The organism is Psychromonas sp. CNPT3 (genome assembly GCF_000153405.2).
Classification (GTDB): Bacteria; Pseudomonadota; Gammaproteobacteria; order Enterobacterales; family Psychromonadaceae; genus Psychromonas.
Genome location: NC_020802.1, coordinates 2,595,220 through 2,652,890, shown reverse-complemented (window position 1 = coordinate 2,652,890; position 57,671 = coordinate 2,595,220). Strand labels below are relative to the sequence as shown.

Annotated in this window: 49 protein-coding genes and 9 tRNA genes (2 of these 58 only partly in view); 27 read left to right on the top strand and 31 right to left on the bottom strand. The window is 38.5% G+C overall.

Annotated elements, in window-relative coordinates; genetic code table 11:
- The 5 genes from PCNPT3_RS11690 to mutH form a co-directional block, all read right to left on the bottom strand.
- A protein-coding gene (locus tag PCNPT3_RS11690) for a response regulator (protein WP_015466066.1) crosses the window boundary here: on the bottom strand, positions 1-169 show its beginning. 560 nt of this gene lie to the left of the window's left edge; the window shows 169 of its 729 coding nt (coding positions 1-169); it begins with the start codon at positions 167-169; its stop codon lies beyond the left edge, outside the window.
- A 118-nt stretch (positions 170-287) separates the two neighbouring features.
- Positions 288-923 (bottom strand): lytic transglycosylase domain-containing protein, encoded by a 636-nt coding sequence (locus PCNPT3_RS11685; RefSeq protein ID WP_015466065.1) that lies wholly within the window; start codon positions 921-923, stop codon positions 288-290.
- Positions 924-1,044: 121 nt separating this feature from the next.
- On the bottom strand, positions 1,045-2,712 hold the full coding sequence (locus PCNPT3_RS11680; protein ID WP_015466064.1) for a PglL family O-oligosaccharyltransferase: 1,668 nt from the start codon (positions 2,710-2,712) through the stop codon (positions 1,045-1,047).
- Between the two features lie 136 nt (positions 2,713-2,848).
- On the bottom strand, positions 2,849-5,674 hold the full coding sequence (gene uvrA, locus PCNPT3_RS11675; RefSeq protein ID WP_015466063.1) for an excinuclease ABC subunit UvrA: 2,826 nt from the start codon (positions 5,672-5,674) through the stop codon (positions 2,849-2,851).
- A 127-nt stretch (positions 5,675-5,801) separates the two neighbouring features.
- Positions 5,802-6,473, bottom strand: a complete 672-nt coding sequence (gene mutH, locus PCNPT3_RS11670; protein ID WP_015466062.1) for a DNA mismatch repair endonuclease MutH — start codon at positions 6,471-6,473, stop codon at positions 5,802-5,804.
- An 884-nt stretch (positions 6,474-7,357) separates the two neighbouring features.
- Here mutH and rppH point away from each other — a divergent pair.
- Positions 7,358-7,906 carry an RNA pyrophosphohydrolase gene (gene rppH, locus PCNPT3_RS11665; protein ID WP_015466061.1) on the top strand — a complete coding sequence of 183 codons (549 nt, stop codon included), beginning with the start codon at positions 7,358-7,360 and terminating at the stop codon, positions 7,904-7,906.
- Positions 7,907-8,023: 117 nt separating this feature from the next.
- On the opposite strand, the gene sstT is transcribed toward rppH, so the two are convergent.
- Positions 8,024-9,271: a serine/threonine transporter SstT gene (gene sstT / locus PCNPT3_RS11660; protein WP_015466060.1), complete on the bottom strand. Its 1,248-nt coding sequence runs from the start codon at positions 9,269-9,271 to the stop codon at positions 8,024-8,026.
- Between the two features lie 334 nt (positions 9,272-9,605).
- On the opposite strand from sstT, the gene lgt reads away from it, so the two are divergent.
- Both lgt and PCNPT3_RS11650 read left to right on the top strand, forming a co-directional pair.
- Positions 9,606-10,412, top strand: a complete 807-nt coding sequence (gene lgt / locus PCNPT3_RS11655; RefSeq protein WP_015466059.1) for a prolipoprotein diacylglyceryl transferase — start codon at positions 9,606-9,608, stop codon at positions 10,410-10,412.
- A 17-nt stretch (positions 10,413-10,429) separates the two neighbouring features.
- A complete protein-coding gene (locus PCNPT3_RS11650) occupies positions 10,430-11,281 on the top strand; it encodes a thymidylate synthase (RefSeq protein ID WP_015466058.1) in 852 nt (283 codons plus the stop codon).
- Between the two features lie 124 nt (positions 11,282-11,405).
- Here PCNPT3_RS11650 and gorA read toward each other — a convergent pair whose 3' ends face one another.
- Positions 11,406-12,764 carry a glutathione-disulfide reductase gene (gene gorA, locus PCNPT3_RS11645; RefSeq protein ID WP_015466057.1) on the bottom strand — a complete coding sequence of 453 codons (1,359 nt, stop codon included), beginning with the start codon at positions 12,762-12,764 and terminating at the stop codon, positions 11,406-11,408.
- Positions 12,765-12,969: 205 nt separating this feature from the next.
- Between gorA and PCNPT3_RS11640 the strand changes: the two genes are divergently transcribed.
- Together PCNPT3_RS11640 and PCNPT3_RS11635 are read left to right on the top strand one after the other, a co-directional pair.
- Positions 12,970-13,045 (top strand) — tRNA-Trp (locus tag PCNPT3_RS11640).
- Between the two features lie 447 nt (positions 13,046-13,492).
- Complete coding sequence (locus PCNPT3_RS11635; protein ID WP_015466056.1) at positions 13,493-15,097, top strand: ABC-F family ATPase; 1,605 nt, start codon at positions 13,493-13,495, stop codon at positions 15,095-15,097.
- Between the two features lie 94 nt (positions 15,098-15,191).
- Here the strand turns inward: PCNPT3_RS11635 and PCNPT3_RS11630 are convergent, their stop codons facing one another.
- Positions 15,192-15,809 (bottom strand): thiol:disulfide interchange protein DsbA/DsbL, encoded by a 618-nt coding sequence (locus PCNPT3_RS11630; protein WP_015466055.1) that lies wholly within the window; start codon positions 15,807-15,809, stop codon positions 15,192-15,194.
- 406 nt (positions 15,810-16,215) lie between these two features.
- Between PCNPT3_RS11630 and PCNPT3_RS11625 the strand changes: the two genes are divergently transcribed.
- Both PCNPT3_RS11625 and PCNPT3_RS11620 read left to right on the top strand, forming a co-directional pair.
- Positions 16,216-16,659, top strand: coding sequence for a TerB family tellurite resistance protein (locus PCNPT3_RS11625; RefSeq protein ID WP_015466054.1), 444 nt, complete (start codon positions 16,216-16,218; stop codon positions 16,657-16,659).
- A gap of 111 nt (positions 16,660-16,770) precedes the next feature.
- On the top strand, positions 16,771-17,445 hold the full coding sequence (locus PCNPT3_RS11620; RefSeq protein ID WP_015466053.1) for a hypothetical protein: 675 nt from the start codon (positions 16,771-16,773) through the stop codon (positions 17,443-17,445).
- A 157-nt stretch (positions 17,446-17,602) separates the two neighbouring features.
- Here PCNPT3_RS11620 and PCNPT3_RS11615 read toward each other — a convergent pair whose 3' ends face one another.
- Together PCNPT3_RS11615 and PCNPT3_RS11610 are read right to left on the bottom strand one after the other, a co-directional pair.
- Positions 17,603-18,067 carry a chemotaxis protein CheX gene (locus PCNPT3_RS11615; RefSeq protein ID WP_015466052.1) on the bottom strand — a complete coding sequence of 155 codons (465 nt, stop codon included), beginning with the start codon at positions 18,065-18,067 and terminating at the stop codon, positions 17,603-17,605.
- 59 nt (positions 18,068-18,126) lie between these two features.
- Positions 18,127-18,561 (bottom strand): transcriptional repressor, encoded by a 435-nt coding sequence (locus PCNPT3_RS11610; RefSeq protein WP_015466051.1) that lies wholly within the window; start codon positions 18,559-18,561, stop codon positions 18,127-18,129.
- Positions 18,562-19,071: 510 nt separating this feature from the next.
- Between PCNPT3_RS11610 and PCNPT3_RS14355 the strand changes: the two genes are divergently transcribed.
- From PCNPT3_RS14355 to PCNPT3_RS11595, 3 genes are read left to right on the top strand one after another with little or no spacing between them, the layout of a single operon-like run.
- Complete coding sequence (locus tag PCNPT3_RS14355) at positions 19,072-19,476, top strand: pilin (RefSeq protein WP_015466050.1); 405 nt, start codon at positions 19,072-19,074, stop codon at positions 19,474-19,476.
- Positions 19,477-19,487: 11 nt separating this feature from the next.
- A complete protein-coding gene (gene pilB / locus PCNPT3_RS11600; protein WP_015466049.1) occupies positions 19,488-21,179 on the top strand; it encodes a type IV-A pilus assembly ATPase PilB in 1,692 nt (563 codons plus the stop codon).
- Positions 21,180-21,200: 21 nt separating this feature from the next.
- Positions 21,201-22,433, top strand: a complete 1,233-nt coding sequence (locus PCNPT3_RS11595) for a type II secretion system F family protein (protein WP_015466048.1) — start codon at positions 21,201-21,203, stop codon at positions 22,431-22,433.
- 184 nt (positions 22,434-22,617) lie between these two features.
- On the opposite strand, the gene PCNPT3_RS11590 is transcribed toward PCNPT3_RS11595, so the two are convergent.
- From PCNPT3_RS11590 to nagB, 3 genes are all read right to left on the bottom strand, one after another.
- Positions 22,618-23,841 carry an ROK family protein gene (locus PCNPT3_RS11590; RefSeq protein WP_015466047.1) on the bottom strand — a complete coding sequence of 408 codons (1,224 nt, stop codon included), beginning with the start codon at positions 23,839-23,841 and terminating at the stop codon, positions 22,618-22,620.
- A 316-nt stretch (positions 23,842-24,157) separates the two neighbouring features.
- Positions 24,158-25,291, bottom strand: a complete 1,134-nt coding sequence (gene nagA, locus PCNPT3_RS11585; protein WP_015466046.1) for an N-acetylglucosamine-6-phosphate deacetylase — start codon at positions 25,289-25,291, stop codon at positions 24,158-24,160.
- A gap of 117 nt (positions 25,292-25,408) precedes the next feature.
- The gene (nagB, locus tag PCNPT3_RS11580; RefSeq protein WP_015466045.1) at positions 25,409-26,209 is read right to left on the bottom strand and encodes a glucosamine-6-phosphate deaminase; all 801 of its coding nucleotides are present in this window, start codon (positions 26,207-26,209) and stop codon (positions 25,409-25,411) included.
- A gap of 288 nt (positions 26,210-26,497) precedes the next feature.
- Here nagB and nagE point away from each other — a divergent pair, with 288 nt between their 5' ends.
- From nagE to PCNPT3_RS11555, 5 genes are all read left to right on the top strand, one after another.
- Complete coding sequence (nagE, locus tag PCNPT3_RS11575; RefSeq protein ID WP_015466044.1) at positions 26,498-27,754, top strand: N-acetylglucosamine-specific PTS transporter subunit IIBC; 1,257 nt, start codon at positions 26,498-26,500, stop codon at positions 27,752-27,754.
- A 20-nt stretch (positions 27,755-27,774) separates the two neighbouring features.
- Positions 27,775-27,954 (top strand): PTS transporter subunit EIIB, encoded by a 180-nt coding sequence (locus PCNPT3_RS14350; RefSeq protein ID WP_015466043.1) that lies wholly within the window; start codon positions 27,775-27,777, stop codon positions 27,952-27,954.
- Between the two features lie 82 nt (positions 27,955-28,036).
- Positions 28,037-28,195: a hypothetical protein gene (locus PCNPT3_RS14200; RefSeq protein WP_156801535.1), complete on the top strand. Its 159-nt coding sequence runs from the start codon at positions 28,037-28,039 to the stop codon at positions 28,193-28,195.
- Positions 28,196-28,360: 165 nt separating this feature from the next.
- Positions 28,361-30,016 (top strand): glutamine--tRNA ligase, encoded by a 1,656-nt coding sequence (glnS, locus tag PCNPT3_RS11560; RefSeq protein ID WP_015466042.1) that lies wholly within the window; start codon positions 28,361-28,363, stop codon positions 30,014-30,016.
- Positions 30,017-30,288: 272 nt separating this feature from the next.
- On the top strand, positions 30,289-31,425 hold the full coding sequence (locus tag PCNPT3_RS11555) for a PilT/PilU family type 4a pilus ATPase (RefSeq protein ID WP_015466041.1): 1,137 nt from the start codon (positions 30,289-30,291) through the stop codon (positions 31,423-31,425).
- Positions 31,426-32,062: 637 nt separating this feature from the next.
- Here PCNPT3_RS11555 and PCNPT3_RS11550 read toward each other — a convergent pair.
- From PCNPT3_RS11550 to dnaQ, 7 genes are all read right to left on the bottom strand, one after another.
- Positions 32,063-32,139 (bottom strand) — tRNA-Asp (locus tag PCNPT3_RS11550).
- Positions 32,140-32,197: 58 nt separating this feature from the next.
- Positions 32,198-32,274: transfer RNA gene (locus tag PCNPT3_RS11545), tRNA-Asp, on the bottom strand.
- Positions 32,275-32,313: 39 nt separating this feature from the next.
- Positions 32,314-32,390 (bottom strand) — tRNA-Asp (locus PCNPT3_RS11540).
- Between the two features lie 36 nt (positions 32,391-32,426).
- Positions 32,427-32,503 (bottom strand) — tRNA-Asp (locus tag PCNPT3_RS11535).
- A gap of 57 nt (positions 32,504-32,560) precedes the next feature.
- A tRNA-Asp gene (locus tag PCNPT3_RS11530) sits at positions 32,561-32,637 on the bottom strand.
- Positions 32,638-32,781: 144 nt separating this feature from the next.
- A complete protein-coding gene (locus PCNPT3_RS11525; protein WP_015466040.1) occupies positions 32,782-34,023 on the bottom strand; it encodes a hypothetical protein in 1,242 nt (413 codons plus the stop codon).
- Complete coding sequence (gene dnaQ, locus PCNPT3_RS11520; RefSeq protein ID WP_015466039.1) at positions 34,011-34,721, bottom strand: DNA polymerase III subunit epsilon; 711 nt, start codon at positions 34,719-34,721, stop codon at positions 34,011-34,013. The genes PCNPT3_RS11525 and dnaQ overlap by 13 nt, the downstream gene beginning before the upstream one ends.
- A 56-nt stretch (positions 34,722-34,777) precedes the next feature.
- On the opposite strand from dnaQ, the gene rnhA reads away from it, so the two are divergent.
- The gene (gene rnhA / locus PCNPT3_RS11515) at positions 34,778-35,239 is read left to right on the top strand and encodes a ribonuclease HI (protein ID WP_015466038.1); all 462 of its coding nucleotides are present in this window, start codon (positions 34,778-34,780) and stop codon (positions 35,237-35,239) included.
- A 10-nt stretch (positions 35,240-35,249) separates the two neighbouring features.
- On the opposite strand, the gene PCNPT3_RS11510 is transcribed toward rnhA, so the two are convergent.
- Entirely contained in the window at positions 35,250-35,990 is a 741-nt protein-coding gene (locus tag PCNPT3_RS11510; protein WP_015466037.1) for a class I SAM-dependent methyltransferase, read from the bottom strand.
- Positions 35,991-36,018: 28 nt separating this feature from the next.
- On the opposite strand from PCNPT3_RS11510, the gene gloB reads away from it, so the two are divergent.
- Together gloB and PCNPT3_RS11500 are read left to right on the top strand one after the other, a co-directional pair.
- Positions 36,019-36,795, top strand: coding sequence for a hydroxyacylglutathione hydrolase (gene gloB, locus PCNPT3_RS11505; protein WP_015466036.1), 777 nt, complete (start codon positions 36,019-36,021; stop codon positions 36,793-36,795).
- Positions 36,796-36,889: 94 nt separating this feature from the next.
- The gene (locus tag PCNPT3_RS11500; protein WP_232207362.1) at positions 36,890-38,764 is read left to right on the top strand and encodes a LysM peptidoglycan-binding domain-containing protein; all 1,875 of its coding nucleotides are present in this window, start codon (positions 36,890-36,892) and stop codon (positions 38,762-38,764) included.
- A gap of 10 nt (positions 38,765-38,774) precedes the next feature.
- Here PCNPT3_RS11500 and PCNPT3_RS11495 read toward each other — a convergent pair whose 3' ends face one another.
- Positions 38,775-39,779 (bottom strand): LacI family DNA-binding transcriptional regulator, encoded by a 1,005-nt coding sequence (locus tag PCNPT3_RS11495; RefSeq protein WP_015466034.1) that lies wholly within the window; start codon positions 39,777-39,779, stop codon positions 38,775-38,777.
- Between the two features lie 390 nt (positions 39,780-40,169).
- On the opposite strand from PCNPT3_RS11495, the gene mglB reads away from it, so the two are divergent.
- The 3 genes from mglB to mglC all read left to right on the top strand — a co-directional run bounded on the left by mglB (position 40,170) and on the right by mglC (position 43,846).
- Complete coding sequence (gene mglB, locus PCNPT3_RS11490; RefSeq protein WP_015466033.1) at positions 40,170-41,150, top strand: galactose/glucose ABC transporter substrate-binding protein MglB; 981 nt, start codon at positions 40,170-40,172, stop codon at positions 41,148-41,150.
- Between the two features lie 162 nt (positions 41,151-41,312).
- Entirely contained in the window at positions 41,313-42,824 is a 1,512-nt protein-coding gene (gene mglA / locus PCNPT3_RS11485) for a galactose/methyl galactoside ABC transporter ATP-binding protein MglA (protein ID WP_015466032.1), read from the top strand.
- An 11-nt stretch (positions 42,825-42,835) separates the two neighbouring features.
- Entirely contained in the window at positions 42,836-43,846 is a 1,011-nt protein-coding gene (gene mglC, locus PCNPT3_RS11480; protein ID WP_015466031.1) for a galactose/methyl galactoside ABC transporter permease MglC, read from the top strand.
- Between the two features lie 42 nt (positions 43,847-43,888).
- Here mglC and PCNPT3_RS11475 read toward each other — a convergent pair whose 3' ends face one another.
- A complete protein-coding gene (locus tag PCNPT3_RS11475) occupies positions 43,889-46,141 on the bottom strand; it encodes a bifunctional diguanylate cyclase/phosphodiesterase (RefSeq protein WP_015466030.1) in 2,253 nt (750 codons plus the stop codon).
- A 393-nt stretch (positions 46,142-46,534) separates the two neighbouring features.
- Here PCNPT3_RS11475 and PCNPT3_RS11470 point away from each other — a divergent pair, with 393 nt between their 5' ends.
- The 3 genes from PCNPT3_RS11470 (at position 46,535) to PCNPT3_RS11460 (ending at position 49,690) form a co-directional block, all read left to right on the top strand.
- Positions 46,535-47,707 carry a phosphoglycerate kinase gene (locus PCNPT3_RS11470; protein WP_015466029.1) on the top strand — a complete coding sequence of 391 codons (1,173 nt, stop codon included), beginning with the start codon at positions 46,535-46,537 and terminating at the stop codon, positions 47,705-47,707.
- A gap of 118 nt (positions 47,708-47,825) precedes the next feature.
- A complete protein-coding gene (gene fbaA, locus PCNPT3_RS11465) occupies positions 47,826-48,902 on the top strand; it encodes a class II fructose-bisphosphate aldolase (RefSeq protein ID WP_015466028.1) in 1,077 nt (358 codons plus the stop codon).
- 104 nt (positions 48,903-49,006) lie between these two features.
- Entirely contained in the window at positions 49,007-49,690 is a 684-nt protein-coding gene (locus PCNPT3_RS11460) for an SIMPL domain-containing protein (protein WP_015466027.1), read from the top strand.
- On the opposite strand, the gene PCNPT3_RS11455 is transcribed toward PCNPT3_RS11460, so the two are convergent.
- The 7 genes from PCNPT3_RS11455 to mutY all read right to left on the bottom strand — a co-directional run bounded on the left by PCNPT3_RS11455 (position 49,674) and on the right by mutY (position 53,139).
- The gene (locus PCNPT3_RS11455; RefSeq protein ID WP_015466026.1) at positions 49,674-50,477 is read right to left on the bottom strand and encodes an S-adenosylmethionine decarboxylase; all 804 of its coding nucleotides are present in this window, start codon (positions 50,475-50,477) and stop codon (positions 49,674-49,676) included. The two genes, PCNPT3_RS11460 and PCNPT3_RS11455, sit on opposite strands and share 17 nt — an antisense overlap.
- Entirely contained in the window at positions 50,477-51,172 is a 696-nt protein-coding gene (locus PCNPT3_RS11450; RefSeq protein ID WP_015466025.1) for a potassium channel family protein, read from the bottom strand. The genes PCNPT3_RS11455 and PCNPT3_RS11450 overlap by 1 nt, the downstream gene beginning before the upstream one ends.
- A 174-nt stretch (positions 51,173-51,346) precedes the next feature.
- A tRNA-Phe gene (locus PCNPT3_RS11445) sits at positions 51,347-51,422 on the bottom strand.
- 30 nt (positions 51,423-51,452) lie between these two features.
- Positions 51,453-51,528: transfer RNA gene (locus PCNPT3_RS11440), tRNA-Thr, on the bottom strand.
- Positions 51,529-51,585: 57 nt separating this feature from the next.
- Positions 51,586-51,661: transfer RNA gene (locus tag PCNPT3_RS11435), tRNA-Phe, on the bottom strand.
- A 138-nt stretch (positions 51,662-51,799) separates the two neighbouring features.
- Complete coding sequence (locus PCNPT3_RS11430; RefSeq protein WP_015466024.1) at positions 51,800-52,069, bottom strand: oxidative damage protection protein; 270 nt, start codon at positions 52,067-52,069, stop codon at positions 51,800-51,802.
- Positions 52,069-53,139 (bottom strand): A/G-specific adenine glycosylase, encoded by a 1,071-nt coding sequence (mutY, locus tag PCNPT3_RS11425; protein ID WP_015466023.1) that lies wholly within the window; start codon positions 53,137-53,139, stop codon positions 52,069-52,071. Before mutY ends, PCNPT3_RS11430 begins: the two co-directional genes overlap by 1 nt.
- Positions 53,140-53,266: 127 nt before the next feature.
- Between mutY and trmB the strand changes: the two genes are divergently transcribed.
- Positions 53,267-53,998: a tRNA (guanosine(46)-N7)-methyltransferase TrmB gene (gene trmB, locus PCNPT3_RS11420; protein ID WP_015466022.1), complete on the top strand. Its 732-nt coding sequence runs from the start codon at positions 53,267-53,269 to the stop codon at positions 53,996-53,998.
- Positions 53,999-54,313: 315 nt separating this feature from the next.
- On the opposite strand, the gene PCNPT3_RS11415 is transcribed toward trmB, so the two are convergent.
- Positions 54,314-55,723, bottom strand: coding sequence for an alanine/glycine:cation symporter family protein (locus PCNPT3_RS11415; RefSeq protein ID WP_015466021.1), 1,410 nt, complete (start codon positions 55,721-55,723; stop codon positions 54,314-54,316).
- 370 nt (positions 55,724-56,093) lie between these two features.
- Here PCNPT3_RS11415 and PCNPT3_RS11410 point away from each other — a divergent pair, with 370 nt between their 5' ends.
- The gene (locus tag PCNPT3_RS11410) at positions 56,094-56,753 is read left to right on the top strand and encodes a DUF5610 domain-containing protein (protein WP_015466020.1); all 660 of its coding nucleotides are present in this window, start codon (positions 56,094-56,096) and stop codon (positions 56,751-56,753) included.
- Positions 56,754-57,112: 359 nt separating this feature from the next.
- A protein-coding gene (locus tag PCNPT3_RS11405) for a sensor domain-containing diguanylate cyclase (protein WP_015466019.1) crosses the window boundary here: on the top strand, positions 57,113-57,671 show its 5' end (the start). It continues 980 nt past the right edge of the window; only the first 559 of its 1,539 coding nucleotides appear in the window; its start codon is at positions 57,113-57,115; the stop codon falls past the right edge of the window.

Here is a 57,671-nt window from a genome sequence, read left to right as displayed (position 1 = left end):
ACATCAAATCTAAAATGATTAAATCAATCTGCGCGGTTTTTAGTTTTTTTTTCATTTCTTGGCCATTAATAGCCACCGAAACGCGATACTGATGTTGTTTTAAAAAACGTTGCAATAATTCACGGATCTCTTGGTGATCATCGACAATCAGCAGATGTTTATTATCCATTAACAGCTCAATTTAAGAGTAAGAAAATGAATAGTACGCTTTTTTATGTTTGAGGGTATGTCAAATTGTGTCATAACAGAGAATCGGTGTTATTTCTGTTATGACTATCAATGTCTGTTTAATGTTTCTTATAATAACGGTAAAAATCGAGTACTTTTTTGACATATTTTTTGGTTTCAGGGTAGGGCGGGATCTGATTATTATAGCGCCTTACTGTGCCCTCTCCTGCATTATAGGCTGCCAGTGCTAATTCCTTAGTTTTAAATTCGGCTAAGAGTATCTTTAAATAGCGCGTGCCAGCTGCGATATTTTGCTGTGCATTAAAGGGATCTGTGACATGGAAGCGTTTAGCCGTTTCAGGCATTAGTTGCATTAAACCCATTGCTCCCGCTCGTGAAACTGCCCTCACTTTATAGCTTGATTCTGCCGTGATCACTGCATGAACGAAAGCGCTTTCAAGTTGGTTACGCTTTGCTTCTCGATTGATGAGAGAGTGATATTTACGTTGCAGCCTTTTGTTATAAGGAATATGAATATTGGTATAGGTTTTATTTTTCCAATTTTTAAAATTACCCTTTTTAGTATTATTATCGGAGCGCAGTAATAAACGGTATTTAGCGTTGGTTTTAGACTCAGAAAAATGTGGATTACCTTTTTCATCTACATACAGGTAGATATCAGCGCACAGGCTAAGACTAATAAATGGCAATATAAAAATAGCCATTAAGAAGGCAGATAAAGTAGGTTGTTTCATGTCTTTGAATGCCTTTTAATGACGGAGCGATGAGTTAGCGTTAACTCTATGTTAAGCAATAAATGATCCAACTTTAACAGTGTTATAGCAATGCACTTAAATATTCTGTGTATTTCGATCATTACTTTATAGATGCACTATCGAGTTGTAAAATATGTTCGTTTAAAGGAAAAAGATAGCGTGCCTGAGCTAAGATTTCGGTCGCTTTTTTATTCTGATCTGTTTTGCTATAGGCCGTATATAACAAAAGATAATAATATGCTCTGGGTGTTGTTTTTATTTTTTTTTCGACCACTTTTATTAATTTTATTATTTCGAGAGGACGCTTCGCCTGTATAGCCAGTGCTAAACGGTAATTACTAAAATGATATTCAATACGACTTTGGAAAACAAAAGGATTAATAATAGAGGTTAAAGCCTTAATGTTTTTATCTTTTGAGCGCTCATAGTGGGTTATTTTGTCGATACACATTAGGTTGGTCAGCATAAAGAGTGCACAAATTAAAGGCAGTAACAGTGCACTGAGTTTTAATATAAGCGGTGCATTGAAGTGACAATTTTTGCTGTTTTGCGTAGCATTATCGATATAAAAAACTAAAAATAACAAGGTAAACCAATGTATGGCGGATTGGTACAGAGGGAGCTCTGTTTGAGTGTGCACTATGATAGGGATCACTAGCGCACAAAAAGCCAGTGCTTGCTTGCGTTTCTGGGTGCGTAATAAACGTAAAAAGGCAACACAGAGGATGAGTATTGCAAACAAAGGTGCAATGCCGCCTTCAACCGCCCAAAATAAAAACTCATTATGAGGGTGGGTCAGGTAGCCTTGTTGCGCACTAAATTCATCTTGACTGACACTTTTAGCAAATGCGAAAAGATAACTTTTTGGAAAGCTTCCATAGCCGTAACCCAGTAAGGGTTTTTCTAGGATCATTTGCATACTTTGTGTATACAGGGTGATACGGGGACCACCCGATTGCATCGTTTCTAATGAGCGACTTTGTAGTGCATCATCTTTAAGTAGCGCGCAACTTAAACCGAGGCTTAAGGCGAGTAATAAAAAGAAAAAACGTTTTTTATGCGCACTATAGAGCAGTGGCGCAACAAATGCTAAGGCTATCAGAAGACCTAAATAACCGCTACGCGATTGGGTTAATACCAAAACCCACATGCATAAAAAGGCACTGATCAATAAAAAAACGTGTTGTTTTTGGCAATGGACTTTAGATAATAAATAAGCACTTAATATGAGTGTGGTGGCCATAAAAGAGGCCAGTACATTGGGTTGTTGAAACACGCCGTACGGTCGCCCATAATGGATGTCATAGCCAATGAAATTATGTTCGCTAAGCAGGTAGCTTTGTATTAAAGAATACATAGCTTGCAGAGCGCCTGCGAGTACAATAAATATTAACAAATGCAATATATCGCTCTTTTTAAAGCGCATCTGCTGAAAACTTAAAAACACTAAAAATCCTGCGCCTAAGCCCAGTAAACGGCTCGCGCTTTGTATTGCTAAGGTATTGTTTGCATAAATAAGGGGCACACAAAAAAAGACGATGGCAATCAAAAAAGCAATACTAAAGTGACTGTAATAAAGCGTTTTGATACGGCTAACTTGGTAAAGGCCAAGACTAATAAGTAGCGAGATAAAAATCCATACAATATTATTTTGAGGTAAAGCGAGGCCACTGCCCCCTCTGTTTATTTGTACGTAATGCATCCCGACGGCCATTAATAAGAAAAAAACAATCTTATAGATAGTTTGGATGCTTAGTTTAAAGCGCATTTACAGTCCTTGTAATAATATTGTCTCTATAAAAAGTGTGCTCTTGCTATAGAGGTATATGCTTTATTTGTTCGAGTGTGAACATTAATGATCGCATTTTATAATGGAAAACCCTTATAAAATGCAATTTCTTTACTTATTTAATGCTTAAAAGAGCTTTTAAATAATGCCCGGTGTAACTGGCCGCGACTTTGACAACCTCTTCAGGGCGACCGGATGCAACTACTTCGCCACCGCCATCGCCACCTTCAGGACCTAAATCAATGATCCAGTCTGCTGTTTTGATCACATCAAGATTATGCTCAATAATAATAATCGTATTACCATTGTCACGCAATGTATGGATCACTTTGAGGAGTTGAGCAATATCATGAAAATGCAATCCAGTGGTCGGTTCATCAAGAATATATAATGTTTTACCGGTATCGCGTTTGGATAGCTCTTTGGCAAGTTTTACGCGTTGCGCCTCGCCACCCGATAATGTGGTGGCCGCTTGGCCTAGACGAATATAAGAAAGGCCTACATCCATTAATGTTTTTAATTTACGCGCAATAACCGGGATCATACTGAAAAAGTGAAACGCATCTGCAACCGTCATATTTAAGGCTTGCTCAATATTTTTCCCTTTGTAGAGAATGGATAAGGTTTCGCGATTATAACGCGCGCCATGACAAGTATCACAAGAAACATAAACATCGGGTAAAAAATGCATTTCAACTTTTATAACGCCATCACCTTGGCAGGACTCACAGCGTCCCCCTTTAACATTAAAACTAAAGCGTCCCGGTTTATAACCTCGTGCTCGTGACTCTGGCGTGGCTGCAAAAAGCTCTCTGATAGGCGTAAAGATACCCGTATAAGTGGCAGGATTAGAGCGAGGCGTACGCCCAATAGGGCTTTGGTTAATATCGACCACTTTATCTAAATAAGATAAACCACTGATTTTTTTATAGGGTGCTACTTTATCAAGTTGCGATTTATTGAGCTTGCTTTGTGCAACAGGAAATAAGGTATCATTGATCAATGTTGATTTACCTGATCCCGAAACGCCGGTAATACAGGTTAAAACACCAACAGGGATCTTAACTTGGATATTTTTTAAATTATTACCTGTGAGTCCATCAAGGACCAACCACTTATCTGTTAAGGGTGTGCGAATGCGGGGAACTTCGATTTTTTTACGGCCACTTAAATAATCTGCGGTGAGTGAGTTTTTGGCTTTTAAAATCGTTTTGTAAGTGCCTTGGGCGATAACTTCACCACCATGTACGCCTGCGCCGGGGCCAATATCAATAATATGATCCGCCTGCCTAATCGCATCTTCATCATGCTCAACCACAATTACCGTATTCCCAAGATCGCGCAAATGCGTTAATGTTTTTAATAAGCGCGCATTATCACGCTGATGCAGGCCGATAGAAGGCTCATCTAATACATACATAACGCCCATTAAACCAGCGCCAATTTGACTTGCGAGGCGAATACGTTGTGCTTCACCACCGGACAGTGTGGTTGCGCTACGATCCAAACTCAGGTAATTAAGACCCACATTCATTAAAAAATGCAGACGCTCTAAGATCTCTTTTAATATTTTATCGGCTATCTTTTGTTTTTGACCCTGTAAGGTTAAATTCTGGAAAAAAATCTGTGCATCAGCAATAGACAGTGCACTGATATAAGGTAAATTTACATCCTTAATAAAAACATTACGGGACGATATTTTTAAACGAGAGCCGTTACAACTTGAGCATTGCTGGCGATCCATATATTTTTCAAGGTATTCGCGGATCGTATTTGACTCGGTTTCTTTATAGCGGCGAATACGATTAGGAATAACCCCTTCAAAGGGGTGTAAGCGAATAATACTGTCGCCGTCTTCATTATGATATTCAAAGGATATTTTTTCATTCTCGGTCCCATATAAAATACGTTTTTTATTGTTAGGGCTTAGCTTTGCAAAGGGAGTTTGTACCGAAAAACCATCTTGATCAGCAAGGGCGCAAAGCAATTGAAAGTAATAGTTTGATTTTTTACCCCAGCCAGAGATAGCGCCATCGGCTAAGCTTAAATCGACATCATTAACCGCCAGTTTAGGATCAAAATATTGCTCTATCCCTAAACCATCACAGGTAGGGCATGCACCCGCTGGATTATTAAAAGAAAAAATACGAGGCTCTAACTCGGTAATACTATAACCACATTCAGAACAGGAGAAATTAGCTGAAAACAGCTGTTCTTTTTCATCTCCCTCCATAAAAGCAAGGATGGCGGTGCCTTCGCTGAGTTTTAATGTTGTTTCTACAGACTCTGCAAGGCGTTGTTTAAGATCCGGGCGCACTTTAAAGCGATCGATGACAATTTCAATACGGTGTTTTTTATGTAACGCTAATGTAGGAGGCGCACTTAAATCACAAATTTCGCCATCAATACGGGCGCGTAAAAACCCTTGAGCTGCTAGACTTTCCAACAATTTAACGTGTTCACCTTTACGATCTTTTACGACAGGTGAGAGTAGCATCATCTTAGAGCCTTGAGGATGCGCAAGAATAGCATCTACCATTTCACTGACCGTTTGCGCCTTAAGGCTAACTTTATGTGTTGGGCAACGGGGATCGCCGATACGCGCAAATAATAAACGCAGATGATCGTAAATTTCAGTGATCGTACCAACCGTCGAGCGTGGGTTATGTGATGTTGATTTTTGTTCAATGGAAATTGCCGGTGATAAACCCTCAATATGGTCAACGTCTGGTTTTTCCATGAGTGATAAAAATTGCCGTGCATAAGCGGATAAGGATTCAACATAGCGTCGCTGCCCCTCTGCATAGAGAGTGTCAAAAGCGAGTGAAGATTTACCGGAGCCTGAAAGACCGGTGATCACTACTAATTTATCGCGAGGGATCGTTAAATCTATATTTTTTAAGTTGTGTGTTTTTGCACCACGAATTTCTATATTACTCATTTTATACACCTGATAAACACTGTTAATTAAAACAGTATAACTAAAGAGAGCGCATCATAAAATGCATAACGTCTTTTTAATCGTTGCTAGCGATGAATGCAAAGCCCTTAGTGAGGGACTGGACGCATCAAGACAGTTTAAATTGTTGGTCAATAATAGCTTGGGTAAAGGCTTTTTTGAGATAAAACCCGCGCGGACGTACTTTTATGAGTTGTCCCTCTTTCCCATAGGCGTCGGTAAGGCAGCGCCCATTGGCAGCTTTAGGTCGCAGTTGTAATATTTGGCCATCGCGCGCACTAATCGTTTCGATTTCACCGAGGGCAACTTTATCCATTAATTCATTCCAATCATTTTTAAGCGCGTTGTTTTGTGGCTCTGATGCCACCCACAAGAAAGCATTGCCTACAATACGATCCTTAAGTGGGATCTGTCTTTCTCCTTGAACGGGTAACCATAAAACACATTTTAATTTATGATAAATATTGCTCTGCTCCCAAGTTAAACCGGTGATGTTGATAATAGGGGCGCTACACACAAAGGTGGTTTCTAATACTTTCCCCTGCGAATCAATTGGGATCGTTTTTAATTCAATGCCTAAATGTTTAAAGTCTTGCTCTGGTTTACTGCCCGCCGTTGCGCCTAAATGCCATTCAATGAGTTGTCCTACCCAGCCTTTATTATGACGAAGATCGGCAGGAATGGGGATATTGGCAAGTTGAGCTAACTCAGATAACGAATAACCGGAAATGTTTTCACATAAATGCAGTAGATCGGCCGTAGTTTGCGGGGTGTGAGTCATTTAGTGTTCTCTTTTTTAAAAGTTATCAAGTGCTATATTAACTGTTATTGAATGTTATGCATCTCTTTTGCAACACAGTTACACAGAGTTATCCACTTTATTGGTGGATAACTCTTTTGTTGGCTACTTTTAATGTGATCACATCTGGAAATTATGAAAATGTGAGCTAGCGTTGATATTCAAGTCTATTTTAACACCAAATTCAGAGGGAATTACAGGCAACGTTGTTTTTTTGAGCGCATGTTTTATGCACATATCTCTGTGCATAACCCGTACTGTTTTTAAACACAGTATCGTCGTTTTTTAATAAAATAATTTTCGTAATGCATTGTTAGTTAATGTGTTTTTTGTTTTATCTTTTTTTAAAATTAAAAAGGGTATAAGAATTAAAGCGAGAAAGTGAATGCTGAATTTAATTATACACAAAGTTATGCACAGTTTTCGTGGATTAATTTGTATTTATTAACAGCTTTATATTTATCGTTTTTACGTAGGTTAAATAGTGTGGATAACACACGATAGATTAAAGATCCCTGATTATTTATATTGAGATCCGCTGCTATTTTAACCGTGTTGCTTTGGCATGTTTTTAGCAATATGCATAGAAGCAGTAATTTACAGAGCAATTTGCTATGATAAGACACATAATGATCCTGTTGCTATGCTTCTTCTTTATGTAAAGATAGAGACAGCTCTAATACTAATACCAAAGGAACTAAAAAGGTTACCCGTCTTGCTTGTTGAAATTATCCCTACCTGCGTTGTGAGTTTTGAAGTGAGAACAACTATCTCCTACAACTCACGCCTTGCTAGTGTTAATTTTTCCTGCGCAATACATGGAAGCTATATTAATTCCTTTGGTATAATAATAAAAAGGTATAAACGTGATAGATACAGACGGCTACCGCCCTAATGTCGGTATTATCATTTGTAATAAACTGGGTCAGGTTTTATGGGCTAAACGATATGGACAACACTCTTGGCAATTTCCCCAAGGGGGCATAAAGTCGGGGGAAACACCCGAGCAAGCAATGTATCGCGAGCTTTATGAAGAGGTGGGTTTAAAAGCGGATCACGTCAAAATATTAGCAAGTACTCGCTATTGGTTACGTTATAAATTACCTAAACGTTTAATTCGTTGGGACTCTCCTGAGCCAATTTGTATTGGTCAAAAGCAACGCTGGTTCTTATTACAATTGATAGCAGACGATGAACAAATTACATTTGATGCGTGTGGACATCCTGAATTTGATGATTGGCGCTGGGTAACTTATTGGTATCCAGTACGTCAGGTCGTGCAGTTTAAATGTGAAGTGTATCGTAAAGCATTAAAAGAATTCTCTACACCCACGTTTGCGCTGATGAAAAGTAATTCGGAGAAAAAGAGAGAGAAGCGTTATCGCCGCACTCCTAACTATAAGAAAAATACTTAGAAATATTTTTCAGTGAGTAAATACAGATTGTCTGTTACTTAACATAACAATCTGTATTTTATCCAAAAAAAAGAGCCTGAATGCATATGTGCCATTCAGGCTCTTTTTTATGAGCGATTATGCTTTGTTAAGAGATGTCTCTGTTTCAACTGCATGTGCATTTTCAGAGAGGCAAGCTGCGGCTGTAAATAGAACATCGGTTGAACTATTTAATGCGGTTTCAGCTGAATCTTGTACCACACCAATAATAAAGCCAATTGCAACGACTTGCATCGCGATTTCATTAGGGACGCCAAATAAGCTACATGATAATGGGATCAGTAGTAATGACCCACCGGCAACGCCTGATGCGCCACAAGCTGATACGGCAGCGACAACGCTTAATAAAATAGCGGTGGCGATATCAAATTCAATACCTAACGTTTGCACTGCAGCTAACGTTAATACCGTAATGGTAATTGACGCACCTGCCATGTTGATCGTCGCACCTAAAGGTATTGATACTGAGTAAGTATCTTCATGTAATTTTAGTTTATTACACAATTCCATATTAACCGGAATATTAGCCGCTGAGCTACGTGTAAAGAAGGCGGTCACACCCGATTCACGTAAACATTGAAATACCAACGGGTAAGGATTTCTACGAATTTTAACGTAGACCATTGCCGGGTTAACAATGAGGGCAATAACCAGCATACAGCCGAGTAATACCATTAATAAATGCGAGTAACCTAATAAAGAAGCAAAACCTGTTTCAGCAAAGGTGCCAGCCACTAAACCAAAAATACCTAAAGGCGCAAAGCGGATAACGATATGCACAATTTTAGCGACCGCATTAGATATGTCATGGACCATTGTTTTAGTTGTTTGTGATGCATGTTGTAATGCGAGGCCTAAACCTGCAGCCCAAGCTAAAATACCAATAAAGTTACCGGTGCTTAATGCATGTATTGGATTATCTATCAGTTTGAATAACAGCGTATTTAATACTTCAACAATACCTTCAGGTGGATTTGCTTGAATATCTGTTGCGCTTAAAATAAGGGTAGTCGGGAAGAGTACACTTATCATGACCGCTGTGGTTGCTGCGAGTAACGTACCCATAAGGTAAAGATGGATAACGGGTTTTAAATTTGTATTAGTGCCTTTCTTTTGATTGGCAATAGAGGAAGCAACTAAGACAAAAACTAAAATAGGGGCAACTGCTTTTAATGCATTAACAAATAAATCACCGAGGAAAGATAGGGTTTGAGCACTGCTTGGAGAGAAGGTGGCAACTAAAATACCGGCGATAATACCAATTATAATTTGTAATACTAAGCTACTGTTTAAAAGTCGCTTAAAAAGTTTAGGTGGAGCGCTCATATGTTATTTCCTTTTATTATGCAAAATTTATAAATCCGTTTACTCATGCATTGTATTTGACCGTCATTGGCGTTACACACCCATCCGTAGGTGATTTAATTTAATTATATACTCCTTATCCTTGAATATGCAAAGTTAAGAAATGTTAAAACATGCCTGATTTTCATTCACAATGTAACATAAACATGCCAATAGAGTGATTTGGCGCATGTTTTTTTTGTTAAGAGTGAATAATGCATAGATCAAGCTCTTGCAGAGATATGTCTTAAAAGTTTTTTTGGGGGCGATATTAAGTTATTATATTGTTTTACTTCATGACTGGATGAAATCATAAATGTCGGCATCAACTTTTGTTTTACCTACAATAGATCCTATCGCTATCAGTATTGGACCTTTAGATATTCGCTGGTACGGATTAATGTACTTAGTGGGCTTTGTTTTTGCATTTTGGATGGCCAATAAGCAATGTGATCGGTCTAATGGACTCTGGACGAGAGAGCAAGCGAGTGATTTACTCTTTTATGGTTTTATGGGCGTTATTTTAGGTGGACGCGTTGGCTATGTTTTGTTTTATCAATTTCCTCGTTTTATTGATGATCCTTTGTATCTTTTTAAAATATGGCAAGGGGGGATGTCTTTTCACGGTGGCGTTTTAGGGGTGATGTTTGCGATCATTTATTACGCATTAAAAAACAAACGCGCTATTTTATCCGTCGGTGATTTTATTGTTCCTTTATTACCGGTTGGGCTCGGCGCTGGGCGGATCGGCAATTTTATCAATGCAGAGCTATGGGGGCGGGTGACTGATTTTCCGCTTGCTGTGATATTCCCTAATGCAGGGCCGTTACCGCGACATGCTTCACAATTATATGAATTTGCATTAGAAGGTGTCGTACTGTTTATTATTTTACTGATTTTCATGCGAAAACCTCGACCTGTTGGCGCGATAACCGGGGTGTTTTTAGTCGGTTATGCTACTTTTAGGATCATTGTTGAATTTGCAAGACAGCCTGATGCGCAATTAGGGTTCTTAAGTTTTGGATTAACAATGGGACAAATTTTATCGATTCCGATGTTTATTGCAGGGGTTACTTTGCTCGTTTACGGATATAGAAAAGCACGTTGCAATAAAGCTCACTAGAAAAAGGTTAAATTAAAATGAAACAATATTTGGATCTCTGCAAACGCATTGTTGAACAAGGTCATTGGATTGAGAATGCGCGCACCGCTAAGCGTTGCTTAACGGTCATTAATGCAGATCTTGAATATGATGTGGGTAATAATAAATTCCCAATGATAACGACGCGTAAAAGCTTTTATCGTTCAGCGATAGCGGAATTTTTAGGTTACATACGTGGCTATGATAATGCTGCTGATTTTAGAGCGTTAGGGACGAAAACGTGGGACGCCAATGCCAACTTAAATAAAGCTTGGCTTAATAACCCAGTGCGTAAAGGCGAGGACGACATGGGCCGCGTTTATGGCATACAAGCGCGTTCGTGGAAAAATCATGATGGTAGCCACTTAGATCAGCTTAAAAAAGTAGTTGATAACCTTAAGCAAGGCATTGATGATCGCGCTGAAATCATCACTTTTTATAATCCGGGTGAATTTGACCTAGGTTGCTTACGTCCTTGCATGCATACCCATACATTTTCATTGATAGGGGACACCTTGCATCTAACGAGTTACCAGCGTTCTTGTGATGTACCCTTGGGGCTTAATTTTAATCAAGTACAAGTGTTTACTTTTTTAGCGTTAATGGCACAGATCACCGGTAAAAAAGCGGGAATGGCATATCATAAAATCGTTAATGCACATATTTACGAAGATCAATTAGCCTTGATGCGTGATGTGCAATTAACGCGTCAACCGTTTGCGTCACCAAAGTTGATTATTAATCCTAAAATACAGAGTTTAGAAGATCTGGAAACGTGGGTGAGCATGGATGATTTTAGCATTGAAGATTATCAACACCATGATCCGATAAAATATCCCTTTTCAGTGTGAACATTAATAAGAGCAATGGCATTAATTAAGTGATCATTTCTACAAGCAAGAATGATCACTTTTAGTGCTTGGGTATAACGTCTGTTGCGCGTTGATAAAGGGCAGCAACAGACGATAGCTTAGATTATTTTAGGGTGACAAATTCTTCAGCGCTGGTGGGGTGAATTGCAATACAGCTATCAAAATCAGCTTTTGTTGCGCCCATTTTCATGGCAACACCAAATCCTTGTAAGATCTCATCTGATGCAAAACCAATACAATGCAAACCTACAACGCGTTGATTTTCACCTGCACAAACTAATTTCATGCGTGTTGGCTGGCGATGCTCTGTAAGGGCTGTGTACATACTGGTAAATTGCGAACTATAAACCGTTAAATTATCTTCACCGTATTGCGCCTTCGCTTCTTCTTGTGTTAAACCAATGGTGCCAATAGGCGGATGACTAAATACAACGGTAGGCACCAAAGTGGCATCTAAGTGCGCATCGACTTGACCATTAAAGAGACGCTCTGCAAGCATGCGTCCCGCTTTTATAGCAACCGGCGTTAATTGTAATTCACCGGTATTATCACCGAGTGCATAAATGCCAGAAACATTGGTATTTTGATACTTATCAACACTAATAAAATTGTTTTTATCAAGTTTGATTTGGGTATTTTCAAGACCGATATTATCGGTTGCAGGGCTTCGGCCGATGGCCCAGATAATACAGTCAACCGTTAATGAGGGGGCGTTTTCAAGGTGCAGCGTTAAACTACCGTCATCATTTTTAGTGACTGACTTTGGTGTGCTGTGAGTATGCAGCGTCGGACCTTCTGTTTGCATTACTTCAACTAGCGTGGATGACAACATGCTATCAAAGCTACGTAACACAGTGTGTTTACGACATAATAGGTGCGTTTCACTGTGCAGAGCATTAAAGACACCTGCAATTTCAACTGCAATATAACCCGCGCCAACAACAGCAACACGTTCCGGTTGTGAGCGTAGAGCAAAAAATCCATCGGAAGTAATACCTAGCTCAGCCCCTGGGATAGAAGGCACGATAGGGCGCCCACCGGTTGCAATGCTGATATGGGGTGCACGTAGCTTCTCGCCATTAACTTCAATGCAATGATCATCAATAAATGTCGCAAAGCCTTTGATCACTGTAACATTGTTATTGGCAAGATTACGATCATAGGATTGGTGAATACGCCCAATGTAAGCATCACGACTTTTAATTAATTTTTCCCAGCTAAATTTTTTCAAGGGAGCATCAAAACCATAATCCGGTGCGTAGCGTAGTGCATCGGCAATTTGTCCGGCATACCACATTGCTTTTTTAGGGACGCAGCCAACATTAACGCAGGTTCCGCCGAGTGCGACAGCTTCAATGATCGCAACTTTTTTGCCATGCATAGCGGCTCTATTTGCCGAAGCAATACCACCACTGCCACCACCAATACAAATATAATCGAAGTCATAATTATTTTCTGTCATATTTTTTCCTAAATTTAGTATTTATCATTACTGTTATGAGATAACTAAGCATACCGTTTGCATATAAATATATTCATATATTTGATTATTTTCTACTTTCAACGCTATATTTTATGATAAATGTGCGTTTTATCAGCAGTTAACCTATTTGCAGTCATAAATTGCTTTACTTTAATTTTGGCTTCGGTATTATTCAGGCGTCTGCAGGGGTGTAGTTCCAACGGCAGAACGACGGATTCCAAATCCGTATGTTGGGAGTTCGAATCTCTCCACCCCTGCCACATTTAGATGAAGCCCTGACAAGAAATTGTTGGGGCTTTGTTGTTTCTAAAGCGCGCTACTTCACGGCTCACATTATAAAACCGGATTGCTCGGCTAACATTACTTTCACTTATCAACCGTGACTTTTAATATTTAACTGAAAATGGTCGTTGGCCTCTTTTATTGTATATTTAATGCTCTTATTTCTAATGCGATAAAAAATGAATATATATCAGTATTACATCAACATACGCAGATATTGCAGCGTGTTTTTTACCCTTACAGACTTAAAATAGTTTAAAAAATGTGTGATCTTAAGCATATTCTCTTAAAAAATAGCTTTTCTTACTGTATACTGCGCGACCGAATAACCGCTTTTCGCACTTCAATTTTGTTAATCATTATTATTAATCATTTTATTAACGCTATTAATACAATATTAATATTATAACGCTAGGAATCTTACTTTGATCTCAACCTCTAATATCACTATGCAATTTGGCCCAGAGCCTTTGTTTGAAAATATATCGGCTAAATTTGGTAACGGACATCGTTATGGTTTAATTGGTGCAAATGGCTGTGGTAAATCTACCTTTATGAAGATCCTGAGCGGTGAATTAACACCCTCTTCAGGCAATATATCCATTACACCGGGGTTTAAAGTCGGAACATTAAGCCAAGATCAATTTGCATTTGAAGAGTATAGCGTGATTGATACCGTGATAATGGGCGATACGGCGTTATGGAAAGTAAAACAAGAGCGTGACAGTATTTATGCTCAAGCTGAAATGAGCGATGCTGATGGCATGCGTGTTGGCGATTTAGAGAGCCAGTTTGCAGAAATGGACGGATACAGCGCAGAAAGTCGCGCCGGTGAGATTTTACTCGAAGCGGGTATTGAAGAGTCATTTCATTACGGATTAATGCAACAAGTCGCGCCAGGTTGGAAACTACGTGTGTTACTTGCACAGGCGCTGTTTGCAAACCCTGAAATATTATTACTCGATGAGCCTACCAATAACCTTGATATTCATACTATTAGCTGGTTAGAAGAAGAATTAAATAAACGTAAATGTACAATGATCATCATCTCCCATGATAGACACTTTTTAAATGCAGTGTGTACGCATATGGCTGATATTGATTACGGCGAACTGCGTATTTACCCAGGTAATTATGAATTCTTTTTAGCACAATCAAGTTTGTTACGCGAGCAACTGCTTTCTGGCAATGCGAAGAAAGTCGCTGAAATTGAAGAGTTACAAGACTTTGTTAACCGTTTTGGTGCTAATGCATCCAAGGCAAAACAAGCGAGCTCACGTGCTAAAAAAATGGATAAAATTAAACTTGATGAGGTTAAGTCGTCAAGTCGTATTAGCCCTAATATTAGTTTTGATGCCGGTAAAAAAATGCATCGCCAAGCCTTGATATTAGAAAACATCGGCCATGGCTTTGATGGTGAGATGTTGTTTGAAAAAGGTGAAATGATATTAGAAGCCGGTGCTAAGCTTGCTATTATTGGTGAAAATGGCGTGGGTAAAACAACGCTGTTACGTTGCCTCGTTAATGAACTTCAAAGCCAAGAAGGCGTGGTTAAATGGTCTGAAAATGCCACGATTGGTTACTGCCCACAAGACAGTGGAAAGATGTTTGATAATGACTTAAATATCATGGATTGGATGTCACAGTGGCGCCGTGCATGTCATAGTGACCTGATGGTACGTGGCATGTTAGGCCGTTTATTATTCAGTGATGATGATGCTAATAAGAAAGCAAAAAACTGCTCTGGTGGTGAAAAGAATCGTCTGTTATTTGGTATGTTAATGATGTCAGATCTTAATGTATTGATCATGGATGAGCCAACTAACCATATGGACATGGAAGCCATTGAAGCATTAAATGGTGCGTTGAAACTTTTTGAAGGCACATTGATTGTCGTGAGCCACGATCGTGAATTTATATCATCGCTCGCAACACGTATTATTGATATCAAAGATAAAAAAATAGTCGATTTCCAAGGTACGTTAGATGAGTACCTTGCCAGTGAAAGCGAAGCAAAAAAAATCGCTTAGTTTATTAATCAAAGCACGAGATAAATATTTCGTGCTTTGATTCTTTCGTTTTTCTGCTCTCTATCCCCGTTATTACTACACTCTTCCTAAGCTCTTATTTTTCGAGTAAATATTTTATCGTCGCAGCTACTTTTTCAGTTGTATCATGACCTGATGTGATCACTTGGTATTTACCCTTGACAATAAACGTGGGCACTGCATTAATTTTTGATTGCACTGATAATTGCGTGATCTCCTCAACACGTTTTAATAATGTGTTTATTTGTGCTTCATCGTAATTAAGTGGGCTTATAAGTCCTCGTGATGTAAACACTTTATTCATTGCATCGATTCTCTGCTCTTGCGTACTTTCTTTGGGCATTTGTGTTGCACTAAAAAGATCAAGCATGAACTGATGATCCGGTGTATTACCCGTTTGTAGTTCAGCTGCGTAATAAAACATGGCCGATATTTTCGCTGATGGGTTAAAAACAATATGCATTTTAGCAATATCTTGGCCTAGCATTTTTTGTAATACAGGTATGATATTTTCCATCTTACGACAATGCCCACAATTGAGCGAAAACACTTCGGTGATCGGTGCGAACTGTTCGCTATTTAAGGCCTTCGGTAATTGTTGATACTGTTTACCTTCAACGGGGATTTCTGTTTCACTGCACGCACTAATAAAAAAAAGTAGGATCAAGCTGCAAAAAAGAGTTTTAAATTTCATGATATTGCCTTATAAAGAGAGGTATCGTTCATGTGTTAATATTAAGACCAAAGGAACTAAAAAGGTTACCCGTCTTGCTTGTTGAAATTATCCCTACCTGCGTTGTGAGTTTTGAAGTGAGAACAACTATCTCCTACAACTCACGCCTTGCTAGTGTTAATTTTTCCTGCGCAATACATGAAAACTTAATTAATTCCTTTGGTATAACTAATTTTAAATGATTACATTTTAGATGATATTAGAGTGTATGCAATAGTCATATCACCTCAAGGTGCTTTATCTGGATCGGATAGTCGTTCAAGGCACAATTTTTGTTAATGCTTATTCTCTTTTCAAGGGTTGTAACGCATCTTGAAGTATCATTGGGATAACTGTAACAGCATCAATAACAAAGGCAGGGGCTATTTTGATAAAAAAATTAACGGCGTATTTAGCATCAATATTACAAGTTGAAGCAGAGACCGCGAAGCCAGACAGTCGTCTTGCTATCGCCTCATTACTTTGTGCGGTCGCATATGCGGATCATGACACCTCTGATGCAGAGCGATCAGCGATCAAGCAAAGTTTAATGCGCTTATTAAAGGTTGATGAGTCTGAAGTTAAAATGGTGATGCAAATAGCAGAGCAGGAGATGCTAGAATCTAATTCTATTTTTGATTTTACCTCAATGCTCAGTGAGTTAGATCAATCGGCAAGGCTTGATGTTATTGAAATGATGTGGTCTATCGCTTATGCAGATGATCATCTTGGTGAGATTGAAGAGGCTATTATTCGCCGCGTTGCAGGGTTAATTTATGTCTCTCATAGTGAGTTTATTCGTCTTAAATTAAAAGTATTAAACGTGAAGTGAAGGTATGTTGATTTGTAAGTGCTCAGTAACAAAGGAATGTGAGCGCTTAGATGCATATTGACAGCAGAGAGCGCGTAAATAGGATTGTATTTGATATAAAAGGTGGGTGCCATGCGTTATTTTATTCTTTTTATCGGGGTCTTTCTTTTAAACGGATGCGCCTCGATAGGTCAATCAAAAGTCAATGTCAGTATAGACTCGATATTGTCTACGCCACTTGTTTCTCAAAAGACTTATGTGCTCAATCCGGGTAATGTAGATACCTTCGCAGATGATTTACAGTTTAAAGAGTATTCTCGATATGTCGTAGATGCACTTAAAGACTTGGGTTATCACCTTGCTACAGACGCGCAACATGCGGAGGTCGAAATATTATTAGCTTATGGCATTGGCAAGCCCCAAACCAAGCAGTATTCATATTCAGTGCCCCGTTTAGGCTATGGCTCTTTTTATTCAGGATCGGGTCGTCTGCACCGTAAAAATAATGCACTTAAGCTTAGACGCTCTTTTTATCGGCCTTATTATGCGGATATGGGCTATCGAGACTATGAGGTAACACAAACTACTTTTGTGCGTTATATCGTGCTCAGCGCTTACTCATTGAGCGCTAAAGCATCACCATCAAAAGACAAACAGCTATGGGTTACGCGTATTAGCAGTGAAGGTGAAAGTGATGATCTACGTTTAGTGTTCCCGTTTTTAATCACCGGGGCTAAGCCTTATATCGCAACGGACACTGGGCATAAGATATCTGTCTCCATGGTTGCCACCGCGTCTGCACAATAAATTAAACGTGCAGATGAAAAACAGATGGCATTTAACTAACTAAGCAGACAAATCATGCATAAAAAGTAAGCATAAAAAATCCCCGTGTAAGACGAGGATTTTTGCTGATTTATGTTGGGCGTAACAAATGCTTTATTAGCATTACATAGCCAATCTTTTATTCGTTAAAACAAATTTCAAGAAAAGCGTTACCATGCTCAGAGCTAAAAGGCATTAATACTTTAACGCCATCCACTTGATGCTTAATGGTATGTGAAATGCCAGACACCACAATGGGTGTTGCCATATCAAACTCAAAACCTTTTTCACCCAATTGACGTTTTGCACCACCTGCTACCATGTTGGTGATCTCACCCACCATATCGATAATATCATCGTCAATTTTATCGAGCGTATCGCCGACCATTAAGCGAAAAACATTGAGCGCTAATTTTTCATCAAAACTCAGGGCAAAAGATCCTTTGGCGGTTGCGCCAACCATACCGATCAAGCCCGACACATCACCGTGTGCTACTGCATTTTTTTTAAGGCTAGGTCTGCCGGGTTTAATCTCTATTTGTGCCATGGTTTGCAACACATTAATAAAAGAAGATAGGAAAGGATTTACAAATTCTGAATTCATGGTTTCTACACTTGTTTATAAATAATGAATTGGAATAATTTTAATGCTAAGCAAAAAAATCAATGCGTAAGACAGTTATAGCAAATACCGTGCGCTTCTAGTACTTTATTGGCGATTTTAAAGCCAGATTGTTTAGCTTGCGCTAAAAATGCGTCATCGATCACAGGATCGCTTAGTGCGATCACGTTTTTACATTGATCACAAATTAGCAGTTGCATGGGATGTTCGCAACCAAAATGATCACACATTAAATAAGCGTTGATAGATTCAACGCGGTGAATAAAGTGATTTTCTAATAAAAAATCTAAGGCTCGGTAAATCGTCGGAGGTTGTGCCTTGGTATCATGTAACTTGAGTTTCTCTAATAAATCATAGGCACTGATAGCGCCTTTTTGTTTTGCCATTAATTGGAAAACATATTGTCGATTAGGCGTAAAACGCAATTTTTTTTGTGCACAAATTTTTTGTGCGCGTAGCATTAATAAATCGGGCATAAAAGAAACTCATGGTTAGATAGTATTTAAAAGAGTGCATACCCATTATAAAATGAGTTTACGTATTTTTCAATGTGCGATAAAGCCAGTGCCAATAAAAAAGCATATAAGAGGCTAATATATGATGATTTTGGTGTTAAATTAAGCTTTTTTAGACTTTAATTGTCATCTTTGTAAAAAATAGCTCAATTACACATTGTGTATTTGAGTTGTTTTTGCGAAAATGAGGCGCTGTAAGATTTTATTTTATAAAATCAAAAGATCTAAACGCTTATCGGGGCACATTTATGTGGCTCATTTTTGTAAGGCGCTATTTATTATCTTAGTTACCTTGAACAAGTGACGTATTAATATTACGCTACTTTAAAAGGGAAATAGGATCATGTTTGATATTTTTAATCGTTTCGGCGACACGAAATATCATCTTATTTAATGGAGTGTTTACTGTTTAATTTTTTTACTTTAATAAGACAAGTAAAAAAGAGAGCAGTAGATCGAAAGGATAAAAAAATGAAAAAAGTACAACAAGGTTTTACATTAATCGAGCTATTAATTGTTATCGCGATCATCGGTATTTTAGCAGCGGTTGCATTACCTGCATACCAAGACTATATACGTAAAGCAGAAGCAACCGGCGCACTGGCTGAGATATCAGGTGTTAAATCTGCATTCATTATATTAACAAGTGAAGGTACTGTTGTCAGTACACCTCAAGATATTGGTTTATCTAAAGAAGGTTCTTCAATTTGTAAAAAACCATACATTGTCGCAAGTGATAAAATACAATGTGATTTTAAGAATGCAACTGTGGGTGAATCAATTACTCTGACTTATACCGATGATCACTTTATATGTACATCTAAACTTAAAAAGAATGCTTACGCTCCTAAGTCGTGTAAGAATACAGCGCCTTAATAAAAAATTAAATGTCTATACATAAAATAAGTGGCCTTGCCTTGTGCTTGGCCACACATGGTTTATTAGCGACCGATAAACTGCAACAAATCACCGACAGCGCTGCCAGTGAGCAAAAGTCGCTGGTCTCTTATTTGGTTGAGAATAAATTAATTGACAGCCTCGCGCTGGCACAATTTTGTGAAATGGAATATGGCATTCCCTTATTATCCTCATCGAGTTTAGAGCTCGATAATATTCCTGAAAAGTTTTTAAATGAAAAGTTAATTGAAAAACACCACGCATTGCCTATTTACGTGCAACAAAACACCTTATATATCGCTATATCTGATCCCACCAACTTAGACGCATTAGAAGACTTTGGGTTTAGCTTCTCGATGCACACGGAAGCGTTGCTTGTTGAAGAAGAATTTCTAAAAAAAGCCATTGAAGCCAAGATTGACAGTGGTGACCTTGTTTTTGATGATTCGGCTATTGGCGACATCAATGAAGTCGAAGTGGATGACAAAGATTCTCGCTTAGATGAAAATCAAAATGGTGATGATGATGCGCCCATTGTAAAATACATTAATAGCATTCTACTTGACGCCGTGCGCAAAGGCGCCTCAGATTTGCATTTTGAACCTTATGAAAAAAAATACCGTATCCGTTTTCGTATCGATGGCATCTTAACGGAGATTGCCACCCCCCCTGTTAATTTAGCTAACCGTTTTTCAGCGCGTCTTAAAGTCATGTCAAAACTTGATATCGCTGAGCGTAGGCTTCCTCAAGATGGGCGTATTAAACTGCGTATCTCTAAAAAGCGCAGTGTGGATCTGCGGGTCAGTACCTTACCGACAATATGGGGCGAAAAAGTGGTGATGCGTATTCTCGACTCGTCTGCGAGCAGTTTAGATATTAATATATTGGGTTACAGTGACGCGCAAAAAGATAAATATATTAAGGCCTTAGCCAAACCTCAAGGCATGATTTTAATCACAGGGCCAACAGGTAGTGGTAAAACCGTCTCCTTGTATACGGGGCTGAGCATTTTAAATACCGTTGAGCGCAATATATCAACGGCGGAAGATCCCGTTGAAATAAATTTAACCGGTATCAATCAAGTACAAATAAATAACAAAGCGGGCTTAACGTTTGCCTCTGCCTTACGCTCCTTCTTACGTCAAGATCCCGATGTGGTGATGGTCGGTGAAATACGTGATTTAGAAACAGCTGAAATTGCTATAAAAGCGGCCCAAACAGGGCATTTAGTCTTATCGACATTGCATACTAACTCGGCATCTGAAACACTAACGCGTTTATTAAATATGGGCGTTGAAGGCTTTAATATTGCCTCTTCTGTCGCACTTATCATTGCGCAGCGTTTAGCGCGCAGGCTTTGCCCTGAGTGTAAAGTTGAAGATAAATATAGCGATGCACAATTACAAAAGTTTGGTTTTACTGCGCAGCAAATAGAGGAAGGGGGCATGATTTACAAGCCCGTAGGTTGCTCTAAATGTAATGAGGGTTATAAAGGGCGTGTAGGTATATATGAAGTAATGCCATTTTCGGAAAACATTGGGCGCATTATTTTAAGTAACGGCAATGCACTGCAGATTGAAAAAGCTGCCAGAGACGAAGGCATGTATACACTGCGAGAATCTGCATTACAAAAAGCGATGTTAGGCTTGATCGGCTTAAAAGAAGTGGCGCGTATTACTTAGGCTAATTAAAAAGGATTTATAATGTCAGCCCCTAAAAAAATAAAGGCCACCGCGGTCCATACGTTTAAATGGAAAGGAATTAACCGTAAAGGTGGGAAAATAGACGGTGAATTTCAGGGGGTATCGGTTGCTGAAGTAAAGGCCAACTTACGTAAACAAGGGGTCAATGTCACGCGTATACAAAAAGTGGCGAAACCTCTTTTTAGCTTTGGTAAAAAAATTAGCCCCATGGATATTGCGCTGATCTCTCGGCAAATCGCGACGATGCTAGGTGCGGGCGTACCTTTAGTGCAAACCTTAAGTTTAATTGCGCATAGTACGGATAATGTGCCTTTACGAGAATTAATGAGCTCAGTGAGCAATGAAATATCAACTGGCACGCCAATGTCTAAAGCGTTACGTGAGCACCCTAAATATTTTGATGATTTATATTGCGACCTGGTTGATGCGGGCGAGCAATCGGGCGCTTTAGATACGATTTATGATCGTATTGCGATTTATAAAGAAAAGTCTGAAGCCTTAAAATCGAAAATTAAAAAAGCAATGTTCTATCCAACGGCGGTTTTAGTCGTTGCAGGCTTAGTCACCTTATTACTTTTGCTGTTTGTTATCCCACAATTTAAAACTATCTTTGCAGGCTTTGGCGCCGAATTGCCTGCTTTTACATTGTTTGTATTACATATTTCAGATCTGGTTAAGGAATACTGGTATTTGATCGGGATCTTTTTCTTTGGCAGTGTTTGGGCTTTTAAAAAAGCTTATGCAAAATCTGAAAAATTCCGCAATCAGTGTGATAAATTAGAGCTTAAAATTCCCGTTATTAGTACCATTTTAGAAAAAGCTGCCGTTGCGCGTTTTGCGCGCACCTTATCGACCACTTTTGCTGCGGGGATCCCTTTGATAGATGCTTTGATATCTGCCTCTGGCGCCTCAGGAAACTATGTGTACCGTAGCGCTATCACAAAAATACGCACTGAGGTGATGGCGGGCATGCAAATGAACGTGGCGATGAAAATGACGGGCACTTTTCCGGAGATGCTCTCACAAATGGTGATGATCGGCGAAGAGTCAGGTAATCTAGATAATATGCTAAGTAAAGTTGCCGATATTTACGAGCAACAAGTCGATGATGCGGTGGATGCATTAACCAGCCTATTAGAGCCTTTTATTATGGTTGTTTTAGGTATTATTGTTGGTGGCTTGATTGTTGCCATGTACTTACCTATCTTCGAGTTAGGTAGTGTTATCGGCTGATGTATTAGCAAGCACAGATACTTGTCAGCTAGTAAGCTTAAATATTACAGTGCATGCATTTAATAAAAAAGGCAACCGGGTAAAAGCGGTTGCCTTTTTTATTATTATCTTATTATTGGATAAAGCATATTAGGTAGCCTCGATAGCCTTTAGCTATATTCTGCGATAGCGCATTAAGAATGTTTTAAGATCCGCCGATTTTTTGTAATAAGTCGCCTTCATAGATAGCTTGTTTAATCAATGCAAAAGCGGGTAATGTAGAGTTGGCTTGTAATTGAGCCGGCTCAATTTGCACGATACGCTGAAAGTCGGGTAGTGTTTGATGGGCGATACATTGCTTTAAAAGGGTAAAGAGCGTTTTTTGTGCACAAATTATTTTTCCTGCAATGATCACTTTTTCAGGGTTGAGCATATTAATTAAAATCGAGATGGTTTTACCTAAATAAGTCGCAGCGTCTGCTACTATTTTTTGGCAAAGGGGATCGTTATCGGCCGCCGCTTGATAAACACGTTCAATATTCAGATCGTTTAAATCAATACAGCTTAAACTACCTTGTTGCAGTGCTTTTCTTACTTTTTCTAAAATAACCGGATCGCTCACTTCTGTTTCCAGACAACCAAAATTCCCACAATGGCATTTATTACCGGCTGGGTTTACTTGAATATGACCAATTTCACCAATGTTATAATGCTTGCCGAGTAATAATTTACCTTGAATGATGATCCCTGAGCCAACGCCATTGTGTACACTGATCAAAATGGAATCTTCGCTGTTTTTAGAGGCACCAAAGTAATATTCTGCTAATGCAAGGCTACGTGTGTGGTTACCGATAAAGCTAGGGATATGGAACTTTTCTTCTAAAATTTCAACCAAAGGTAAGGCGTCGAGCTTATTTTTGGGGGTGTAAATGATATAGCCTTTTTGTGGATCGACAAGCCCTGATAGGGTGATGGAGAGTGCGCTTATTTTTTGCTTGGGGCGCTCGATCAGAAACAAAGTGATGGCATCGAGTAATTGTTGTAATAATTGTTGGCCACTTAGCAAGTTGATATCTATTTTTCTCTGATGGCATGGCTTTCCCGAAAGATCATAACTGCTCAGTAATAAGTTTTTATGGCCAATAGTGATGCATAACACATAAAAAGCTGCACAATTGGGTGCTAATGAGATAGCGCACCTGCCTCCCGTTGATGCTTGTCGCGCGGTTTCATTGATCAGGTTTTTTTCAAGTAATTGGCGCGTAATTTTAGTCACACTTGCGGGGGCAAGCTGGCTCATCTTGGCAATTTTTACGCGTGAAATTGGCGCATTAAGTTCAATAATACGATAAATAGTGGCAAAATTTAATGTTTTGATATGCTCAATATTGGCAATAATCGTATTTTTAGGTGATCTGTTATTTTGCATATTACCCTTGCTGCTTATGTCCGTATATATTGACAATATTTTATACTGACGATCTCATTAAAAGCAAGATTGCTTTTAATTAAAGATAATTATTTTATGCTTAATGTTGCCATAAGAAGCTTTATCAGGCACCCGCGCTAAGGCGCAAGCCTTGTTAATGCTCGCCTCTTTGTATTGCTGCGACGCATCTTTTATCTTTTTCTGTTACTCCAATGCACCCGACTTGAACTTGTCTTTTTTGGATGTGTTAGATGTGTTGGTAGGCATCTTTATTTCCCTGCTTGGCGCGCAGGAAAATAAAGTTTTTTAGCTTTTATTAAGAGAGCTTGTAGCTACCATTGACGACCGTTGCTAATACTTTGTAATCATTTGTGAAAACGCTGAGGTTTGCAATTTTACCCGGCTCAATACTACCAAGTTTATGATCGACTGAAATCGCTTTCGCAGGATAAAGGGTTGCCATGCGTAGCGCTTCATACAAATCAACGCCTACAAACTTAACCATCTGTTCGATAGATTCTATCATGGTGACGGCTGAGCCACCTAACGAGCCATCAGGGCCAGTGCACTTACCATTTTTGTAATCAACTGTGGTGCCTACAAAATCAAAAGAGTCTATATTACTACCGGCAGCAGCTGTCGCATCCGTAACTAAGTAGAGTTTCTCTCCCATCATTTTTTTAGAGATGCGGATACTTTCATAAGATACGTGGAAACCATCTACAATTATGCCCGCATAGATGTCATTGTCATAGATAGCGCCGATAACACCAGGCGCGCGCCCCTCAAATGGGCTCATAGCATTAAAGAGATGTGTGGCGCAGCTAATACCGCTCTCAATCCCTTCTTTTGCTTGTGCGTAAGTGGCATTGGTGTGGCCGAGTGCGACGATAATATCGCTTTGACACAGTTGTTGTATTGTTTCTTTACTGTTGTTTTCAGGCGCCAAAGTTAAAATAGTGACGACATCGCTGTTAGCACAGATATGAGAGATCATCTCTTTATCGGCTTTACGAATAAATTTAGGACGGTGAATACCTTTTTTCTCAATGCTTAAATAAGGCCCTTCTAAGTGCAAGCCAAGCACTTGATTTTTATTTTTTTGCATATAATCACGCGTGACATTTAGCATGCGTTTGATGCCATTATCAGCATCGGTGATAAAGGTAGGAAGGTAACTGGTTGTTCCAGACTTAAGGTTAGTTGCTTGCATTATCTCTAATGTTTGCTCTGTTTCTGCTCCATTTAGCATGACGCCACCACAACCATTAAGTTGTAAATCAATAAAGCCGGCGCTAATGTTTGCGCCTTGTAAATCAACACATTTAATATGTTTTTGCAGATCGTCATGATGAACAATGGCTTTGATCAGATCATTTTCAATAATGATCGCATGTTCATTTAAGATACTTTGTGAGGTATAGATGGTGCAGTTAGTAAGTGCGTACATGGATAAAATGTCCTTAGTGATAGTCTGCTCTATTAGACGGCATTGATATGGCTCTTAAGAGCAATAGAAGAATAGGTTAAAGGGCATCCTGCTCATTAACCTAAGCCTGAATGAGCATTAAAGATTGCGAATGTTATCGACTTCTAATTCGGTAAAATATTTTAAGGTTTTTACTTTTAACTCAAGGGTGGACGCTGCATCACACACAACAATAGAGCGCGGATGTAGCTGCAACGCTGAAACTGTCCAAAGATGATTCACAGAGCCTTCAACGGCTGCTTGTAAAGCATATGCTTTATTTTGGCCACTCACTAAAATCATTACTTTTTGGGCGTCAAGTAGTGTACCAACCCCGATAGTAAGTGCGAGTTTTGGTACTTGGTTGATGTCATTATCAAAAAAGCGTGAGTTTGCTTGGCGGGTCTCTGGTGTTAACGTTTTAACGCGGGTGCGTGAAGCCAGTGATGAGGCAGGCTCATTAAAGGCGATATGGCCATCAATACCGACGCCACCCATAAATAAATTTATTTTTCCGTAGCTTTTTATTTTATCTTCATAACGTTGACACTCAACTTCTAAGTCAGTCGCTAGGCCATCGAGTAAATTAATATTTTGTGGATTAATGTTAATTTTGTTGAAGAAATTATTAAACATAAAGCTGTGATAACTTTCTGGGTGCGAAGGGTCAATACCCACATATTCGTCCATATTGAAGGTAACCACATGTTCAAAACTTACTTCGCCTAAATTATATAATTCAATCAAACGTTGATAAGTTGCTAACGGCGTCCCACCTGTTGGTAAACCAAGAACAAAAGGGCGATCTTTTGTTGGTGCAAATTTATTGATGGCATTAACGATATAGCGAGCGGACCAGAGGCCGACATCAGAGGCTTTATTTAAAGGGATCAAACGCATATTGTTCTCCACAAAAGTATTAAGTTAACTATTAATACACAGCGTAAATTAAGTGGCGTTATCTTACTAGCATTTTTTGTAATATATTAAGATATAGGTGATTTTTATCACAGAAAAAGCAGTAGGTGTTTGATTGAGGGGCTGAAAACGTTAATATGGATACTAATAATTGACAAGTAACACATAGCAATTGTCAATTTCATTCTTTTTTCGTGGCGCGTTTAAACGTAGCAGTGCAGGAAAGGGAAATCACTATCATGAATAACAAATATTATAGGAGAGCTAATAGTGAATATTCTTGGTTATATGCAAAAAGTAGGTCGAGCGTTAATGGTTCCGGTGGCAGTACTACCGGCAGCCGCTATTTTAATGGGGATTGGTTATTGGATCGATCCTAATGGTTGGGGTGGTGGGTCGCCTTTAGCTGCCTTTTTAATTAAAGCGGGTGCGGCCGTTATAGATAATATGTCGGTGCTGTTTGCTGTTGGTGTGGCTTATGGTATGTCTAAAGATAAAGATGGCGCAGCCGCTTTATCAGGTTTGGTCGGGTTTTTAGTAGTCACAACATTACTTTCTCCCGCAGCTGTCGCGCAAATTCAAGGTATACCCGCCTCGGAAGTGCCGTTTGCATTTAGTAAAATTAACAATCAGTTTGTCGGTATCTTAGTCGGTATTATCTCATCGGCTTTGTATAATCGATTCTCAAGCGTTGAATTACACAAAACATTGGCTTTCTTCTCAGGACGTCGCTTAGTGCCTATCGTCGTTTCTGCCGTGATGATCGTGGTTTCTTTTGTGTTAATGGCAATTTGGCCAATTATCTTTAATGGTTTACAAACATTTGGTGAAACAATTTCAGATATGGGCCCTGTTGGTGCAGGTATTTATGGTTTCATGAACCGTTTATTGATACCCGTCGGTCTACACCATGCACTAAACTCTGTGTTTTGGTTTGATGTTGCAGGTATTAATGATATTCCTAACTTCCTAAGTGGTCAGTCTGGTATTGATGCCGGCACAGCCATCATCGGTAAAACGGGTATGTATCAAGCGGGATTCTTCCCTATTATGATGTTTGGTTTACCAGGTGCTGCCCTTGCTATCTATTCAACCGCTAGAGCTGAAAATAAAGAAAAAGTCGCCTCTATTATGTTGGCCGCTGGTTTGGCTTCTTTCTTTACCGGTGTGACAGAGCCTCTTGAATTTTCATTCATGTTCACAGCGCCACTTTTATATGTTATCCATGCAATATTAACGGGTATATCTGTATTTTTTGCTGCGTCTATGCAGTGGATGGCAGGTTTCGGTTTCTCAGCAGGGCTCGTTGATATGGTACTCTCGTCACGCAATCCATTAGCGAAAGAGTGGTATATGTTGATTGTACAAGGCATTGTATTCTTTGCATTGTATTACTTTATCTTCGTGGCTGTTATCAAAGGCTTAAATTTGAAAACACCGGGACGTGAAGACGATGAAGTAACGCCATCAAAAGTAATGCAGACTGATAATGCGATGAGCTTGCGATTGAATATGTCGCAGCGTTAGGCGGTATTGATAATTTAGAAGTGATTGATGCTTGTATTACACGTTTACGTTTAACCTTAAAAGATCGCAGTATTATTAATGAAGCTGATCTTAAAAGTTTAGGCGCGATGGGCGTTGTAAAATTAGGTGAAAACAACTTACAAGTCATTATTGGCCCGCAAGCGGAAGGAATTGCGATGCGGATGAAAGGTGTTAAATAAATTTACTGCCTTTTAATTAAAAAGACGCTATTTATAGCGTCTTTTTTTTGTCTACCTATTGAGCTTAGTTGCAGAATATAAGATGATTGCTCTCTTTATTCCCATGTTACCTCCCGATGCTTTATCAGGCACTGGCGAAGATCACAGTTCAAGGCGCAATTACGGTAAATGGTTACCTTCTTCATTGGTTGCAACAAATAAAGGGTATTTTCGTTCTCGCCCTAAAGGGCCAGAGATTTGAGATTATCTTTGTTGTTGATGCATTGTTGGTCTGTTGTTATAAGGCATTCATGAACAATTACTGTATTTAATGTTATGCAGAGAAGCCAAGCCCAATTAGGCTTGCTGATTTTCCGTCTTGAAGTATCATAGGCATATATTTTATTTTTTATTTTAGAGGTGAGCAATGACTCAGGTGGACACTAGCCCAAGTAATTTTATTCGTAATATTATTGATGAAGATCTTAAAACGGGCAAACATCAAACGATCCAGACACGTTTCCCTCCTGAGCCAAATGGTTATTTGCATATTGGTCATGCGAAATCTATTTGTTTAAATTTTGGTATTGCCGAAGATTATCCCAATGCGTTATGTAATTTACGCTTTGATGATACTAACCCTTTAAAAGAAGACGTCGATTATGTCCGCGCTATTAAAGAAGATGTCTCTTGGTTAGGCTTTAAATGGAATGCGAAGGTGCGTTACTCCTCTGATTATTTTGAACGTTTGTATGCTTATGCGGTTGAATTAATCGAAAATGACAAAGCATATGTTTGTGAGCTAACGGCTGAGCAAACGCGCGAGTATCGCGGTACATTGACGACAGGCGGTATTGATAGTCCTTTTAGAACGCGCCCTATTGCACAAAGTTTAGATCTTTTTGCGCGTATGCGTGCTGGTGAATTTTCTGAAGGCAGTATGATGCTACGCGCTAAGATAGATATGGCGTCACCAAACATGAAAATGCGTGATCCCGTTATTTATCGTATTCGTTTTGCACATCACCATCAAACGGGTGATAAGTGGTGCATTTATCCGATGTATGATTTTACGCATTGTATTTCTGATGCGATAGAAGGGATAACGCACAGTTTGTGTACGCTAGAATTTGAAGATCATCGTCCATTATATGACTGGGTACTCGCAAATATCAGTATTGCTTGTAAACCTCGTCAAATAGAGTTCTCTCGTTTGAATTTACAATATACCTTAACGTCAAAACGTAAGTTAAGTGCACTCATAGATGAAAATATAGTAACCGGTTGGAACGACCCGCGTATGCCAACGATTTCAGGTATGCGTCGTCGTGGTTATCCAGCGGCTTCTTTACGTGAATTTTCAAAACGTATTGGCGTAACAAAACAAGAAAATACGGTTGAGCTTGCCTCTTTAGAAGCGTGTGTACGTGAGAACTTAGAAGCGCATGGCCCGCGCGCCATGGCGGTACTTGATCCTATTAAAGTAATTATTACCAATTATGATGCCGATAAAACGGAATCGTTGCTAGCACCGAAACATCCAAAAGATGAGAGCATGGGAACGCGCACTTTACCGTTTTCTCGTGAGTTATATATTGATCGTGCCGACTTTAAAGAGTCTGCGAATAAGAAATATAAACGCTTAGTGTTAGAAAAAGAAGTTCGCTTACGTAATGCTTATGTTATCCGTGCGCATGACTTTGAAACGGATGCCGAAGGTAACATTACGCAAGTAATGTGTACCTATGACGCACAAACTCTCGGTAAAAACCCTGAAGATGGACGTAAAGTGAAAGGGGTTATTCATTGGGTTGATGCAAAAGAGAATAATAAAGCCGAATTTCGTATCTATGATCGGTTATTTCTTATTGATAATCCCGCCAGTAGTGAGAAGATCACCGATGCATTAAACGCTGATTCTTTGATCGTGCAGCATGGTTTTGTTGAGCTTAGCTTGCGAGATGCAGAAGCTGAAAAAGCATATCAATTTGAACGTGAAGGTTATTTCTGTGCAGACAGTCAAGATTCAACGCCAGAGCATTTAGTGTTTAACCGCACGCTAGCATTACGCGCAAATTTCTAAGGTATTTAGCACGTTGATGTAAAGCCTTTGATTATTTTATTCAAAGGCTTTTTTTATGCACAGAGTAAAGTTAACTCTCATCCTTTGTATAAAGAATAAAATGCTTATTGGGTTTGTAGGTTTTGGGATTAAATTTAATGAGAACTCATTCCTTTTAACGCCAATACGTAAAGATGATAGATAGGACCTGCATGAGGGATATCAGGCGGGTCGAAAAGATAACGAGATATAAAAACAAAAAATGTGATTTATGGTTTTTTAAGGAGTAAAAAATGGAATTTGAAGAGATGCTTAAAATTTTGACGAATAAAGATGGATCGGATCTTTATTTGGCAACGGGAGCGCCACCTTGTGCAAAGTTTCAAGGCAATTTAAAGCCTTTAAACGCAATTACTCTTAAACCTGGAGAAGTCGCGAAAATAGCTGAAAAGTTGATGAATGCAGATCAAAACATCACTTTTGAAAAAGACTTAGAAATGAATTTGGCATTTTCACTTTCGGGCATTGGACGTTTTCGTATTAATATTTTTCAACAACGTAACGAAGTGTCCATTGTTGTTCGTAATATAAAATTAGATATTCCTAAATTTTCAGATTTAGGATTACCCGAAGTCCTTAAAGATGTGATCATGCAAAAACGCGGTTTAGTGTTATTTGTGGGCGGTACTGGATCAGGTAAATCGACATCATTAGCAGCGTTAATTGATCATCGTAATAGTAATGCAAGTGGGCATATTATTACCATTGAAGATCCCATTGAATTTGTGCACAGACATAAAAAAAGTATTGTTAACCAAAGAGAAGTGGGTATTGATACGCGCTCTTTTAAAAGTGCTTTAAAAAACACGTTAAGACAAGCTCCCGATGTTATTTTAATTGGTGAAATTCGTGATCGTGAGACCATGGAGCACGCTTTAACCTTTTCTGAAACGGGGCATTTGGTACTTTCAACATTACATGCTAATAATGCAAACCAAGCATTAGATCGGATCATTAACTTTTTCCCCGAAGAGCGCAGAGTGCAATTACTAAATGATTTAGGTAATAACTTACAGGCTTTCATATCACAACGACTCATCAAAACCAAAGAGGGTGGACGTTGCGCCGCCATTGAAGTGATGATTGGGACGCTGACCATTCGAGATATGATTAAAAAAGGGGCCTTTAGTGATCTTAAAGCGATGATGGAGAAATCAGAATCTGCGGGTATGAAAACGTTTGATGGGGCGCTTTTTGATTTAGTGCAACAAGGGAAAATTAGCGAAGAAAATGCACTTCAAAATGCAGACTCCACCACTAACCTTGCATTAAAATTTAAGTTTGCAAAGGGTGAAATATTAGAGCCTAATGGAGAGGGACTAACCTTAAAACCAAACGCAACGTCTATGGATGAGCTTGAAATCATATAAGGTTGTATAACGATCATTATTCAATTTTTAGATTTGGCAACGAGTAATAACACAAAAGATATCAAGGCCTAGCCATTATCGATGGTTGTGCCTTGCTGTTTTGTTAAATCGGAATGCTTAGGAAAACACCTTTATTGTTATTTTTGTGTCGGTAGGCATATTATGTTGTCCAGCTAACGGGCAAATAAGAGTCTCTGCTAATACTTATTAAGACATAAATGCAAAGGTAGCATATGGGACATAGAGCCTTTTAGCGTAGGGTTATGAACCCTGTGTGTTTTAATGAATTAATAATATATTAGAGACATTTTAGATTAAAAAATCACCCTTATTAAAGGCATATATATTATTCTTGCGGTTTAAACACATCACCAACCCTTCGTTCGTACTGCGATCTTAAGTTATCACTCCCTACAAAGAAAATTTCTTGCGCAAGTGACATTCAAAACAATATTTTTAAAAATATAAAGGGGCCAATTATTTTAGGCTCATTGTTAGATCAAGCGATACGAATGTGATAAAAGAGTTTGATAAATAAAATTTATGATTTTTATAAGGAATGTTTTTATATGCTATATGTGGGCATTTAGAATTTGTAACTTATTGAGAAGATATTATAAAACTATTAATACACTGTTGGCGGAGTGGACGGGACTCGAACCCGCGACCCCCGGCGTGACAGGCCGGTATTCTAACCAACTGAACTACCACTCCATCAGAGTGTATAAACAGTTTTATTTTTATTCGGAATAATAACCGATTGTAACACTGTTGGCGGAGTGGACGGGACTCGAACCCGCGACCCCCGGCGTGACAGGCCGGTATTCTAACCAACTGAACTACCACTCCATGAGTGTGTTACAGTTTTTATTCTTCTATCAGTCATGTTGGCGGAGTGGACGGGACTCGAACCCGCGACCCCCGGCGTGACAGGCCGGTATTCTAACCAACTGAACTACCACTCCACGAAGGACTGACGTCAGAACTTTTATTTATATACTTGGCGGAGTGGACGGGACTCGAACCCGCGACCCCCGGCGTGACAGGCCGGTATTCTAACCAACTGAACTACCACTCCAACTCGGTATATAAATATTCAATAGTATTTCGCTAAAGTTAGCGCCAATATAAATATTGGCGGAGTGGACGGGACTCGAACCCGCGACCCCCGGCGTGACAGGCCGGTATTCTAACCAACTGAACTACCACTCCAGCGAAATAAATAACGTGTTTAAATACGTCTCTATTGAGGCGCAGATAATACGTAGTTGCCTTTACATAGTCAACAAAGAACAACAAAAAAACACACATATTAGTAAGTAACACGCCTAAATGCTTAAAATCACAGCAAGTTGTTTATTTTTTGTTAGTTTTTTTCGCGTCTTTGGCTTTTTCATCCGTCACGATCTCTAGACTTTTTTGTTTGCGACGTCGTAAGAAGAAAAACGCTAAACCACCGAGGCATAAAACAAAAACACTGACGCCACCCAAAATAATAAAAGTCATTGAGTTGTTCTCTACTTCCTCTTCAATTTCTTCTTCAATCTTTGCAATGAGCGTTTCTTCTGTTTTTACAATTTTTGGTATTATTTTAGGCACTAATTTTGGGGCGACCAATTCAAAAGGTTGATCTCTTAATTGTAATTCAATTTCACGGCCCGCCTTAGTGGTTGCAAAAACTTTACCTGAAAAAATGTAATTCTTATAGGCGAGTTTCTTTTGTACGGATAGCATTACGTCATTAGTGACCTTTCCATCTGCATGGATCACCAGTTTTGCAATTTTATTGTGGTATTGATCTCGAATGAGGCCATCGATGCTGATTGAATTTGGATCTATTTCTTTTGCATTTATTTTAAACTTAAAAACGGCAATATTACTGTATCGTTGTAAAGGCGTAACTAAGTAGCTTATAGGGGGCTGTGCAACCACGATATCTTTATTAACGGCGCGAATAAAAACATCATTTTTGGTCTGTATACTCAGTAAATAACGACCGGGTAAAAGATTGATAAAAACGCGTGCGGTTAAATTCCCATCAAAGGCTAACGCATCATAACTTCTGCCTTTATCTTTATAAAGGGCCAACACTTTACTGGTAGGGCCGACTAACTTCACTGATAATCGCGCATTCTTAATATAGTTAGCATCCGTCATTATTTTATTATCGTAATATAATGAGGTGTGCGTCGTGATGTATTCGCGAGAGTATAACTTTAACGGGAGTTTATTTATTTTAAGTTGTACTTTGCTGAGAAGTTTAATGCGAGTTGGCCCGTCAAGGATAGCAATCGCTTGCCAAGGTCCTGGCATTGGCGCCTGAATGGTAATAATATCTTGGGTTTTACTGCTTACCCAAGCTACCGATTCAGGATGCCTTTTTTTATACATTTTACTGCCATCAGGACGCACTAATACAACGCGTTGCTTGCCCTTGTTGTGGTTTAATATGAATGTTATTTCATCGGTGTAAGGATCGATGCGAAAGCGATTATCGAGTAAAGGAATATCATTGGGCGCATAAATCAGGTGCGCAAAAGCGATATTGCTGGTGCATAACATCAAGCCAACTAAAAATATTTTTTTTATGAGAGCCATAAGTTATCCTTTATTAATTGTAAGCGTTCTATATGCGCTTTATTTTCAGCTGCGGTTGCTCGAATAATGCAAAGCGGGTTGTTAGATGTGCGAGGTTGACGAGTATGACTGTCCATATTATCAAGGTCATCACTCAGGTTTAGTTTGCTTTGCCCGCCGGACATTAACAGATAAACATCGGCTAATATTTCAGCATCGAGTAGCGCCCCATGCAAGGTTCGGTGCTTAGTATTGATGCCGTAACGATCACAAAGTATATCCAAGTTATTACGTTTACCCGGAAACATCTTTTTAGCCATGACTAATGTATCGGTGACCGTGGCTATTTCTTCGGTGGGCTGGGTTTTTTTATTTAAAAAACGAAACTCTTGATCCATAAAGCCGACATCGAAGGGCGCATTGTGAATAACTAAATCGGCACCTCGGATAAAATCAATAAAATCGTCGGCAATATCTGCAAAATGCGGTTTATCTTGCAAAAATTCATCGGTGATCCCATGTACGGTAACCGCTTCTGGATCGACCTCTCTATCGGGTTGTAAATACACATGATAATGGCGACCGGTTAAACGTCGGTTGATCACTTCAACACAACCAATTTCAATGATGCGATGCCCAAGGTAAATAGTGCCATCTTTATTCATTCCTGTCGTTTCGGTATCTAAAACGACCTGTCGGTTCACTTTACTTGTGTTCATCTTCATCTCTATCTATAGTGCCTAAAAATTGAGTTTAGCAAAATTATAGGTAAGTTATGAAAAAAATAGAAATTTATACCGATGGATCTTGTTTAGGTAACCCCGGTCCTGGTGGATATGGTGTGGTACTTATCTTTAATAAACATCGTAAAGAGCTGGCTGAGGGCTATGTGCGTACAACCAATAACCGCATGGAAATGCTAGCTTGTATAAAAGGGCTACAATCTTTAACGGAAAGATGTGAAGTCGATCTGACCACTGATAGTCAATATGTTCGTCAAGGGATCACACTGTGGATCCACAATTGGAAGAAACGTGGCTGGAAAACCGCATCAAAAGCGCCGGTGAAAAACGTTGATCTCTGGAAGGCGCTGGATCTGGCTCAAGAAAAACATACCGTGCATTGGCACTGGGTAAAAGGGCATTCTGGTCATCCAGAAAATGAGTGCTGTGATGATCTGGCCCGAAACGCAGCTGAAAATGATGCACACCAAGATGATGTGGGCTACAAAGGATAAAAGATATCGTCTATTTAGGCTCTGGGCTCTTATGTTTAAGGTGCCGCGTCGTCAGTGGCTGGCGTAAAATGATTTTTTGACGAAACTTAAACGTGGATTTAATGGGGGTTATTGGCGAACTGCGTTTTTTGGCTACAATAAAGTACGTACTGCAAAGTAAAGGCAGGTAACGTTGTGCGAAACGCTCTAAGTGCATAAAGAAAGCGTATTTTCCGGCGTAAGAAAGAAAATTAAAGTGTTGTTGTTCTTTTATTTCATAGCCAAGAAGATGTAACCAGTCAATAACCCGGCTGGGCGCAAATAAGCGGGCTGTCTGTACTTTTTTAGGGGTACAAAGCAATCTTAAGCCAAAACCACTGAGTGGGTTGTAGCCACTGACAATGAGAACGCCATCAATGGTTAATACGCGATCAATTTCTCGTAACAATTGATGTGGATCGTTAGAAAAATCGAGTTCATGAGAAAGAATACATAAATCAATGCATGAATCTTGCAGTGGTAGTTGATCTAATTCAGCGTAAAGACCAATACCGTCTCCTTGCGGTGCGCAGTGGATTTGAGTCGGTATCGCAGAGCGTTTAGTATCAAGTTGGCAACTTAGATTGCCTAGTTTTAATAAATTATAGCCAAAAGAAAGCGGCAAATAAGCATCAATGCGCTGTTGAGTTTGTTTTAACAATGCCTCACCATGGGGAAGCTGATGCCAGCTTTCAAGCTGTGTTAGTCTTCGGGATGTTTTGGCTAACTTCATTTTTTTACCTCTAAGAAGAGAAAATATTATGCTACAAGTGATCACTATCAAGGCATTTAATGACAACTATATTTGGCTTATTAAAGATAGTCAAAGCCAACGCTGTATTTTAGTTGATCCGGGTGATGCACAACCGGTTTTAGAAATACTTGAGCAGCAAAACTTAAGTGTAGATGCGATTTTGGTCACTCATGCTCATCAGGATCATATCGGGGGTATCTCTGAATTACTCGCGCACTTTAATAAAGAGATCCCTATTTATAGTAAAGATAAGCTTTTTTCAAGCTCTGAGCCCGTTGAAGAGGGAAAAACACTGTGTTTCTTTGAGCAACGACTCAGCCTTAAAGTGATGTTTGTACCGGGTCATACATTAGATCATGTGGCTTATTACAACGACAGTAGCCTTTTTTGTGGTGATACTTTATTTTCAGCGGGTTGTGGGCGCGTTATGGAAGGGACGCACCAACAAATGTTTACATCATTAGCACGGATAAGTCAGCTAAAAGATACAACCAAGGTTTACTGTGCACACGAGTACACTCAGCAAAACTTAATTTTTGCCTTGCATTTAGAGCCCAAAAATAGGGCTTTACGTGCACATATGCAAAAAGTGGCCAAGTTACGCCAGCAAGGCCTCGCGAGCGTACCAACAACGTTAGCGCTTGAAAAAACATTGAACCCTTTTTTACGTTGTTCTGATACAGGTCTTAAAAATGCATTACAAAATAAACTCTGCGACGAGATCCATGATGCATTGCATTGTTTTACTAAATTGCGTCAATACAAAGATGTTTTTATTTGCTAAACTGCGCGCTGTTTTCAATATTTCACAAGTGGTTGTATTTATGAAGTTTTTTCTTTTTTTCTTTTTGACGTTTTTCTTGACTGCGTGTCAAATAATGCCCCCAAATCCTCCTTCGGAAATTGAAACACTCGAACAAGTTGAATTTACAGAGGAAATAGATATAGAAGAAGGCCTTGCAAACCTTGGATCTGATCCTATTGAAGACTTAAATCTCGAGCACATTTGGACAAAAAAAGATAATTTATGGCTAAAGCTTGCACAAGGTTTAACCTTTGATGTGCCGGATAATGCGCGCATCAAAAAAGAGCGGGATTATTTTTTAAGACATCCTAACTATCTTAAGCAAATATCCAAACGTGCAGAGCCTTTTTTATATTTGATTATCGAGCAGATTGAAAATGCAAATTTACCCCTCGAATTAGCACTTTTACCCATTATTGAAAGCACCTTTGACCCCTTCGCTTATTCCCCTGCAAATGCATCAGGCTTATGGCAATTTATGCCAGCAACAGGTAAGCGTTTTTCATTAAAACAAGATTGGTGGTATGACGGACGGCGCGATGTATATGCATCTACCGGTGCAGCATTGACTTATATGAAGTATTTACATGGGTATCTGGATAATAACTGGCTGTATGCATTTGCAGCTTACAATTCAGGTGAAGGTCGCGTAAGACGTGCGGTAAGAAAAAATCAAAGAAATAATAAAGCCACAGATTTTTGGAATTTGAGTCTACCGAGAGAAACTCAAGAATATGTACCAAAATTATTAGCGCTGGTTGATATATTACGTGATCATAAGAAATATGGGATCACTCTTCCTGTGATCCCTAATAAAAAAGTATTAACGTATGTGGACACAGGCTCGCAACTTGATCTCGCCTATGCAGCTGAAATAGCAGAACTCTCTGTAGCAGAAATTCAATTAATTAATCCCGCTTTTAATCACTGGGCGACCTCTCCTGATGGTCCTCATAAATTATTGATCCCAACTCGGATAGCGAAAGAATTCAGCGCTAAACTCGCACAAACGGATAAAAGTAAACGTATTCGTTGGGAGCGTTATAAAGTGCGCAGTGGTGACAGTTTAAGCATGATCGCAGTACGTTATCGCACGACAGCCAACGTATTACGTCAAATTAATGATATTAACGGTACTTTGATTAAAATTGGTCAACCTTTGCTTATTCCCGTGGCCAGCAAAGTGGAAAAGGCCTATCTGTACAGTCAATCGCAACGTTTTTCACGCGCATTACGTAAAAAGACGAATAAGAAACGTGCGATTAGTTATATTGTACGAGAGGGTGACACGCTTTGGGATATTAGTCGGCATTACAAAGTGACCAGTAAAGACATCAAAAAATGGAATGCGATACGCCATAATAAAGCCTTGCGCATAGGCCAAAAATTAACGATTTGGAAAGAGTTACACAAGGTTAGAATAAATAATCGGACTCGATTAGTTTATTATCGCATTCGCACTGGTGACTCATTAGGCTTTATTGCATTGAAACATAAAGTCAAAGTGGCAGATCTAAAGCGTTGGAATAAAATAACGAGAAACAAATATATTAAACCGGGTGAAAAATTAAAAATATATATTAGTGCACCTAAAAGTAGCCAAAAAAAGGGGCTTAAATATACGATCCTTCAGGGGGACTCATTAAGCTCCATCGCACAACAATTTAAGGTTAGCGTAGCGGATTTAAAGCGTTGGAATAGATTGGCGAAGAAGAAATATATTAACCCGGGGGATCAATTAACGGTCTATGCTAAAACATCGAAAACGAAACACATTAAGTTAGTACATTATAAAATAAGATCTGGTGACTCATTAGGCGTTATTGCGCAGAAATACAATGTAAAAGTAGTTGATTTACAGCGTTGGAACCGTTTGACGGGCAGTAAATACATAAAACCAGGACAAAATCTTAAAGTGTATATTGATGTGTTTAAATATCGTTCGTAGAGAAAATTGATTAAAGAAGATGAGAGCTCGGACCCGTGCTTTGGCGCTCTATCAAGGTTGTTTTAAATTTTTGGTGAGTAAATTGGCTGTGTTGATTTTTTGCATTATGAAAAACGCTCAACACGGCTTGCTTTCCAATATCAGAAAAGCTCTGCTCTATTGTGGTTAAGGGGGGACTGTAGTAAGCACTATCTTCTGTATTATCAAAACCAATGATAGCAACGTCTGTTGGGACGTTAAGATTAAATTCACTCAACGCGCGTAAAACGCCGAGCGCCATTTGATCATTACCCACTAATACCGCATCAAATATTATTCCCGTCTTTAAACAATTTTTGGTTAATTTGTAGCCAGTTTCTGCTGCCCAGTTACCATAAAGTAAGCCAACAATATGCTTGGCTTTTAATGTTTTTTTCCAGCCTTTTATACGTTGCTCTGCCGCCAGTGTGTTTTTAGGGCCACTTAATAATAATATGTGTTTTTTTTGTAACGTCAGCATTAAGTTGGCAGCTTGTATTGCCCCCGTAAAATGGTCAGCGCAAATAGAGTGTGCCTGCGTGTTGTCTGGAATATCAATAAAAATAAATTGTTGAGTTTGGAACTGTGTAACGATTTGCTCCGCTTGCTCTTTTAACAAAGGAACATTGATAATAATGAATTCAATGCGTAAGGATTTAAACTCTTTTATAGAGGCAATGACATTTTCAAAAGAGGCATCTGTTAAAAGGGATAATGAGATCTCATGATCCAATTCTTTACTTTGTTGATGAATACCACGCACAAAATTAGATGCACCATGATGTAAAATATCAACCGTTATCACCCCGACAAATTTTGATTTTGCCCGTGCGAGTATTTGTGCACCTTTATTGGGAACATAGCCGAGCTGCTCTATAGCTATAAAGACTCTTTTTCTCGTTTCTGCCGCGACATTTTTTGATCCATTAGTAACTCTTGACACCGTTTGTGTGGATACCTTTGCCAGCTGCGCTACATCTTTAAAAGTGACACTCAAAATAATTCCAATTAATAGACAAAGAAAAACAAAATAACAACATTTATCTTAAAGCATCGTTGATGTTATTTTTTTGATGTTTAAGGTAAATATTATGAGGAGGGATTATGTTTGTTAATGCTAAAAAAGGGAATAAATAAATTACTCTATTTTGTGTTTTTATAAACAATCTTAAGTATTTTTTGATTTAAGACAAGAGTTCGATCACGTTTGCCCCTTGTTTAAATTGACATAGAGTCTAAAGGATCTGATCCTGCGCCTGTGTTTGCGCAAACACCCACCATGGCTAGGCTTTTATCGAGAGACTTATTTTAGGTATTCAGCGAATATAAGATAGCTACCAATCATTTTAATTAATCTGTTGTTTTTATTGTAAGGAAGGATCTTTAGATGAAAAAATTAACGATAATAGCGGGTCTTATTGCTGGAATAACAATGTCCACGTCGGCTGTTGCCACTACAAAACTTGGATTTACTGTTTATAAATATGATGATAATTTTATGGCTGTTGTGCGTCAAGCAATTGAAAAAGAAGCAAGTACAGATAGCAGTGTGCAATTATTAATGAATGATTCGCAAAATAGCCAATCAATGCAAAATGATCAAATTGATATTTTACTCGCACGTGGCGTAAAAGCGCTGGCGATTAATTTAGTGGATCCAGCGGCCGCTCCAGTCGTCATTAAAAAAGCAAAAATGGATAACGTGCCAATTGTATTTTATAACAAAGAGCCGGCTGCCAATGTACTTGCAAGTTATGAAAAAGCTTATTTTGTAGGGACAGATTCAAAAGAATCTGGCGTTATTCAAGGTGAATTAATCGCTAAACATTGGAAAATGCACCCTGAATGGGATTTAAATAAAGATGGCGTGATCCAGTTTGTCTTACTAAAAGGTGAGCCTGGACATCCAGATGCAGAAGCGCGTACGACTTATGTTATCTCTACCTTAAATGACCTGGGGATAAAAACAGAGAAATTGCACCTTGATACTGCAATGTGGGATACCGCGATGGCCAAAGACAAAATGGATGCATGGCTTGCAGGTCCAGATGGTAGCAGCATTGAAGTTGTGATCGCCAATAATGATGGCATGGCAATGGGCGCAGTTGAAGCTTTAAAATCAGTGGGTGAAACTAAGATCCCCGTTTTTGGTGTTGATGCGTTAAAAGAAGCGATTGCGATGATCAAATCAGGACAAATGGCAGGCACTGTTCTTAATGATGCGGATAATCAAGCAAAAGCAACGTTTGAACTTGCACGTAACCTTGCTAAGGGTCGCCCTGCAACAGAAGGCACCACATGGGAAATGATCAATCACGTGGTACGCGTTCCTTATGTCGCAGTTGATAAAAGTACTTTAGCTAAATAGATATTGCAGTGAAATAATAGATGTTATTTCACCGTCAAAGCAATGTCTGATGTGTTAAATATACCCACTTGTCAGTTAATCTAATAATTACGATAAGCCTAAGATTGACAAGTGGGTAGTGGGAAATATTGTTCCCTTTACCCTACCGATGGTTAAACAATTATGAAGCAGACAATAGAGAGCGAATTCTTGCTCGAAATGACAGGGATCAGTAAATCTTTTCCGGGCGTTAAAGCGCTTGATAAAGTAAATCTAAGAATAAGACCTCATTCAATACATGCTTTAATGGGTGAAAATGGTGCGGGTAAATCTACGTTATTAAAATGCTTATTTGGTATTTATGAAAAAGATGAAGGGGAGATCCTTTTTCTGGGAAAAACGATAAAATTTGCCACTTCAAAAGAAGCCCTAGAATCGGGCATTTCAATGGTACATCAAGAATTAAATCAAGTTTTACAATGCTCTGTAATGGATAACATTTGGCTTGGGCGCTACCCGAAAAAACATTTTTTTGTTGATCATCAAAAGATGTATGTTGATACTAAAGCTATTTTTGATGAGCTTGAGATAGACATTGATCCGAAAGTGAAAGTGGCGACATTATCGATATCTGAAAGGCAAATGGTAGAAATAGCCAAAGCATTTTCTTACAACGCTAAAATTGTGATCATGGATGAACCTACCTCTTCTTTAAGTGAAAAAGAAGTGTCTCATTTATTTAAAATCATCAATAAATTAAAAGAAAAAGGCTGTGGGATAGTTTATATCTCTCATAAAATGGAAGAGATTTTTGCTATTTGCGATGAAATAACTATTTTACGTGATGGTTTGTGGATTGAAACTTGCCCGCTATCGGGGCTCACGATGAATCAAATTATCAATAAAATGGTTGGGCGTACGTTAACCCATCGTTTCCCACCGAAAACCAACACCCCCAAAGAAGTTATTTTAGAAATCAAAAATATAACGGCGTTAAACCAGCCTTCTATTCAAGATATATCCTTTGATTTACATAAAGGTGAAATATTGGGCATCGCAGGACTTGTTGGCGCCAGAAGAACGGATATTGTAGAAACTATTTTTGGTATTCGAGAGCGCTCAGCAGGTGAAATTATTCTGCACGGTAAATCACTAAAAAATAAAGATGCACACCAAGCCATTAATAATGGCTTTGCTTTAGTGACAGAAGAGCGCCGCACTACGGGTATTTATAGTAACTTAGATATCACCTTCAACTCTTTGGTTGCGAATGTCGATAAGTATAAAAATGCTATTGGATTATTAAGTAATAAAAAAATGCGCAGTGATACACAGTGGGTGATTGAGTCCATGAGCGTAAAAACGCCGTCACATCAAACCCATATAGGATCGCTTTCAGGTGGTAATCAGCAAAAAATAATTATTGGCCGATGGCTGCTTACCAATCCGGAGATATTAATGCTGGATGAGCCTACGCGCGGTATTGATGTTGGCGCCAAGTTTGAAATTTATCAATTAATATTAGCGCTGGCTAATAAGGATAAAGGAATATTGATTATTTCATCAGAAATGCCGGAACTATTAGGCATTACAGATCGTATTTTAGTGATGAGCAATGGGCGCGTGGCGGGCATTGTAGAAACAGCAAAAACGTCGCAGACTGAAATATTAAAATTAGCAGCTCGTTATTTATAAGGATATATGTAATGGTTTTATTTACCAAGAAAAACACACTAGAGTACGTAAAGAAGGGTGGCATTTATTTAGTTTTATTTATTTTGTTAGCAATTATTGTTATTCAAGAGCCGTCTTTTTTAAGTTTGCGTAATTTGAGTAATATTTTAACCCAATCTGCGGTGCGTATTATTATCGCGTTAGGTGTTGCGGGACTTATTATCACGCAAGGCACGGATCTTTCTGCAGGGAGACAAGTGGGATTAGCCGCCGTGTTATCTGCAACATTATTGCAAGCTCTGGATAATGTGAATAAAGTGTTTCCTGGCTTAGGTGAGATGCCAATCATTGTGGTGATTGTGATCGTGTGTATGGTGGGCGCATTTATTGGGCTTATTAATGGCATTATTGTGGCATATTTAAAGGTGACGCCGTTTATTGCAACCTTAGGTATGATGATCATCGTCTATGGTGTTAACTCTTTATATTTTGATAGTGTGGGCGCCTCGCCTATTGCCGGTTTTGATGAACGATTTAGTAATTTTGCACAAGGGTTTATAACGATAGGAAACTTCAGACTTTCATATTTAGTTTTTTACGCTGCGCTAGCGATGTTGTTTGTTTGGATTTTATGGACCAAAACGGTGTTTGGTAAAAACATCTTTGCGATTGGTGGTAATCCAGAAGCGGCTAAAGTATCTGGTGTTAATGTGCCTATTACCTTACTTAAAATTTATGCTTTATCGGGTGTTTTTTATGCTTTCGGCGGGATGTTAGAGGCCGGGCGTATCGGCAGTGCAACCAACAATTTAGGCTTTATGTATGAGTTAGATGCCATTGCCGCTTGTGTGGTTGGGGGCGTGTCTTTTGCCGGTGGCGTAGGTAGCGTGATAGGCGTCGTCACAGGGGTACTTATTTTTACTATTATTAATTATGGTATGACATATATCGGTGTTAGCCCATATTGGCAGTACATCATTAAGGGTAGTATTATTATATTTGCGGTCGCACTCGATTCAATGAAATATGCAGATAAAAAATAATAACTATTTTTATAAATAAACAATAATGCATACTTAGAGTATCTAAGATGCGTTATTGTTTGTTTTATCAGTCATGAAAAGGGCTAAATTTTCGAGTGTTAAGGGCTTAGAAAAATAATAGCCTTGAAATAAGTCACAATGCAGATTTTTTAATATCTGCACATGTTCAAGCGTCTCGACGCCTTCGGCTAACACGCTTAAATTTAAGTTTTTAGCCATGCTAATTATGCTGTTAAGCATTGCCTGATCTTTGTCACTTTCGCTAATGTTATCGACAAAACTTTTATCTATTTTCAATTCATCAATTGGGATCTCTCGTAGTAAATTAAGCGAGGAATATCCCGTACCAAAATCATCTAAGGCAAGTTTTATCTGCTGATCTTTAAGTTGTTTAAAAATACCTTTTAAGTGGTCTAAGTTTTCAATAAATAAGCTTTCAGTGATTTCAATAGTAATACTTAATAGATCGGAGCGGTAAGGCTGGTAAGCTCGCAGTAACGTCTCGATAAAATTACTTTGCATAAATTGGCGTACGGATACATTGATGGAGAGCGAAAATGCCACATTATGAATATTTTGAAAGTTGGAAATCTCTTTGATAGCCGTCTGCATAATGTAAGTACCGAGTAAGGGCATCATATTATTTTCTTCAGCGATGGGAATAAAATCACTTGGCGGAATAGTCCCGAGTTCTTTACTGTGCCAACGAACCAAGGCTTCTACGCCCTGAACCTTATTATCAGTATCAAGTTGAGGTTGATAAACGAGGCTGATTTCATTGTTTTTTAGTGCAAAACGCAAGGCTTGCTCTATTTTCACTTTTTTAATAAATTGCTTGTAAATGTTTGCTGTGAAAAATTGATAGTCATTTTTATTTTTCTTGGCAAGACTCATGCAATCTTCAGCGTAAATAACTAAGTTGTTGATATCACTGCAATCATTTGGATACCTTACTGCACCAATCGAGGCCGTAATGCTTAAGGTATTGTGTTTTATTTTATAGGGTTGTGCTATTTTCAGTAATAAATTTTGGGTGTATTGCGTGACCTTTTCTAAGTCGACACTGTGTATTAAAACAATAAATTCATCTGCATTATAACGACACAAAGTACAAGATAAATTATCAATATCACTTTCTAATCGCTTGCTCACTTCAATGAGCAGTGCATCGCCATAAGCATGACCAAGACTCTTGTTAATGGCTTTGAAATTATCTAAATCAATATAAAGTAAGGTGAATGACTGGTGTAAATCTTTTAATTTTCGGGTGAAGGATTGCACCATTTTCCGACTATATAAATTTGTTAAGTTATCGTGCTCTACTTCATAATTTAAGGCTTGAAATTTACTTTTTTCTAACATTATTAGAGAGCGACAAAAAACAAAAATAACAATCAAAATAATAAAGTAAAATACACTGTAATGAAGTACGTTGCTATAAATTTCAGCATAGACTGTGCCTTTCTTTTTAAAGACATTTATCCATAAATTATATTTTTTATTATAGTTAATAGAATAAGCATAAAAATCATCATTATAGTCGGCGACAAGTTGAGCAATCGCCCCTGAGGTTTTTAAATCATCTAACGTGATATGATGTTTTTCGCGTGATCGCTGGGCCACTTTTAACAAAACAGAAGGGAGGCTTTGGCCATAAAACTGCGGATATTGATTTTCACTAATATTGGTACGCAAAATTCGGTAATTATTATCCGCTAAGGTGATTTGTACGCTATTACCTAGCATTTTCTCCGTGGAATGATAATCACTGAAATAGGCAATATCGAGTCCCGTTGCGAGTACGCCATAGATATGGCCTTGTTCATCGGTTAAGCGTTTAAAAATGGGGACTATCCATTTTTTTTCGTCTTTAAGCCAATAAGGTTTGCGAATTAATAGTTCTTGTTGTTGTAAGGCTATTTTTAACCAAGGGATGTCCTGCTTATTGACTTTTAGAGGCGGAATATTCGGCGTTTGTGCAATGATATCGCCTTGTTTATCAAAAAAAGCGAAAGCCAGTAAAAAAGGGTGCAAAGAGAGTGCCTTTTCTAATATTTTCGTTTTATTTTTAGGCGTATCGGACAGTTTTGTGCTCAGTAAATTCACTGTAGTATTATAATGTGAAAAAATGGACTCGAGATAAGAGCTAAAATTATAGCTTACATAAAGTTGCTCGTATTTTAATTTTTCAATGAGATCTTGTTTTTTAACAAAAACAGAGCGTACGATGATCGAAGCGCCAACGATTGCGATAAAGAAAAAGAGTAAATAGATATTTCGATTAAACTTGCTCATTAAATATAAGATCCAGTTTTACTGAGAGTAATGTTGTGTATTGCGAAGCGGCAACTTTATGCATCTTAGTTCAACATTTAACAACTGTAAGTTAAAGTTAGTTGTATTTTTTATATGTGCGCCATAAAACGACATTTTTAGGCGTGTATGGCAAGTAATTCTAAAGGTGATAGCCGATTCTTTTTAAGAAATGCAGTTAGAAATGATATAAATCAAATCCCCCCCCCCTATTAAAAAGGTAAATTACGACTATTGTGATCGATGTAACAAAAACTTTCGTTTATAATGTCGACTGTAAACAGATGTAATGGGAAAAATTGCATTGCTCAGCATAATTATAAGCAGATAGTCAGTTCAGAATTCTAAAGTTTTAAAATTAAATGAGGACACATCATGTCAGTAAAAAAAATGCTAGATTTAGATTTAGCCGGTAAACGTGTATTTATTCGTCAAGATTTAAACGTACCAATTAAAGACGGTAAAGTAACTTCAGACGCGCGTATCCGTGCTTCTATCCCGACAATTAAATTAGCCTTAGAAAAAGGGGCTAAATTGATGATAACTTCTCATTTAGGTCGCCCAACTGAAGGTGGCTCTGCACAAGAAAATGCAGCATTTTCTCTACAACCTGTTGTTGATTACTTAAATGAAGCATTAGACGTACCTGTTCGTTTAGTCACTGACTATTTAAACGGTGTTGAATTGAAAGCGGGTGAAGTGGTTGTTCTTGAAAATGTTCGCTTTAATAAAGGCGAAAAGAAAAATGATGAAACCTTATCTAAACAACTTGCTGCCTTATGTGATATCTATGTAATGGATGCTTTTGGTACTGCGCATCGCGCTCAATCATCTACTAATGGCATTGGTTTATTTGCACCTATTGCTTGCGCTGGTCCTCTACTTGCCGGTGAACTTGAAGCGTTGGCAAAAGCAATGGATAACCCTGCGCGTCCATTAGTTGCGATTGTGGGTGGTTCTAAAGTTTCTACTAAATTAACGGTTTTAGAGTCGCTTTCTAAAATTGCAGATCAATTGGTTGTGGGTGGCGGTATTGCAAATACATTTATTGCAGCTCAAGGCCACAATGTTGGTAAATCACTTTACGAAAAAGATTTAGTGGGTATTGCTAAAGAGCTAATGGAAAAATGTTCGATTCCAGTTGCAACAGATGTTGCTTGTGCAAAAGCGTTTGATGAAAATGCAGAAGCTGTGATCAAAAATGTTGCCGATGTAGAAGATGATGACATGATTTTCGATCTAGGACCCGATTCTACTAAAGTATTGGCAGATATCATTAAAGGCGCAAAAACAATTCTTTGGAATGGCCCTGTCGGCGTTTTTGAATTCAAAAACTTTGAAGCGGGCACACAAGGTATTGCACAAGCTATTGCAGACTCTGACGGTTTCTCTATTGCTGGCGGTGGTGATACTTTAGCTGCTATTGATAAATTTGGCATTACTGCAGATGTTTCATACATCTCTACGGGTGGTGGTGCTTTCCTTGAGTTCGTTGAAGGTAAAAAATTACCCGCAGTTGCTATGTTAGAGCTACGTGCAAACGACTAAATAATTATTTTAAACGAGGTGGTTGCCTCGTTTTACCTGTTTTTTATTTCGTAATTGTGTAAACTACGCGCGAAATTAAACCAAATTTAATTTAACTAAAATAGATAGGATATATCTCATGACTAAGATCTTAGATGTTGTAAAACCTGGTGTTATCACTGGTGATGATCTGCAAAAAGTATTTGCAGTTGCAAAAGAGCATAAATTTGCACTTCCAGCTGTAAATGTTGTTGGTTCTGATTCAATCAATGCGGTACTTGAAGCTGCTGCTAAAGTAAAAGCGCCTGTTGTTATCCAGTTCTCTAACGGTGGCGCTGTATTTAATGCAGGTAAAGGTCTTAAACTTGAAGGTCAAGAAGCTGCTATTCTTGGTGCTATTTCTGGTGCTAAGCATGTTCATGCAATGGCTGAAGCTTACGGTGTACCGGTTATTCTACATACTGATCACGCAGCTAAAAAATTACTGCCTTGGATTGACGGGCTACTTACTGCTTCTGAAGCACATTTTGCAGAAACGGGTAAACCTCTTTTCTCTTCACACATGATCGATCTTTCTGAAGAGCCTCTAGAAGAAAACATCGCGATTTGTGGTAAATATTTAGCACGTATGGCTAAAATGGGTATGACACTAGAAATTGAACTAGGTTGTACTGGTGGTGAAGAAGACGGTGTTGATAACTCTGATATGGATGAGTCTTTACTTTACACTCAACCATCTGAAGTTGATTATGCATATGTTGAATTATCTAAAATCAGCCCACGTTTCACTATTGCAGCATCTTTTGGTAACGTACATGGCGTATACAAGCCAGGTAATGTTAAATTAACACCAACGATTTTACGTGATTCTCAAAAATTCGTTTCTGAAAAGCATGGTCTTGAAGTTAATTCTCTTAACTTTGTATTCCACGGTGGTTCTGGTTCATCTGAAGCTGAAATCAAAGAGTCTATCGGTTACGGTGTTATCAAAATGAACATTGATACAGATACACAGTGGGCTTGTTGGGATGGTATCCGTGTTTATGAAGCGGCTAATCGTGAATTCTTACAAGGTCAAATTGGTAACCCTACTGGCGTTGATGCACCAAACAAGAAATACTATGATCCACGTGTATGGTTACGTGCTGGTCAAGCGTCTATGGTTGCGCGTCTAGAGAAAGCATTTGCTGATCTTAACGCTATCGACGTACTATAATTTAAGTTTCTCTTAAATTAATAAAAGCCTGCTATTTAGCAGGTTTTTTTTTGCTTGTAAAATAAAATGTACTAAGATGGGGATCACACACAAAAGGAGCCCTTATGCGTTATTTATTATTAAGTTTTATATTTCTGTCTTTGAGCACTTCGGCAAATTCTATGGCAGATATCGCGAATATTTCGGTATCAGGTAATGCGGTATTAGAAGTTGAAGCTGATCAAGTTGTCATAAATTTCAATGCAAATGTTATGAATAAAAGCGCTTTGCTAGCAAAACAAAAAACCGATCAAAAAGTCTCTTTATTAGTTAAAAACTTAAAAAAAGCCGGGTTTTCTCCCGCGTTATTAATGAGTTTAAGTCAACGTAGTACGCCAGAATATGAGTATTCACAAGATAAGAAAAGATTAGTGGGTGTACGGGTGAGTCATGAGTTAAGTTATCGCTTAAGCGATATTAACAAGGTGAATCTGTTTATTGATAGCGTATTAAAATCGAATATAGATTCGATTTCAACATTGCAGTATGGTTTGCAAGATACACATAAATGGCGGATGAAAGTACGTAAAATGGCAGTGTTAGACTCGCAACAAAAAGCGGCTGATCTGGCGAGCTTATATCATGCTAAGTTAGGAAAAATATACTCGATTAATTACCAGAATAATGAGGCTAGACCGGTGATTTTTAGATCCATGGCAATGTCGATGAAAAGCAATGTCGTTAATGTAGCGCCTAAAAAAATAAAGATAACAGATCGGGTCAGTGTGCGTTTTATTTTAAAACCTTAAGGCAAACATCACTATTATCAAAAGACATTAAATAGGCTTTTTGAGGGTTAAAAAGCTGGCGTAAGTGTTGCATAAAAGGGCGATATATCTCGCTCTTTAAATTACTTTCAAAACTTAAATAGCTGGCAATACTTTCAGGGCTAAGGTGCAATGTAAAATAGCCTTCACCACAGATGCCATTAATAGAGTAGCCTTTAGGCTGGAAGCTATGCTGATGTATATGAAAGTCCTTAAAGCAACGCTTAATATCTAAATGTTGCTCAATCTCGTCACTACTGACGCTGTTATTTTGTAAGCGCGTCGCAAAGGGGCTACTAAGCGTATTGAGCATGAGTATCGCGGTTGTTGCATTGTAAGGTTGATAAGTATTAGATCTGAAAATGTCGCCTTGGTAATCATCTTGCCAGTGCAGAGTGTTACCCGGAGATAGCGTTTGTAATATGGCACAATCCTCTGTAAATGTGCTTTTTTGTGCATCTGGCTTATTCGCTTGATGACGCTGAAAATGTAATGCTTTAATACTGTTTTTAGGGGCTGTTTTTTTGAAATAAACAGCAGCTTCTAATAAATGTGTCGTACCACAGGTGATCAGCAGTAGTTTATTTTCCCAAATAAATAGGCTCGACTCAGATAAAATAAACGCTTTGATATTGTTTTCTTTTATCTCACCAAGAATACAAGCGCCAGCTTGTTGAACCATTGCATGCCAAAAGTCCACCGGAAAATCCAGTAAATTAATCCCTTGCGTTATAATTTCTAAGCGTTTCTCGCGTCCTTCATAAAACATTAAAGACTGCGCCGTGCTTTATGCGTATTAAGAGATGAGCCGATCAAGCTCGCGACAACAATCGCCATATAAAAAACGCCCACAATGCATTCTAGATAGACAAGAAACCGAGCAATGGGACTTATTGCCAAAATGTCGCCAAAGCCACTGGTAGTAAGCGTAATAAAGCTAAAATAGATAAGATCGGGAAAGTTCTCTTGCCAAGTATGGAAGTTCAGCCCTAAAAATGCATTTTCGCTAAATTCATTGACGAGTAGATAAAGGATCACCCAAATTAGTCCTAGTAATAAAAAAATACAAATAGATCCAACAATACTATTGTAAGTAATTTTACCCGCAAAAAGGGCCTGCTCAGTCGCAAGTTTAAGTGTGAGTAAAAAGAAAAATAGCATAAAGAAAAGCAGTAAAAAGGATAAGTTAGCACGATCTAAAAAAATCACCACGCTACTAAATAACGCGCAGATCAAAGTCAAAGCAATCGCGCCATTAAATAGCCCTTTATTAGAGCGTAAACTCCATACACCAATGCCCATACTGATCACCGTAAAGGCCATGACTAAAGACTGGCCTAATAAAGATCGCAAAGCAAATTGTGCAACAATCGCACTAGATAATAATAAAAAAAGTAAGCTGCATAACAGGTAGAAAAAATTATCTTTAGGGGGCTGTTTTTTACGTGATAATAAATGTTGCATGCATACACTCGAGAGCAAGGAATACGTTAGTTTAGCTTTTTTTTATTATTTACGAAAGGGCTATGTAGACAGAGGAAATACAGATGAAAATATGGCTCATTCAATAATGGGTTATGAATGTTTTTTAGGGGTAATAAAAAACCCCTAGATAGAACCTATCTAGGGGTTTAATAATGGTGCTTCGTCTCGGAATTGAACCAAGGACACGAGGATTTTCAATCCTCTGCTCTACCGACTGAGCTAACGAAGCAAAAATATAGCATCTAAGATGCGTTGATAATGGTGCCGACTACCGGAATCGAACTGGTGACCTACTGATTACAAGTCAGTTGCTCTACCGACTGAGCTAAGTCGGCACACGAAAACGTGTGCATTTGCACCGCTTGCTGAAGAATATTCAACAAACAAAAATATGGTGCTTCGTCTCGGAATTGAACCAAGGACACGAGGATTTTCAATCCTCTGCTCTACCGACTGAGCTAACGAAGCGTTGTTGCTTTGTTCTGGGAACGAGGCGTATTAAATCGATTTTAGTGTCAATCGTCAACCTATTTTTGTACTTTTCTTTTGTTTTTAACGCGTTCGCTTATACATTGAGCAGGATCCGGCTCATTTGTGAACATGAGGTTAAGATTCTTCGCTAAAACCTTCAATGTGTACACTTTTATTTTCAAACAAGTAACCGACCATAGCGTCTTCTATTATTTTTCGATCGCTAGCTTGCATCATATTTAGTTTGCCTTCATTGATCAACATGGTCTGTTTTTTCTGCCATTGTGTCCAAGCTTCTTGGCTAATATTATCAAAAATACGTTTTCCAAGCTCACCTGGGATCAACTGATAGGTAAGACCAGGAGCTTCTTTTTTTAAGTAAGTACAATATACAGTGCGTGACATTATTTATCCTTTTCAAGCGTATTATTAACGGTTGCTAATATTTTTTTTGTGGCGGATGCCAATCCAATTTTTTGAGGTTGGTTTAAGTTATACCAAAGTCCGTCGGGATCTTCCATTGATTGTAGACTTGTACATGAGGTTACGCGGATCAATAGCGGCGTAATATCAAAATGAAAGTGGCTAAAAGTATGACGAAACATATTGAGTTCATTTTTATCAAACTGTTTTATGCCTTTTTCTTTTAAAAAGTCCAAGCAGAGTTCAATACTTTCAAATTCAGGAAAACACCATAACCCTCCCCAAATACCAGAGGCAGGGCGTTGTATTAGTTGTATTTTTGTCGCATCAGCAGTGCAAACAATTAACATCACTGCCTGTCTTACGGGTATTTTCTTTTTAGCTTTAGGCGTTGGAAAATCGGTTGGCGCGCCAGAATGTAAGCCGGTGCAATCAACCGAAACCGGGCATTCGTTGCATTTTGGTTTACTGCGTGTGCAAACCATAGCCCCCATGTCCATCATGGCTTGGTTAAATACATCTGCTTTTTGTCGTGGCAGTAGTTTTTCAGCTAACGTCCATAAACGATTTTCAACTTTCTTTTCACCCGTCCAGCCTTCGATGCTTTGATGGCGAGTGAGAACGCGTTTGACGTTACCGTCTAAGATGGCATGATTTTGACCTAAGGTGAGAGACAGTATCGCGCCGGCGGTAGATCGCCCTATGCCGGATAAGGCAATCACATTGTCAAATTCAGTCGGGAAAGCGCCTTGGTAATTATCTCGAATATCGATAGCGGTTTTATGTAAGTTACGTGCGCGTGCGTAATAGCCAAGGCCTGTCCAATGATGTAAAACCTCATCGAGAGGCGCATTGGCTAAATAAGTGATATTTGGAAAGGCGCGCATAAACTTTTTAAAGTAAGGGATCACGGTGATCACTTGTGTTTGTTGTAACATGATCTCACTGATCCATGTTTTATATAGACTTTTATCTATTTGCCAAGGTAGGCTTTTTCGTCCATATAGCGTATGCCAGTCAAGGATACGTTGATTAAAAGTGTTTTCTTGCACGCGCTACTCGTTATTGCAAATTCAGGTGTGAGAGCATAACAGAAGAACATAAAAAATTAGAATTACAAAAATTAAGTGTTAACGATATAATGCCTTTAATATAGCCAGAATACTGAGTAGGGTAAAAATGACAGATCAACAAAATAATGTAGATAGCACCAATGACGCACCAGTTGAAGAACAAAAGCATATGCGTAAGATCCGTTCTTTTGTAAAACGTGAAGGACGTATGACGCATCGTCAGCAAACGGCAACGGATACGTTATGGGCAACAATGGGACTTGATTTTAAGAAGGAACTTTTAGATTTTAACGCGATTTTTGGGCGTGACGCTGATGTCGTATTAGAAATCGGCTTTGGTATGGGGAAATCTTTAGTTGAGATGGCGCTTAACGCACCAGACAAAGATTTTCTTGGTATTGAAGTGCATGGTCCAGGTGTTGGGGCGTGCCTTGCTGATGCTGCTGATGCGGGGTTAACTAACTTACGCGTGATGAATTATGATGCAGTTGAAGTGCTTGAATTTATGATCCCGGATAACAGTTTAGCGACTTTTCAGCTTTATTTTCCAGATCCTTGGCATAAAGCGCGCCATAACAAGCGCAGACTTGTACAAACGAGTTTTATTGAAGATATGTGCCCTAAATTGATTTTCGGTGGAAAAATCCACATGGCGACTGACTGGGAGCAGTATGCAGAGCATATGCTCGAGGTTATGTCATCGAGTGTTGGTTTTGAAAATTGTAGTCAAGATAGCTATATTGAGCGACCAGAGTGGCGCCCTCTTACAAAGTTTGAAAGTCGTGGTCATCGTTTAGGTCATGGTGTTTGGGATCTTTTATTTAAACGTATTAGCTAAAAAACGCGTTACTTTTTAAGTCCGTTTAAAATAAAGCCTAAGGTGTAAAAATCTTGGGTTTTTTTATGTCTTTTGGGCAGGTAAACGTAGACATTCACCCTGAAGGGTGTGAATGTAATTAACATGTTGTTGAGTGATCCGCATGAAAATAAAGCGGAGCCTTTAGGTTTTTAGTCTCGTATTATTCCCCTTTTTATTGAGCAATTATATTTGAGTTCGGTATTGAAAACATGAACCTATAAAAACAGGCATAAAAAAATGCCGATCACTGTTGTGATCGGCATTTTTATTAATTTTATTAGGCGTTAAATAAAATTATTGTTTTTCCCAGATACCCGGTTCAATTTTCTTATCAAGCTCAGGGATCTTAGTTCTATCAAATGTTGGTAATTTACCTTCATTTAATTGCTGATTATAATCTTTAGCGAGTTTAACGACTTCATTAGAAAGCAATAATATTGCGATCAAGTTGACGATAGCCATTAATCCCATTGATACATCCGCTAATGCCCAAATCACTTCATTACTCTGCGTCGCACCAAACATGATCATACCTAACACGGCAATACGTAGCGAGTTAACACCGCGTGAATGCTTGTGTTGTAAGAACATTAAGTTTGTTTCAGCATAAGAGTAATTTGCAATAATAGAAGTGAATGCAAAGAACATCAAAGCGATAGCGACAAATTGACCACCCCAATCACCCACTTGAAAAGCTAATGCACGTTGTGTTATTTCAACACCACCCATATTAGTAAACGATTCGACACCACCGGATAGCAAAATAATAGAGGCGGTAGCAGTACAGATAATGATAGTGTCAATGAATACACCTAGCATTTGTACATAACCTTGTGATGCAGGGTGAGGAGGATAAGGTGATGCAGTTGCAGCTGCATTTGCAGCACTACCCATACCCGCTTCATTGGAGAACAAACCACGTTGTACACCTGTCATGATCATTGCGCCAAATGCACCACCAGTTGCTTCTCTCCAACCGAAAGCTGAATCAAAAATTAAGCTTAAGATGGCTGGGATCTGCCCAATGTTCATTAAGACAACACAAAGTGCAATGATTAAGTAGCCGAGTGCCATGATAGGCACTATTTTTTCAGATATTTTTGCAATACCTCGAATGCCGGTAAAGATAACTAATCCAGAGATAACAAAAAGAGCAATACCAACATTTGTTTTGTCGAGACCAAACGATTCATGCAAGGCTGCTGTAATTGAGTTTGCTTGTACGGCGTTAAATACCAAGCCAAAAGCAATAATTAATAAGATAGCGAATAAGCTACCCATCCAACGCGCATTTAGGCCTCGTTCCATATAATAAGCTGGACCACCACGGAAATTACCATCATCGTCATGTACTTTGTAGGCTTGTGCAAGCGTGCTTTCTGCAAAGCTTGTTGCCATACCAATGATAGCAATAACCCACATCCAGAAAATAGCACCAGGGCCACCTACAGTGATCGCAATAGCGACGCCCGCTAAGTTACCTGTGCCAACGCGCGCAGCCAGACTGGTTGAAAGCGCTTGGAAAGATGAAATGCCTTCTTTATCAGATTTTCGGCTATTACGCATCACTGTGAAAGTATGTAGGAAGTGGCGAAATTGAATAAAGCCAAGACGAATTGTGAAGTAAACACCGGTTCCTATCAATAAATAGACAAGTAATTTGCCCCATAAAATACCATTGATCATATTAAAAATTTCTAACATATATTTTCCTTATTTTGATTCAATACAGTAAATCGAAGCGTAAAAGAAAAGTAATTCTAGTCGTTATGTGGATAGCGATTAGAATTAATCTTATTGACGATACTCTTTGACTTTAATACTGCAATTATGTTGATAAGTGGATTAATAAGTCCTTTTAATCACTCGTTTTTTAAAAATCGAGAGGCAATATAGCAAATATGTAGCGCAATTGTTTAACAAATTCTTGGGTTAGCACGTCCCGCTGATGTAATTTTAATATTTTCGGGTACATTTAAAGTGTGTCTGGTCTTTTTTTATGCAGATGCAGGTGTTTATCTGAACTATACTTTACAAAACAAAGATAAATAAGCTTATTTAGCAGGAGAATATCATGTCTATGGCAATTAAACCTGATTTCGCTTCGGCGCCTCTGAAAAAAAACAATATAACGGTGCCTTCAGATCTTAAAAACGCTCCTAACTCATTAACAAATAAGAAAAATGCAGATGAAGTGACAGAGCCCGTACATGTACAAAACAAAAAACGTCTTAATGCTGCTATATTAGATTCTGCCTTAAAATTTAATACCACGATCAAAAACCAGCCTGAATCTTTATTATTAAAAACAATATTACAAGGTATTAATAAAGCACTACAAGAAATAGATATTGAGAAAACAGTTGAAGACAATTACGAAGAGGGTATTGATGTAAGCCCGCAGGCAACTGCTGAGCGTATTGTTATGTTTAGTACGCAATATTATGGCGTGTATCAGCAACGTCATCCTGAAATGGATGAAGAGCAATCATTAACGAGTTACATTGACATAATTAGTGGTGCTATTGATCAAGGATTTTTAGAAGCAAAAGAGATATTAACAAACTTAAATGCGCTTGAAGGCGATACCGGAAAGAACATAGAAAAAACCTATGTATTAGTGCAACAATTATTACAAATATTTTTGGATAATAAGCGTGCAGAAATGCCTGTTGGAGATAAAAATATAATAAGTAAAGAAGACAACATTAAAGATAAAGAGGTAAGCAAATAGACGTTCCCAACGTTTTGGTCATAAAAACCCTCTTTTATAACCTTTTATCAGTACCTGTGTCTGCTGTTTAATTTCTCATGGGACTCTCTAATTGATGTGTAACTTTTCCTTTTTTAGTTCTTTTAGTATGACGTCCCTATTAATCTAGCGTATTAGACGATGAACGTTTGGATAAGTAAATAATATTATATTTATGCACTACGCGATCTGCTCTACACTGAGAGACATATATTTTTAATATATTGATCCTATCCGAGTAAAATAATGCGAAACATTCACACGTTTTTAAAATAACGTTTGTATAATGTAAGTGTAATTCTCTGTAAGTTATTTATTTCGATTAAGGTTTTAAATTATATATGTATAAAAAAGGTATTTTTAGTGTTTTTATTTTAGGCTTGTGCTTGTCTTTCTCGAGCGCTTGGCTTTTACATAATTTTGAAAAAAAATCGGTGCGTCTAGAATTTGAAAGTGATGTTAAGCAAAGGGTACTTTCTCTGCAACGAGAATTGAGTTTAAACTTAGAATTGAGTCATTGTTTACTTATTTTATTTAGAAATGGAAAAATACCCAGCTTTGCAGAATTTGAGTATGAAGCTAAATTACTGTTACAAAGGCATCAAACTATTTTCTCTTTATCATGGGAACCGCGAATTACTCAAGATCAGCGTGGCGAATTTGAGCAACAAAATAACATGATAATAAAGGAAAAGAAAAGCTTAACAGAGCTGATCGTTGCCTCCGTGAGAGCACAATATTTTCCCTTGCAATATATTGTGCCTAAAGCTGAACATCAGAAAATTTTTGGGCTAGATATCGGCACAAAAGAGACGCGTTTTAAAAACTTAATACTTGCAAAAAAAAGCGGAATTGCACATGCTACTGGACCATTAGTGCTACTTTTTGAACCGGATCATA

Excerpts from the sequence above, each read along its gene's own strand:
- nagA (WP_015466046.1), bottom strand. The coding sequence starts at position 25,291 with ATGTACGCACTTACTAACTGCACCATCTATACCTCACAAAGTATCTTA.
- PCNPT3_RS11620 (WP_015466053.1), top strand. The coding sequence starts at position 16,771 with ATGCGTTATTTTATTCTTTTTATCGGGGTCTTTCTTTTAAACGGATGC.
- PCNPT3_RS14355 (WP_015466050.1), top strand. The coding sequence starts at position 19,072 with ATGAAAAAAGTACAACAAGGTTTTACATTAATCGAGCTATTAATTGTT.
- uvrA (WP_015466063.1), bottom strand. The coding sequence starts at position 5,674 with ATGAGTAATATAGAAATTCGTGGTGCAAAAACACACAACTTAAAAAAT.
- pilB (WP_015466049.1), top strand. The coding sequence starts at position 19,488 with ATGTCTATACATAAAATAAGTGGCCTTGCCTTGTGCTTGGCCACACAT.
- PCNPT3_RS11555 (WP_015466041.1), top strand. The coding sequence starts at position 30,289 with ATGGAATTTGAAGAGATGCTTAAAATTTTGACGAATAAAGATGGATCG.
- mglA (WP_015466032.1), top strand. The coding sequence starts at position 41,313 with ATGAAGCAGACAATAGAGAGCGAATTCTTGCTCGAAATGACAGGGATC.
- mglB (WP_015466033.1), top strand. The coding sequence starts at position 40,170 with ATGAAAAAATTAACGATAATAGCGGGTCTTATTGCTGGAATAACAATG.
- lgt (WP_015466059.1), top strand. The coding sequence starts at position 9,606 with ATGTCGGCATCAACTTTTGTTTTACCTACAATAGATCCTATCGCTATC.
- sstT (WP_015466060.1), bottom strand. The coding sequence starts at position 9,271 with ATGAGCGCTCCACCTAAACTTTTTAAGCGACTTTTAAACAGTAGCTTA.
- trmB (WP_015466022.1), top strand. The coding sequence starts at position 53,267 with ATGACAGATCAACAAAATAATGTAGATAGCACCAATGACGCACCAGTT.
- PCNPT3_RS11475 (WP_015466030.1), bottom strand. The coding sequence starts at position 46,141 with ATGAGCAAGTTTAATCGAAATATCTATTTACTCTTTTTCTTTATCGCA.
- PCNPT3_RS11650 (WP_015466058.1), top strand. The coding sequence starts at position 10,430 with ATGAAACAATATTTGGATCTCTGCAAACGCATTGTTGAACAAGGTCAT.
- PCNPT3_RS14200 (WP_156801535.1), top strand. The coding sequence starts at position 28,037 with ATGATTGCTCTCTTTATTCCCATGTTACCTCCCGATGCTTTATCAGGC.
- rnhA (WP_015466038.1), top strand. The coding sequence starts at position 34,778 with ATGAAAAAAATAGAAATTTATACCGATGGATCTTGTTTAGGTAACCCC.
- PCNPT3_RS11470 (WP_015466029.1), top strand. The coding sequence starts at position 46,535 with ATGTCAGTAAAAAAAATGCTAGATTTAGATTTAGCCGGTAAACGTGTA.
- PCNPT3_RS11415 (WP_015466021.1), bottom strand. The coding sequence starts at position 55,723 with ATGTTAGAAATTTTTAATATGATCAATGGTATTTTATGGGGCAAATTA.
- PCNPT3_RS11525 (WP_015466040.1), bottom strand. The coding sequence starts at position 34,023 with ATGGCTCTCATAAAAAAAATATTTTTAGTTGGCTTGATGTTATGCACC.
- glnS (WP_015466042.1), top strand. The coding sequence starts at position 28,361 with ATGACTCAGGTGGACACTAGCCCAAGTAATTTTATTCGTAATATTATT.
- mutH (WP_015466062.1), bottom strand. The coding sequence starts at position 6,473 with ATGACTCACACCCCGCAAACTACGGCCGATCTACTGCATTTATGTGAA.
- mglC (WP_015466031.1), top strand. The coding sequence starts at position 42,836 with ATGGTTTTATTTACCAAGAAAAACACACTAGAGTACGTAAAGAAGGGT.
- PCNPT3_RS11680 (WP_015466064.1), bottom strand. The coding sequence starts at position 2,712 with ATGCGCTTTAAACTAAGCATCCAAACTATCTATAAGATTGTTTTTTTC.
- PCNPT3_RS11615 (WP_015466052.1), bottom strand. The coding sequence starts at position 18,067 with ATGAATTCAGAATTTGTAAATCCTTTCCTATCTTCTTTTATTAATGTG.
- PCNPT3_RS11590 (WP_015466047.1), bottom strand. The coding sequence starts at position 23,841 with ATGCAAAATAACAGATCACCTAAAAATACGATTATTGCCAATATTGAG.
- PCNPT3_RS11430 (WP_015466024.1), bottom strand. The coding sequence starts at position 52,069 with ATGTCACGCACTGTATATTGTACTTACTTAAAAAAAGAAGCTCCTGGT.
- PCNPT3_RS11410 (WP_015466020.1), top strand. The coding sequence starts at position 56,094 with ATGTCTATGGCAATTAAACCTGATTTCGCTTCGGCGCCTCTGAAAAAA.
- PCNPT3_RS11595 (WP_015466048.1), top strand. The coding sequence starts at position 21,201 with ATGTCAGCCCCTAAAAAAATAAAGGCCACCGCGGTCCATACGTTTAAA.
- nagB (WP_015466045.1), bottom strand. The coding sequence starts at position 26,209 with ATGCGTTTGATCCCTTTAAATAAAGCCTCTGATGTCGGCCTCTGGTCC.
- dnaQ (WP_015466039.1), bottom strand. The coding sequence starts at position 34,721 with ATGAACACAAGTAAAGTGAACCGACAGGTCGTTTTAGATACCGAAACG.
- PCNPT3_RS11510 (WP_015466037.1), bottom strand. The coding sequence starts at position 35,990 with ATGAAGTTAGCCAAAACATCCCGAAGACTAACACAGCTTGAAAGCTGG.
- PCNPT3_RS11685 (WP_015466065.1), bottom strand. The coding sequence starts at position 923 with ATGAAACAACCTACTTTATCTGCCTTCTTAATGGCTATTTTTATATTG.
- PCNPT3_RS11460 (WP_015466027.1), top strand. The coding sequence starts at position 49,007 with ATGCGTTATTTATTATTAAGTTTTATATTTCTGTCTTTGAGCACTTCG.
- gloB (WP_015466036.1), top strand. The coding sequence starts at position 36,019 with ATGCTACAAGTGATCACTATCAAGGCATTTAATGACAACTATATTTGG.
- PCNPT3_RS11500 (WP_232207362.1), top strand. The coding sequence starts at position 36,890 with ATGCCCCCAAATCCTCCTTCGGAAATTGAAACACTCGAACAAGTTGAA.
- fbaA (WP_015466028.1), top strand. The coding sequence starts at position 47,826 with ATGACTAAGATCTTAGATGTTGTAAAACCTGGTGTTATCACTGGTGAT.
- PCNPT3_RS11450 (WP_015466025.1), bottom strand. The coding sequence starts at position 51,172 with ATGCAACATTTATTATCACGTAAAAAACAGCCCCCTAAAGATAATTTT.
- gorA (WP_015466057.1), bottom strand. The coding sequence starts at position 12,764 with ATGACAGAAAATAATTATGACTTCGATTATATTTGTATTGGTGGTGGC.
- PCNPT3_RS11630 (WP_015466055.1), bottom strand. The coding sequence starts at position 15,809 with ATGAAATTTAAAACTCTTTTTTGCAGCTTGATCCTACTTTTTTTTATT.
- PCNPT3_RS11455 (WP_015466026.1), bottom strand. The coding sequence starts at position 50,477 with ATGTTTTATGAAGGACGCGAGAAACGCTTAGAAATTATAACGCAAGGG.
- PCNPT3_RS11610 (WP_015466051.1), bottom strand. The coding sequence starts at position 18,561 with ATGCCCGATTTATTAATGCTACGCGCACAAAAAATTTGTGCACAAAAA.